Consider the following 48,279-nt stretch of genomic DNA (forward strand, 5'->3'; position numbering starts at 1 on the left):
TAGCATCTGTCGGAAGAAGTAGGAGTTGGAGCCCCACCGGGTCAGGCACAGCCGCAACGGAAGAGCTTCAGCCTCTCCTGTAGCTCACACGCAGATTTGTAAGTTTTAGCCATGCTTGGAGTAGATACATGCGAGGCGCCTTGCTGTTGTTCGTGCTTCTCTGGTTTTCGCCATTTGTCTTTGCTGCCGGTTTCGACTGTCGAGAAGCTGGCACCCAAGAGGAGCGGCTTATTTGCTCGGATCCAATGTTGTCAGCGATCGATGGCGAAATGGGGTCCGCGTTCAAAGGGGTGGTGGCGAGCGGCAATCAAGATTGGATCCTCCAGGATCAAAGGAGATGGCTCGCCGTTCGAGGGCGGTGCCTGACTGTGTTTACCGCAACGCAGGCTTCAGCCTGCCTAAAAATAATGACCGAGGAGCGCAGGCGAACGCTAATTCGCCTCGCGCATGGCGATAGAGCCTTGGCAAGTGCCGACGAGCCTTCGACGGATTCCCTCATCGGCGAACGCATCCGAGGACGATGCCATATGGATTATTGCTATTGGTTCAGTATTCATCGTCGCTCGCTCGTCGGCCGATCACCGCTTGGAGAAGCACTTTATAAGCTGGATAACAATCACTGGCAGTCGCATCATCCTGGCGCTTCTTACGACATCGCTGCACTATTGGAAGAAGAGCCAAGCGGCAGTTGGTATGCGTTCTGCTCCCATAGAAATCCGAGGTTTCTTTTCCAATACGGGGACGGAGCATGGGCGGAGCATGAACTCTCTCCGAATGACGCGTCGGGTATTCATGGGTATAACATAACGTCTTACATATTCTATTATGCAGCTTGCCACGACATCGGCGTGGACGACCCGTATGTCGCCACTTTGTTGGCAAAGGAATTGGGTTACGATCTCTCCGGCAAAGCCGTGAAGGAGGTTGATATAGGCAGTCCGGAGGATCTGATAAGGTAAGATATCTACCAGCCGCCAGATATACGGAAATGGCCCCGAAGGCGTCGGAATTCGCTTCCGGCCAACCACTCGTCCGAATTGAAGAATACCCTTCTAAAATGCCCCGAATTTGTACAATCTTTGAGTAAGTCAACGCCACTGGCCCGTTTGCAGAAGGAATACCTCAAGCCGAGCGGTGCGGAGTACAATCGTAGAAGGATTTCAGATGTTTCAGATCGGTTTCATCACCATTACATTGAGCCGGCTCGTCTCAGCCTTTTTCGTCGTCGCGATCATGGTGGCACCCGCAGCCGCGGAGGTGACCGACTATATCGGCGTGCCAGGCCCGATCGAATTCGCCGGTAAGTCCTACGAGCTCGCCTGGAGCTCGCAGCCTGCTGATCACTACGTCAAGCAGGAGTATGTTCCCTCCGGTCAAAACGTGGAAACCTATGCGCAAATGCTGCTTGTCGAACTCGTGATCGGCAAGATCAAGGTCATGGACGCCGTGCGCAGCCAAGTCGACATGCTCAACAAGCGCAAAGGCAGCGATCCGCTCGTCAACATGTCAGTCATCGAAAATAAGGCGACCGGGGAAGCCCTGCTAGATTTCATCGTCAGTTCCAAGAATGCGAAGGGCGAGTATATCGTGGAATGGAACGCCTATCGCTACGCACCGTACAGCGATGCGTCCAACAAGGCCGGCGTTCTCCTTTATGCCACTAGCCACCGGGCTTACGGCACGGAAAATGCGAAGAGCTTTCTAGACGGTTTGAGGACATTGCGGCCGGATCAGATCAACATTCTCGCCGAGGCGCGCCTGCCCCTCTCGGTCAACTAGCCGAAGACCGCGATCGAACTGAAACAGGCCGACAAGGAGCCAACAATCGCTGAAAGAAAGTTGAGTTGATAATCCCAAAAGGCGTGCCGCTTGGCAGCTACATGATGGGCCTCTTTGAGGAGGGCTGCGCCAAGCACCCCCGCCGACTGCCGTGAGGATCCGGTCCGCGAACATCCATCTTGCTCTAAAACGAGAGCGCACCCTGCCTGTGAGCCACTACCCTCGACAGGAAAGGCGCGTCGCGGCTACCTGCGCTCGTACGGCCAACCGGGTGACACTCAGTGCGTGACCATCCGGCATCGCCGTCGAGGTGCGGTTGCGCACGTCGGCGAGAAAGTTGCGGAAGTAGGTGAGCGGCTCGCCACTGGCGTCGATGTGGCGAGTGCCGGTGCGGTTGGAGATGAAAAGGTGGTCGGCGCCCTCGCGCCCGGCGACGTCGATATATTTGCGCAGTTCGATGTAGCCCTCGGTGCCGAGCAGAAACAGCCGGCCGTCGCCCCAGGCGCCGAGTCCGTCGGGCGTAAACCAGTCAACGCGGATGAAGCCGGACGCGCCGCCGCCGCGCAGCAGGATCTCACCGAAATCCTCGAAATCCGGCACGTCTGGCAATGCGTGGTTGGCGGTGGCGCTGGCGACGATCTCGGCATCGCGCGCGCCGGTGAAGAACAGGAACTGGTCGATCTGGTGCGAGGCGATGTCGGTGAGGATGCCGCCGAAGGCGTCGCGCTCGAAGAACCAGGCCGGGCGGATGGCGCGGTTCAGCCGGTGCGGGCCGAGGCCGACCGTCTGCACGACCTTGCCGATTTCGCCCGCTGCGACCATGCGCACCGCCGCCTCGCAGGCGCGCACCACGAAACGCTCGGAGAAGCAGATCGAGAAGATACGCCCGGTCTCCCGCGCGACCGCCTCGATCTGCGCCACCTGCTCGAGCATCGTCGCGCCCGGCTTGTCGACCATGACGTCCTTGTCGGCGCGCATGGCGCGGATGGCGATCGCCGGGCGATCGCGCGGAATGGCGGCGCTTACGACGATGTCGATCAACGGATCATCGAAGAGGCGTTCCCGTTCGACCGGCTGCAGCGCCGGAAAGCGCTCGCGGAAGCCGTCGAGTACGCGCGGATCGCTCGTCTCGGGACAGTAGCCGGCGCATTCTGCCCCGGCCTCGATCAGTTCGCCGACCTGGTGGTAGATGTGGCGATGGTCAAGCCCGATTGCCGCAAAACGCAGCGGGCGGCTCATGCCTGCGCCCCGGCAACGCGGACAGAACCGCCAGACTTGCCGGCCTCGATCAACGCGTCGATCAGCCGGTGCACCTTGAGCGCCTCCTCGCCTGTGACCTTCGGCTCGCGCCCTGTGCGGATCGCTTCGACGAAGTCCGCCATCACCGCGCGGTGATAGTCGTGCGGGAACGCCATCGGGTCTGCTCCGGCGCCGCCGGCCGAGCGGTCCGGCTCGATCGCGATCTTTCGGCCATCCTGAAACTGCACCAGCAGTTCGGTGCCACGCAGCAGGGCCGTGCCCTTGTCGCACGTCAGCGCGATCTCCTCGAGAAAGCCGGGATAGGCGGCCGTCGTGGCGTCGATGGTGCCGAAGGCGCCGTTGGCGAAGCGCGCCGCGGCGCAGACCATGTCCTCGGTCTCCATGCTGTGGACAGGCGTCGTCGTCGCGAATCCCGTCACCTCGGCGATCGGTCCCGCCAGGCTCAGCATCAGGTCGAGCGTGTGGATGCCCTGCGAGATCAGCACGCCGCCGCCGTCCCGCGCGAACGAGCCGCGTCCCGGCTCGTCATAGTAGCTCTGCGGTCGCCAAAGGCGGATAACCGTCGAGCAACCGACGATCGCGCCGAGTTCGCCGGAAGCGAGAATCTCGGCCGCCTTCAGGCCCGCCGGCCGGAAGCGGTGCTGCAGCACGACGCCTAGCTTGACGCCGGCCTTGCGGCAGGCGGCGACGAGGTCCTCGGCGCGGGCCGTCGTGATGTCGAGCGGCTTTTCCATCAGCACGTGCTTGCCCGCCTCGGCGCAGCGGATCGCGATGTCGCGATGCGTGTTGGCGGGCGTGAAGACGGCGACCGCCTCGACGCTGTCGTCATTCAGGATCGTGTCGAGACTGTCGCAGAGCGGGAAGGGGAATTTTTCGCCGAAAGCGCGCCTCCGCTCCTCGCTCGGAGCGAAGGCGTGGACGACTTCGATTTCATCCGACAAATCCACCAGGCCGCGCGCATGCGGCGTCACCGCCATGCCAAGGCCCACGATCGCGATACGTGTCTTCTTCATGGGAGATGATCCTTATTCCGATACGATATGGGCAGGCATGCCCCTTACGGACCGAGCCATGCCACCGGCAGTAGCGATAGCGCGGGTATGAAGCTGACCAGAAGGAGCACGCCGATTAACGCCAGCACGAACGGGATGATGGCCCGGAACGTTTCGGTCTGGTTGGCGCCGCCGACACGGGCGGTGGTGAAGACCAGCACGCCGAGCGGCGGGGTGAGCGCTCCGATGACGAGGTTCATGACGATGATGATGCCGAAATGCACCGGGTCTACCCCCGCTGCCATGACAAGCGGCACCAGAATCGGAACGAGGATGACGAGTGAGGCGATCATCTCCATGAACAGGCCGACGACCAGCAGGAACAGGTTGATTGCCAGCATCAACAGCCAAGGCTGCTCCACCAGGGTGCTCAGCTCCTGGGCGATCTTCTGCGGCACCTGCTCGAACGCCAGCACCCAGGCGAAGGGGGCGGCCGTGGCGATGATGACGACGATCACGACGGTGTCGAACACCGATTCCCGGATCGCGGCGAGCAGGTTCGACGGTGTCAGCTTGCGATAGAGCAACGCCCCGCAGAGCAGCGCGTAGACGAAGGCGATGGCGCCGGCTTCCGTCGCCGTGAACACGCCGAAGCGAACGCCGCCGACGATGACGACCGGGAGGATAAGCGCCGGGATAGCAAATCCAAGCGAGGACATCCGGTCGCGCAGCGACGCTTTCGGCATGTCGCCGCCATAGCCGCGGCTGCGCGACATCACGTAAACTACGATCATCAGCGTCGCCGCGACCATCAGGCCCGGCACGATGGTCGCCACGAACAGCGCGCCGACGGAGACCGAGGCAAGCGCGGCGTAGATGATGAGGCCGAGGCCGGGTGGAATAAGATTGGCGATCGTCGCCGAAGCGGCCGTCAGGGCCGCTCCGAACGGCCTGCCGTAGCCTCGCTTCGCCATCTCGGGAACCAGGAGCTTGGCGATGGTCGAGGCATCGGCCGTCGACGAGCCGGAGATGCCCGCCAGCATCGTATTGGTGACCACGTTGGCCTGGCCGAGCCCGCCGCGCATGTGGCCGACGAGTTGCATCGCCAGATCGACCAGGCGCGGCGTGATGCCGCCGGCGTTCATCACTGCGGCCGCAAGGATGAAGAACGGGATCGCCAGCAGCGTGAACGAATTGAGCGACGCGGCCATGTTCTGCGAGATCGTGACCAGCAGGATATCGCGGAACGGCGCAAAGGCCGCGAAGGCGCCGATCGCCAAGGCGAATGCGACCGGCACGCCTACGACTATGGCGGCGATGCCGACGATCACCAGCACGATTGCGCTGCCGGCCTGGCCGTAGAGGCTCGCAGCGCCGAAGCGGATCGCAAGGTAGAGGAGAACGCCTCCGGCGAGGACGGTCAGGCCCCGGACGATCGTTCTGCCTGGCCGCGGCCAGGCGAGAAAGAAAAGATTGAGCGCACCGCCGACTGGCACGGCGAGGAAGAAATACCGCATCGGCCACTGCAAGGCCGGCGAGGCGGAGATGGTCCGGCTGGCATAGTCCCAGCCGTGCACGATGAGCATGATGCTTGCCGCCGCCATCACCACGCGATTGAAGAGGCCCAGCAGGTCCTGCCCCCGCGGCGGCAGCGCCCGTATGAGAACGTCGATGGAGATGTGGGCGTCGCGCCCGGTCGCGACGGCCATGCCGAGGAACACGGCCCAGCAGAACATCCACGTGGCGATTTCCTCCGGCCACGGCAGGCCGGCGCTGAATCCGTAGCGCAGCACCACCTGAAGGCAGGAGACGGAGACCGCCACGAGCATCAGCAGGACGCAGATCGTCTCCAGTATGCGGTCCACGACCAGTGGAAAGCCGGTCTGAACGGTGTCGGACACCGCCCCCGGAAGCGCGGCGTCCGTCTCGGCCTGAACTTCCATGATCGCTTCGATCTCAGCCCAGTGCGCGGATCTGCTTGATCATCTCGGCCGTTTCCGGGCTCTTCGAGCCGAACTCGTCAAACAGCGGAGCGGTCAGTTCCTCCATTTTGGCCAGTTCCTCCTTCGACAGCTCGTGCACCTCGACGCCGAGGGTCTTCAACTCCTCCAGCGTCTCCGACGCCTTGGAGCGATTGATCTGGCGCTGCTCGGCGAAGACTTCCTTGGCGGAATCGCGCACGAGAGCCTGCAGGTCTTCAGGCAGGCTGTCCAGCCAGGCGGCGTTGACGCGGACCGCCTTCGGCAGGAACCAGTGGCCGGTCAGGGTCAGGTGCTTCGCCTGCTCGTAGAATTTGAAGCCGACAATCGAAAAGACGTCGGAATCGATGGCGTCGATGATGCCAGTCGACAGCGCCGAATACTGCTCGGAATAAGGCAGCGGCGTCGGCGCAGCGCCGAGCAGCGTCCAGAAGTCGACCCAGATGCGTAGCTGCGGCACGCGGATTTTCAGGCCCTTGAGCCCGTCGAGCGAGGTGACTGCGTTCTTAGACAGGATGTGGCGGAAGCCGGTTTCGCCATAGGCGACGAACTCGACCCCGGTCTTTTCGCGGGCGATATCGGAGCATTTCTGGCCGAGCGGTCCCTGCAGCACGGCGTCGACATGTGCTTCGTTCTTGTAGATGAAGCCAGGTGCGCCGCCAAAAGCCGCGATCTCCGGCGCGATCGCCTCTTCCGAGTCGGGGCCGGCGGTTGTCGCCTGGATGGTGCCCATGCGGCTGCCCTCCAGAGCCTCCGCCAGGCCGCCGAGCTGCGCAGCGGGGAAATGCTGCGCGTCGATGCGGCCGCCGCTCTTCTCGTTCAGCACCGCTGCCCATTTGTCGAAGGCATTGGTGATCGGCGTACCGATGCCCTCGGTGTGGGCGATCTTGAAGACGAACTTGTCCTGCGCGAACGCGCGGCCGGCGATTGCCGGCATGGCGAGCGCCACTGCGCTAGCCTGTACGAATATTCGGCGGTTCAATGCGAATGTTCCGGATTTCATGTCGTTTCCTCCCGTTGAAGCTCTTATTCCGCGAGCGTGGCTATGCTTGCGGTATGGCACCATACCGGTATGATACAAGCTGCCGTAGCGATGACAACAGGTGAATGTTGGACGTTTCTATTCGCCTGAGAGAGCCGATCGCGCCGCAACTCGTCGCGGCGCTGCGCCAGGGCATAGCCGAGATGCGGCTGCGGCCCGGCGAGGCGCTGTCTGAAAAGGATATCGCTGCCCGCTTCGGCGTTTCCCGCCAGCCGGTGCGCGAGGCCTTCATCAAGCTGTCGGAGGCGGGTCTGGTCGAGATCAGGCCGAGTCGCGGCACCTTCGTCATGAAGATTTCCGTGCGCGAGGTCGCCAATGCGCGCTTCGTGCGTGAGGCGATCGAGTGCGACATCACCCGCAACGCCGCTCGCCTGGCGACGCCTGCGGCCGTGGCTGGGCTGCGCGCGCTGCTGGCGGCGCAGCGCGAGGCGGCGGCAAGCAACGAATACTGGCGCTTCAACGATCACGACGAGGCGTTCCATCGTGCCATCGCAGACATCGTCCAGTGCGACTATGCCTGGAGGGTGGTCGAGAGCGCGCGCATCCAGACCGATCGGGTGCGCTATCTGAGCCTCCCCGATGCCTCGCCAATGCCGCTGCTGATCGGCCAGCATGAAGCGATTGTCGACCGTCTCGAAGCAGGCGATGCCGACGGCGCCGAAGCGGCCATGCGCCGCCATCTGCGCGAGATCCTGATCGCGCTGCCGCAGATAGCCAGGGCCAATCCCGATCTCTTCTCCGACATCGATCTGCCCGATCATACCGCCTGCCTGGTTCCGGTCGAGTGAACGGCCCGATATGCTACGCAGGCAGGGCAAAGAGATTGCCCTGTCGCGGGAAACGGACGCCGTCGCCGGCATTGGAGAGGAGCATGGCTCGTGGCTGACTCCGTCTTTGAATCCGATGCAATCGGGTTGCCGAGCGCCGATGCGCTTGCCGCATGGACGGTGTCGATGAACGCAACGATCATCCCCGTTAAGGCGCCCTGGCAGCTCGATCCGTAAGCGCCGAAGCGCCTACGGATCGGAATTTCAAGCGGCACGCACCAGACTTCGGCCCATAGCAACAAATAGTGTTGACTAATCAATCAGTCTTCACTAATGGTTTGGCCATGAACGAAGCCGCTCCCATCAACGCCGTCATGCGCGCACTTGCCGACCCAACCCGGCGAGCCGTGTTCGAGAGGGTGGTGAGTTCCGACGAGATCACAGTCGTCGAGTTGACGCGGGGGAGCGGTGTGACGCAGGGCGCCATTTCTCAACACCTAAAGGCCTTGAAGCAGGCGGGTCTGGTCGCCGAGCGCCCGGAAGGCCGGAAAGTCTATTACCGCGCCGAGCCGGATGGCCTTGAGCCGCTGGTGGACTGGATGAGCCATTACGGCGTCTTCTGGCGCGAGCGCTTTGCAAATCTCAGAACATTGCTGAAGGAGATCGACCCATGAATGACGCCGCTTTGAAATCCCGCACGCAGGACATCGTAGTCGACGAGGTTTTTCCGCATGCACCCGAGACGATCTGGACAGTGCTGACCACCGGCGAGTTGATCGGCCGCTGGCTGATGACGCCGACCGGCTTCGAGCCGAGGGAAGGCAAGCGCTTCACTTTCCAGACCAAGCCGGCGGGTGAATGGGACGGCGCCATCCATTGCCAGGTGCTGGAGGTGAGGCCCAACGAGCGCCTGGCCTTTGCCTGGAAAGGCGGGCACGAGGCAAACACCGGATACGGCTCACGGCTGGACACGGTCGTTACATGGATCCTTTCCAAGGTTGAAGGCGGCACGCGCCTACGCCTTGTCCATTCCGGCTTCGTCCTGCCGAAGAACGATTCCGCGTTCAAAACGATGAGCGAAGGCTGGAAGAAGGTTGTCCAGAACATCGGCGCCATCGTCGGCGAGAAGAACTGACAGGCGGAATCGCCGTCAATCACCCCTACAGGAGAAAATACATGAGCGAGGCATATACCGGCGGATGCGCCTGCGGCGCGATCCGCTATGAAATCTCTGGCGAGCCGGTGGCGACGGTCGACTGCCAGTGTCGCCAATGTCAGCGTCAAACCGGCGCTGGCCACGGAGCATATCTGACCTTTTCTGGCGCTGTACAGAAGATCGAGGGCGAGGCGAAGGCCTGGGAAGTGGTTGGTGATGGCGGAACCGTCAAAAGTTGCGCCTTCTGCGCGACGTGCGGGTCACCGGTGTATATTACATTTCCGGCCAATCCCGACATTATCGCTGTGCGTGCTGGCAGTCTCGATGATCCGAGCCGGTACGAGCCGCAATTCGTTACCTGGCACGCTGCCGCCCACGCCTGGGATCATCTCGATCCAACCCTGCCGAAATTCGACAAGATGCCGCCGACGTGAATGCGGCCTGATCTGGTTTGGCGTGTGTGACCGACCGGGCAAGACTTTGCCTTGGTCCATCGCAAGGGTGTTGTCGGAAGGCAGGCGAACGCTTTACAAAGCCGTCGGCGACTTCGGCTCGAAAGTGTTGGAGCGCATTCGCAGAGCATTGCCGGCAGCACAGGAATCACCATGACCGATTTTCGAAGCCCACCCCCCGGAGGGGCCTATCTCGGACGCGCAATGGCCGGCGGCTGGCCGCATCCGGCGGTGGTTACGGTGCGGGACGGAGAGGTGCTGGATATCACCTCGGCCATTGCGCCGACGGCCCGCGATATTTGCGAAATGGACGATCCGGCAGGGTTCGTAAAGGCTGCTCCCGGCAGAAGCGTTGGCAATCTCGACGTTATCCTTCGCAACAGCTTTCAGGAAAACCGCGATCCGGCGCTGCCTTGGCTGCTGTCGCCGGTCGACCTGCAGGCGATCAAGGCGTCGGGCGTCACCTTCGTCGTCAGCCTGCTGGAACGGGTGATCGAGGAACAGGCGCGCGGCAATCCGGAAAAGGCCGACGCAATCCGCGGCGACATTGCCAGCCTGATCGGCGACGATCTTTCCCAGCTGAAGCCGGGATCGCCGGAAGCGCTTGAGTGCAAGAAAAGGTTGGTCGAGCGTGGCGTCTGGTCGCAATATCTGGAGGTCGGCATCGGCCCCGACGCCGAGATATTCACCAAATGCCAGCCCATGGCGTCGGTCGGATTTGGGGCTGATATCGGACTGCATCCAATATCGACCTGGAACAATCCGGAGCCGGAGATCGCCGTCATTGCTTCCAGCACGGGCAGGATCGTCGGCGCGACGCTCGGCAACGACGTCAATCTGCGCGATGTCGAGGGCCGCTCGGCGCTGCTGCTCGGCAAGGCCAAGGACAACAACGCCTCCGCCGCGCTAGGGCCGTTTATCCGCCTCTTCGACGGCACATTCTCGATGGAGGATGTGAAGCAGGCTCGCGTCGAACTCAGCGTCGAGGGCGAGGACGGGTTTTCGCTCGAAGGGGCAAGTTCGATGGCAGAGATCAGCCGTTCTCCGGAGGAACTGGTTGCCGCCGCGATGGGCCCGCACCATCAATATCCGGACGGGATCGCGCTTTATCTAGGCACGATGTTCGTGCCTTCGAAGGATCGCGGTGAAGCAGGCAAGGGCTTTACGCACAACATTGGTGACATCGTCACCATCAGCTCCGAAACGCTGGGAACGCTGATCAACCGCGTGAAGCTTTCGCCGGATTGCCCGCCTTGGGTCTACGGCACGAGCCATCTCATGCGGGATCTCGCCAAGGCAAAGCTTATTTGAGCGCGCTGCAGGGGCAGGCAGATAGCCAGACCGGCCCGGCGGGTGTCCTGCCGCGCGAATTGCGGATGGCTTGAAAATGTCAGGAGAGGCATTTCGGAAGCTGACCAGCCATTGCAAAGCTGATATATGCGTCGGCTCGCCGCAGCCCCAGCGTGTGTGAACAGCCTTTTTCAATTGCCGGATCGATCGCCATGAACGATTTTTCTCCTGCAAGGATTCCGATCGCCTTCACCGAGATCACGCCCGCCATTTCCGCCCGCGGCCTGGTGAAGACCTTCGGCCAGGTGCGCGCGGTTGACGGCATCGATCTCGATGTGCCGCGCGGAATGATTTTCGCCATCCTGGGTCCGAACGGCGCCGGCAAGACCACTCTGATGCGCATGCTCGCCACGCTGTCCCGCCCGGACGCCGGCTCGGCCACGGTCATGGGCCACGATATCGTGCAGGCTCCGCACGAGGTCCGCGCCGCGATAGCCATGACAGGGCAGTTCGCCTCGCTCGATGAGGATCTTACCGGCCGCGAAAATCTTGTCCTCCTCGCTCGCCTGTGGGGCTTTCGCGGCCGCGCCGCAAAAAGCCGGGCCAATGATCTGCTCTCCGCCTTCGGCCTGTCCGAAGCGGCGACGAAGCAGGTGAAGGACTATTCGGGCGGCATGCGGCGCAGGCTCGACATCGCTGCGTCGCTGATCGTCACTCCGGGCGTCCTGTTCCTGGACGAACCCACCACCGGCCTAGATCCGAATGCTCGCAAGGATGTTTGGGGCATGATCCGCGGGCTCGCGGGCTCCGGCGTGACAATCCTGCTCACGACCCAATATCTCGAGGAGGCCGATCAGCTTGCGGCGCGCATAGCCGTCATCGACCACGGCCGGAAGATCGCCGAAGGCACCAGCCGCGAGTTGAAGGCTGCCACCGGCTCCGGCTTCCTCCATGTCGCTATTTCCGATCCGGCGCGGCTCGACGAGGCGGCGGGCATGCTGGAGCGGCGGCTGCAAAATCCTGTCCAGCGCAGCACCGAGGGCGCGCAACTCTCGGTCATGGCCGGCACCGCGAAAGCGGCCAATGAAGCGCTCGCCGAACTGGTTGCCAGCGGCATCGAACTGTCCGATTTCTCCATGGGCCAGCCGAGCCTCGACGAAGTCTTCTTCGCCCTGACCGGCCAGCCAAGTTCGGCCAACAGCCACGAGGACGCCAAGATATGAGCGACGTCACCTCTCTTGGGCGGTTGCCCAGGGTCGCCCGGCCGGCCCCACCATCGGCCGTGTCCAACGCGCTCGTGTTCGGCTGGCGCGCTGTGCTGAAATTCAAGCATGTACCCGAGCAGCTCTTCGATCTGGTGATGACACCGATCATGTTCACGCTGCTCTTCACTTTCGTCTTCGGCGGCGCGCTTGCGGGTTCGCCCGCAGAGTACCTGCAGTTCTTCCTGCCCGGCATTCTGGTCCAGACCGTTGTGTTCAACGCCGTCTATTCGGGCATGGGTTTGTCGACCGACTTGGGCAAGGGCCTGTTCGACCGCTTTCGCTCGCTGCCGATCTGGCCGCTCTCGCCGTTCGCCGGCCTGATGGTGGGTGACATCCTGCGCCATCTGATCGCCGCGTCGATCATCCTCACCATCGGTCTCATGCTCGGCTACAGGCCCGAGGCGGGCTTTTTCGGTGTTCTCGCGGCATTCGCCATGCTGGTCGCCATTGGCTTCGGCATGGGCTGGGTGTTCATCGTACTCGGCCTTTTGATCCGCACGCCGACCACGGTGATGACGCTGGGCTTCACATTCCTGTTCCCGCTCGTCTTCGCCTCGAACATCATGGTCGATCCAGCGACGATGCCCGACTGGCTGCGCGCCTTTGTCGACGTCAATCCGGTGTCGCTGATGACCACCGCGCTGCGCGGGCTGATGGGCGGTGGGGCGACATTGGGCCAGATCGCGCTGGCGCTGATCGCGCCGGTGGCGCTGACCGCGATTCTCGCGCCAACGACACTGTGGCTATACCTTAGAAGGTAGAAGCCGGGCGGCTGCCCTGACAGGCAAGTCGAGCCCTGCCGGCGGATCCGTTGAAGCCGACTACCCCACAAGTCACAGAGCTGCCGCCTCGTCGCCCTACTCGGAACCAATTTCCGTGCGGTTGATTGGGCACAGGACGGGACTGCCACAACGGAGAAATCTTGACGATGAAACGCCAACCAAGGATTCTGGCGGGAACGGCGCTTGGGCTGTTGATGGCCTGCGGATCGGCCGCCGCCATGCCTTTGCATGCCGGCAGCCCGCAAATCCGGTCGATTGCCGGTCATAACACCGCTCCGTTGATTCTCGCGCAAGGCGAAGGAAGCCGGGGCGCTGAAGTTCTCAAGAAAAGACGGGCCGAGCGCGCCGAGAAGAAAGCCCGAGAGGCCTCTGAAGAAGCCGGGCGCGAGGCTGAGAAGAAGAGCGAGCAGGCCGAGAGGCGCCGCGAGAAAGCAGAATCCGACGCGGCGAGGAAGCGTGAGGCTGAGGCCGGCGCTGCCAAGAAACGACAGGCTGAAGCCGCTGCCGAGAAAAGGCGTCGGGCGTCCGAGGAAGCGGCTCGCCAGGCCGGGAAAAAGCAGGAGCAGGCCGAGAGGCGCCGCGAGAAAGCCGAGTCGGACGCCGCGAGGAAGCGCGAGGCCGAGGCCGGCGCGGCCAGGAAGCGCCAGGCCGAAGCTGCCGCCGAGAGGAAGCGTCGGGCAGAGAGGGATGCGGCCGAGAATGCAGTTCGCCAGGCTGAGAAGAGAAGCGAGCAGGCCGAGAAGCGTCGGGAAAAAGCCGAAGCCGATGCGGCCAGGAAAGCGCAAGCTGCCCGAGACGCAGCCGAGCAGGCCGCTCGCCGCAGGCAGGCCGAATCCGAGGAGGCTTCGGAGCGCGAGCGCCGCGTGCGCCGCGACCGCGAAATTGTCGTCGAGGAGCCTCGGGGCGAAGACGAGCCACGGCGAGTCAGGCGCGCCCGCGAGGCGGAGGAGAGGCGTGTTCGCGAGCGCCAGGCGCGGGAGCGGGATGACGATCGCGACGAGGTCACGGAGTCCGACGGCGAAATTCAGGAGCGCCGCGCCCAAAGGCGCCTTTTCGACAGCGCCAAGGAGCGGCGGAACGCGCGCCGCGACCGCGAAGTCGACGAGGTCGAGATCCGGCCATTGCCCAGAAACGACCGCGATGCCCAGCGCGAAACGATCGCCCGTCAGGTGAGGCCCTTCATCGATGAGGACGGCGTGCGCATCGAACGCCGCGAGCGCCGCCGCGAACGGCGGCCCGAAGGCGCCGAGATCCTGCGCGAGATGGGCGACCGCCTGATCCTGCAGTTCGGCGACCAGGTTCTGGTCGAAAGCGACGACCGCCGGCGGCTGTCCCGCGGCGCGCGCGAGGTCTATACCGAGGAGTTGCGCAACGGCCGCACCCGCGAGACGATCATCCGCCCCAACGGCACGCGCATCGTCACTATTCGCAACGTCTATGGCGACGTCATCCGCCGCTCCCGCTTCACGCCGGACGGCTACGAGCAGGTGCTGTCCTATGTCGACGAGTCCGACTATGACCGACTGCGCGACTGGCGCGATCCGGGGCTCGATCTGCCTCCGATCAGGATCGACATTCCCGAGGACGAGTACATTCTCGACGCTTCCGGCGGCTACGGCGCCGACGACTATTACGCGTTCCTCGACCAGCCGCCGGTCGAGCAGGTCCAGCGGCTCTATTCGGTGGACGAGGTCAAGCGCTCGGCACGTGTGCGCGATATCACCCGCCGGGTCGATCTCGACACGATCACCTTCGAGTTCGGCTCGGCTTCCATTGCGGAGTCCGAGATCGTGCGGCTGGAGGGCCTCGCCAATGCGATGGACCGCATGCTCAAGGAAAATCCGGCCGAGACGTTCCTGATCGAGGGCCACACCGACGCGGTCGGCTCGAATCTCGCCAATCTTGCGCTGTCGGACCGCCGCGCCGAGGCGGTCGCGCTGGCGCTGACGGATGTTTTCGGCCTGCCGCCGGAAAATCTCACCACGCAAGGCTATGGCGAGGAGTATCTGAAGATCGATACGGATGAGCCCGAGCGGGAGAACCGCCGCGTCGCCGTCCGCCGGATCACGCCGCTGGTCGCTCCGGTGGCGAGCGCGGATTGACGCGGCCGCGGCGACCGCGCCTTCGTTACTCCTTGAGGCGAGGGGCGGCTGCGCAGCGCGCATCGGGCATCCGTCTGGTTTTGGCACAAGTTTCTCCGTTGCCACGCTGCGTTTCCGCCCTGGCTGTTGTCCTTCGACCCTTCGACAAGCTCAGGGTGAGGTCGAAGGGGTGGTCGGGAAGCGGGGCGCTTGGCCGAGCCTTCCGAAACTAAAATACGTGGCGCGACTTTCGCGCCCCGCCGGCGATTTCTGTCCCCGTCCGTTCCGCTGCGCCCTTAAAACCTTTCGGCTTTCGGGGCCTGTGTGCTCCTCCAGCACGCCGGGACCGTAGTGTCCCGAGGGGAACCCTTGGACGGAGCCTCCCCGGCCCCATGGCTTCGTCGGCCATGGAACGGAAGCGCCGGTCCTTCCCCGCTGTCGAACGACTCCGGAGCGTTCCCGGCAGGAAGGACGCCGAGGATTATGCGGGGGCGACAGGGGGTGTGAACAAATTGTCCGCATTTTTCGCCACAGCCATTGAAATCACAGAGTTATTTCTGCTTCAGCCGGGTGGTCTATCCACGAAGAGGGCAGCCATCCGACGAACCTGCGTGAATATCGCAGCTTGAGCATGTTCCTGCTTTGTTCTAAAAATATGCAGACGCGGAACGAAATCGGGAGCATCCCTGTGCGGAAAGCCGCATTCAGTCGCGCCGCAAATGCCTGGCAACCGGCCTTGCCGGGCCTGGAGATCAGGCGGCTCGACAATATCTTCTTCGCGGTCTGTCCCGAAGAGGCGGCCGCCACTCAGATCCACGACATAGCCAAATCGATAGGCGTGGAATTTGGGTTGCGCGGCCGTCTGCTCGACAGATTGTGTCTGCACCTCACGCTGCACGGCCTCGGCGAATTCGAAGGCCTGCCGCGATCCAGGATCGCGCAGGCAAACGATGCCGCACGCTCCATATCGATGCCGGCCTTCGATGTCGGTTTCGACCGCGCCATGAGCTTCGGCACCAACGGTCAAAACCGCCCTCTGGTCCTGAGGGGAAGCGTCGGCCACGCCGAGCTTCGCCGGCTGCATCGGCTGCTCGGCGAGGCGATGCGGAGGGTGGGACTTGGTAAGAGGTTGCGAAAGTCGTTCACGCCGCATGTGACGATGCTCTACGATTCCCGCAGCGTCGCCGAAAGGACTGTGCCGCCTGTGCGCTGGACGGTGCGCGAATTCGTCCTCATCCACAGCCCGCAAGGCCACTCACGCCACCATCATCTCGGCCGGTGGGAGTTGCGTGGGTGAGTTATAGCCCGGCCCGAAACGCCGGCGGGGCGCGCTCGGCCAAGAAGTCGAGCAGTGCGCGGACCCGCGCGGGAAGTGGGCCGCCCTGGCCGAGATAGACGGCGTGGACTTCTTCGAGATCGCCGGGATTGCAGTCTTCGAGCACCGGTTGGAGCCGGCCGGCGCGGATGTCCTCGCGCACCGCGAAGGCGGCGAGCCGCGCGAGGCCGACGCCCGCAACGGCCATGACGCGCAGCGCTTCGCCGTCGCTCGTCTGGATGTTTCCGACCGCCGGAAGCGGGATCACTTGCCCGCCGCTTGCCAGCGGCCAGCCCTCGATGGCGCGCGAATAGCAGAAACCGAGCCGGTTGTGTTTTTCCAACTCGGCGACTGTTTTAGGCTCTCCGGCGCGCGCGAGATATGAAGGCGCTCCGACGATCATCATTCGCGTCGCGCCGAGCTTGCGCGCGATCAGGCTGGAACTCTTGAGCGGACCGGCGCGAACCGCCACGTCCATGCGCTCTTCCATCAAATCGATCACCGCGTCGGTCTGCACGATGTCGAGCGAGACATCGGGATAGCGGGCGAGGAATTCGGGCAGAAGCGGCGCCAGGATGTGGGTGCTGAAGGAGGCGTTGGTGTTAAGGCGGATGCGGCCGACCGGCCGGTCGCCCGAAGCAGCGGCGCGCTCCGCCTCGTCGATGTCGGCCAGAATGCGTGTGGCGCGGTCGAAAAAGGCCGAGCCTTCCGGCGTCAGTTGCAGCTTCCTTGTCGAGCGGTTGACCAGCCGCGCGCCGAGACGCCCTTCCAGGCGCGCGATCAGCTTGCTCACGGCCGATGGCGTCATCCGGAAGGCGCGCGCGGCCGCCGAGAATCCACCCAATTCGACGACCCGCACGAACACATCCATCTCGCCTGAGCGGTTGATCTCCAGTCGAGCCATGATGACTTCAACTCACAAGTGCTGTTCTTGCCGATGGTCTAGCTCATCATCCGCGGCGCGTCCATCTAGAGGCGACCAGCAAATCGGAGACACATCATGGATTATAGACGTCTTGGCGCATCCGGCCTGAAGGTTCCGGCTCTCAGCTTCGGCGCGGGCACGTTCGGCGGTTCCGGTCCGCTGTTCGGCGCCTGGGGAAATACCGACGTGACCGAGGCACGACGGCTGATCGACATCTGCCTCGAGGCCGGCGTCACCCTGTTCGACACCGCCGATGTCTATTCCAACGGCGCGTCGGAAGAGGTGCTGGGCCAGGCCATCAAGGGCCGGCGGGCGGATGTGCTGATCTCGACAAAGACCTCGCTGCCGATGGGCGATGGGCCGAACGATTCCGGCTCCTCGCGCTCGCGGCTGATCCGGAGCGTGGAGGACGCCCTGCGCCGGCTCGGCACCGACTACATCGACCTGTTGCAGTTGCACGCATTCGACGCCGGCACGCCGATCGAGGAGGTGCTCTCGACGCTCGACGGCCTCGTCCGTGCCGGCAAGCTGCGCTATGTCGGCGTCTCCAACTTTTCCGGCTGGCAGGTGATGAAGTCGCTCGCCCTTGCCGACAGGCACGGCTGGCCCCGCTACGTCGCGCACCAGGTCTATTATTCGCTGGTCGGCCGCGACTATGAGTGGGAACTGATGCCGCTGGGGCTCGACCAAGGCGTCGGCGCGCTGGTCTGGAGCCCGCTGGGCTGGGGCCGCCTGACCGGCAAGATCCGGCGGGGCCAGCCCCTGCCGGAAGGCAGCCGGCTGCACCAGACCGCCGAGTTCGGACCTCCGGTCGACGAGGAGCGCCTGTTCGACATCGTCGACGCGCTCGACGAGGTGGCGCTGGAAACCGGGAGGACGATCCCGCAGATCGCCATCAACTGGCTGCTGCAGCGTCCGACCGTTTCGTCCGTCATCATCGGCTCGCGCAACGAGGAGCAGCTTCGCCAGAATCTCGGCGCGGTCGGCTGGTCGCTGACGGCCGAGCAGGTCGCCAGGCTGGACAAAGCCAGCAGCGTCACCGCGCCTTATCCCTATTTCCCCTACCGGCGGCAGGAGGGTTTTGCCCGGCTCAATCCGCCCGCCGTCTAGCGGCGGCGCGGCCGCAACTGCGTCCAGAGATCGTAAGCGGCGAGCGCGAGACCGAGCAGGACCGCGCCGCCCAGGTCGACGCGCGGCACGAACACCAGAACGACGCCGAAGAAACCCAGCAGCGCCAGGTAGGCGAGCAGTGCGAAGAGCCGTTTTCTGTTCATGCCGTCTCCGGAATCGTTTGCCCGCCTGTCAGCCGTAAATGAGGTTCGGCAGCCAGTAGACGATCTGCGGGAAGAGATACATCAGGATCATGCACACGATCACGATCGTCATATAGGGCATCATGCCGCGGAAAATGTCAGAGATCCGCACATGCGGGGGCGCGATGCCCTTGAGGTAATAGGCCGACATGGCCATGGGCGGCGACAGGAACGCCGTCTGCAGGTTGACCGCCACCAATATGCCGAAGAACAGCGGGTCGATGCCGAAATGCGGCAGCAGCGGCAGGAAGATCGGAATGAAGATGACGATGATCTCCGTCCATTCCAGAGGCCAGCCCAGGAGGAAGATGATCAGCTGCGCGACGATCAGGAACATCAGCGGCGACATGTCGAGGCCGGTGACGAACTCGCTGATGAACTGCTGGCCGCCGAGATAGGCGAAGATCGACGCGAAGGTCGCCGAGCCGACGAACAGCCAGCACACCATCGCCGTGGTGCGGGCGGTGAGATAGACGCTCTCCTTGAGCCGCTGCCAGGTCAGCGCCCTGTAGGCCGCCGCAAGCAGCAGGCCGCCCAGCGCGCCGATAGCGGCTGCCTCCGAAGGGGTCGCGAAGCCGAACAGGATCGCACCGAGAACGGCCAGGATGAGGAAGGCCAGCGGCACGAAGGAGGTGAACATCATCCAGGTGATTTCGAGGAACGAATGGTCGCCGACCTGCTCCTTGGTCGGCTTCGGCGCGAGATGCGGCTGCAGCACCGCCTTGCCGATGACATAGGTGAGATAGAGCCCCGCCAGGAACAGGCCGGGCAGAAGTGCGGCCGCATACATCCGCACGACCGAGACGCCGGACGTGGCGGCATAGACGATCAGCAGGATCGAGGGCGGGATGAGAATGCCGAGCGTGCCGCCGGCGCAGATGACGCCGGAGGCGTATTTGACATCGTATTTGGCTTTCAGCATCGCCGGGAACGCCAGCAGTCCCATCAGCGTGACGACGGCTCCGACGATGCCGGTGGCGGTCGCGAACAGCGTGCAGGTGATGAGCGCGGCCACGGCCATCGAGCCGGGCAGGCGGCGCGTGGCGATGAAGAGCGTGTTGAAGAGACGGTCGACGATGTTGGCGCGTTCGACGATGTAGCCCATGAACAGGAAAAGCGGGATCGCAGTCAGGACGTCATTGGCCATGACCGAATAGGTCTGGTTCACGAACAGGTCGAAGATGCGGTTGTTGAAGAAGCCGCCGACCCAGGATTCGGTCAGCGTCCAGCTGTCCGCGCCGGATTCGACCGCGCGTTCATAGCTGCGCCACATCCGCCCGGCATCGAAATAGGCGTAGTAGCCGAACGCCACCCCGAGCGCCATGAGCGTGAAGGCGACCGGAAAGCCGAGAAAGATCGCCAGAAGAAGGATGAGGAGCATGCCGACGGCAATTTGAGGATCGCTCACTGGTCGCCGTCCCTCTTATTGTCCGTCGGCTCATAGCCTGACGGAATGTCGACTGCCTCCCCGCCATGCTTGAGCACGTCGAGCGTCTTGGCCTGCATCAGCACCTTCTCCGTCTCCTCGACATCGTCGGCGGCGCGAACCCACTCGCCGGTGCGCAGGCAGATGATGCAGCGGAATACCTGCGCGATGCCCTGCAGAAAGAGCAGGATGCCGGCGGCGACGATGACTGACTTGAACTGAAAGATCGGGATTCCGGCGGGGCTGTTGGAGCTCACCTCCAGATAGCCCCAGGAGCGCGCCGAATATTTCCAGCCGGCGAAGACCAGCGCCAGCACGCCTGGAAAGAAGAAGAGGAAGTAGAGCACGAGCTCGACCGCCGCCTGGGTGCGCGGCTGCCACAGGCGGTAGATGAAGTCGCCGCGCACATGGCCGTCACGCGAGAGCGTGTAGGCGCCCGCTATCATGAACAGCGTGCCGTAGAGCATATAGCTCAGGTCGAACGCCCAGGGCGTCGGCGCGTTGAAGGCGTAGCGCACGACCACCTCGTAGCCGATGCCGAATGCCATCACGATGATGCACCAGGCGAAGACCTTGCCGAACCATGCCGACAGATCGTCGGCAAATCGAATGTAGCCGTGCATCGGCTCTCACTCCCGCATATATGCCAACGCGACGGAACGGGGCGGCCAAGCCGCCCCGTCAGGAAATCGCAAGCCCACGGACCTAAATCTTATCCGGGAAATAGTGCTGATAAGCGAGTTTGTAGTCCGGCGCGTTGAGCAGGCTGTAGTAGACGACGCGCTCGCACCAGGCCTTCTGGCTGTCCACCACCTTCTTGAAATAGGGGTCTTCCATCAGGGGCGGAAGGATCTTGTCCCAGGCCTCGAGTTGCGCCTGCAGGACCGAGTCGGGCGTGCGCTTGACGTTGACGCCGGATTCGGTCTGGAGCTTCTGCAGGTCGGCCGAATATTGCTGCATCGCCAGCGCGTAATTGGCCAGGTGCGCCGATTCGACGCCATATTTCAGGATCGCCTGAAGATCCGGATCGAGGCTCTCGAACGTATCCCTGTTGAAGATATATTCGAAGGATTCGCTCGCCTGGTGATAGGAGGCCAGCATGTAGTTCTTGGCAACGTCCTGCGCGCCGAAGCGCATGTCGGAAGTCGGGTTGTTGAACTCGAAGCCGTCGATGACGCCGCGTTCCATGGCAGGCACGATTTCACCGCCGGGAAGTTGCGCCACCGACGCACCCATCGACTGGAACAGATCGGCCGCGAGACCGACGGTGCGGTATTTCAGGCCCTGGAGTTGGGCTGCGTCCGTGATCTCGCTCTTGAACCAGCCGAGCGGCTGGGCCGGCATGCCGAAGGACAGGAAGCCGACGATGTTGAGGCCGAGAATGTCTTGCGTCAATTCGCGATAAAACTCGTTGCCGCCGCCATGATAGAGCCAGGCGATCATCTGGTTGGCGTCGCCGCCGAAGACCGGGCCGGTGCCGAACAGCGAAGCGGCCTTGTTTTTGCCGTACCAGTAGACCGGCACTGTGTGCGCCGCGTCGATGGTGCCGTCATGGCAGGCGTCCTGAACCTGGAATGCGCCGACCACCGCGCCCGCGGGCAAAAGGTCGATTTTGAGGCGGTTGTTCGACATTTCCTGTACGCGCTGGACATATTGCGCGGCCATCTCCTGGAAAATGTCCGAGGCCGGCCAGGACGATTGCATCTTCAGCGTCACCGGCGCCTGCGCGAGAACGGCGGGTGCCGCAAGCGTGCCGGCGGCAGTGGCGCCGACCGCAGTCGTTCCAAGGAAGCGTCTGCGCGAAATACCTTTGTCAGCCATGATTTCCTCCCAAGCTGGTCATGTTGTGATCTTCAGCGGAGGACAGAATAGGGAAACATCGACGCGATGCAAGACCGGACGGGTTGCTTGCCTAAATCCAGAGTTGCAACGGGAACTCACGGCATTTCAGCTTTTAGCATAGTGCATTGCACAATCCGTTAGCATGCGCAAAATGGCGGCATGGCCCCCAGTTCACTCGCCATCCTCGTGATCGACGAAAACCGCATCCGCGCTTCCATCATCGAAGCAGGATTGCGGGAGGCGGGGCATGAGCGGGTGACGGTCATCCACGATGTCGCCGGCATCGCCCGCCGGATCGCCGACATCGCTCCGGACGTCATCGTCATAGACCTCGAAAACCCCAACCGCGACATGCTGGAAAACATGTTCCAGCTATCGCGCGCGGTGAAGCGGCCGATCGCCATGTTCGTCGACCGTTCCGACCAGGCCTCGATAGAGGCAGCGGTCGACGCGGGCGTCTCGGCCTATGTGGTGGATGGGCTGCGGCAGGAGCGGGTGAAACCGATCCTCGACATGGCGATCAGCCGCTTCAACGCGTTTTCCCGGATGGCGCGCGAACTCGAGGAGGCGCGCAGCGAACTGGAAAACCGCAAGGTCATCGACCGCGCCAAGGGCATTCTGATGAAATCGCGCGGGCTCTCCGAGGAGGCGGCCTACACGCTGCTGCGCAAGACCGCCATGAACCAGAACCGCAAGATAAGCGACATTGCCCAAAGCCTGGTGACGGCCGCCGGATTGCTGGGCTCGCCGGAGGAGCAATGACCGGGAACGCCGAACACCAGATCACCGCCGGCTTCATGCCGCTGCTCGACAGCGCTTTGCTGGTCGCAGCGAAGGAAATCGGCTTCGCCGCAGGGGAAGGCGTAGCGCTGACGCTGGTGCGGGAGACCTCCTGGGCGAACATCCGCGACCGGCTCGCCGTCGGCCATTTCGGCGTGGCCCAAATGCTGGCGCCGATGCCGATCGCCTGCAATCTCGGCCTGACACCGCTCGCCTCTCGCACCATCGCGCCGATGGCGCTCGGCCTCGGCGGCAATGCAATCACCGTTTCGAATGCGGTCTGGGCAGCGATGGAAGCGCATGGCGCGCGGCCGGATCTCGACCCGAAAGGCGCGGGTGCTGCTCTGGAGGCGGTGGTCGCCGAGCGCGCCGGACGCGGCGGCGAACCGTTGCGTTTTGCCGTCGTGCATCCCCACTCCGGGCATAATTACGAGCTGCGCTACTGGCTCGCCGCCTGCGGCGTAGCCGAGGGCGGCATCGAGATCGTCATCGTGCCGCCGCCGCTGATGGCCGACGCGCTGCGCGCCGGAAACATAGACGGCTATTGCGTGGGCGAGCCGTGGAATACGGCCGCCGCACTTTCCGGCAGCGGCAGGATCGCCACCGTGAAGGCCGCGATCTGGCGGTCAAGCCCGGAAAAGGTGCTGGGCGCGGGGGCCAAATGGGCAGAGGCCAATCCCGAAGCGCTGGCCGCGCTGCTGCGGGCGCTCTACCGCGCCGCCATCTGGTGCGCAGACAAGGCCAACCATGCCGAACTCGCCTCCCTACTCTCCAGTCCGGCTTACCTGGGCAAACCGGAAGAGTGGATGCTTCCCGCTTTGTCCGGACGGATCCGGACCGGCGGCGATGGGGAACGGCTCGTTGAAGATTTCTTCATACCGCTGGCCAAGGCGGCCACCTTTCCATGGAAGAGCCACGCGCTCTGGTTCTACACCCAGATGGTGCGCTGGGGGCAGATCCGGCACAGCCCGGCGCATGAAGCCATCGCACGCGACTCCTATCGCCCGGACATCTACCGCTCGGCGCTGAAGCCGCTTGGTGTGCCGCTTCCCGGGGCAAACTCCAAGGTCGAAGGCGCGCTGACGGCCACCACGCCGGTCGGCTCGGCAGGCGCGAGCCTGACGCTGGGACCGGACGGCTTCTTCGACGGCGGCATCTTCGATCCGGATGAGATCGACGCCTATGTGGCGGCTCAGCGTCAAGGCTGACCGAACCTCACGACCCGAACAGCCGGCGATCCCAAAAGACCGGTTGGTGCAGCCCGGGCTCTACAAGTGAAAATTCAGGATGCGATGGGTTGATCAGGATATTGCTTTCGGGTCGGGCGACGACGCTCGGCACAAAGAGGATCAGGCTCCTCTTCTCCAGACACCAGCGTTCGCCGAAATCCTTGCTGACGGTGGGTGGCATCCGGTCCCAACCGGGAAGGGCGTGCGGAGAGAAGACCTCATAGCTCGACCCGCGTGGGATGGTGATCTTGATGAAGTGCTGGTTCGGCGGGAGCCGGCCGCTGCCATGCACCAGTTTTTCGAGCAGGGCTGTCGAATAATGTTCGCTGGTGTAGACGACCGGCGTCCCTGTCGTGTTCCAGCGCCCGGGCGCAATAGTCGAGCCCGTTGCATCGAAAATGGGATACGTCCCGTCTGGATCCCCGATGCGAAAGCACGAGAGCGTGCGATCGAGGATTTGGGACGTCACGCAGCGCTGCCGTATTTCAGGCCATGGAGGATGTCGACGACCATTTCTGCGCCGAACTCGCTCTGGATAATCACGTCAATCGGACGTCTGTCCTCGATCATCGGGTGCGGCCTGAACAGGAATTCACGAGCGTCGTCCGCGTCTTTCCACACCGCCAGTGCAAGGCTCCAAACCCTTGCCAGACGCGCCAGACGTGTTCCCTCGTCTGACGACAGGCGGCGCGAGCCCTTCCGCCGCTCGAAAGTGGCCTTCGGGACCAGGCGGTACTTGAACTGGGCATTCCCGGGAGCCAGCAGATGCGCGACACGCTCGAGCGCTTCGACGGGGAGGCCATGCTCGATCTGGGAGATCAGGCCGAAAGGCGACCGAGCCGCCGTATCCTTTGGCGGCAGGCCGAGCACATCGGCGACATTGGCAAAAGCCGTCATCATCTTCTCCAGCCTCGTTTGAGGCATAACATAGTCTCATGTGGTTGCGGCTGCAAGCGAGAAAGATGGCCGTCCATTGGAGCCGATCCACAGTCGTTCGTAGTCGCCGCATACTTGTGCAGTGCACAACAAATGGGCGGACTTAAATGGCGGAATGGCCGATACTTCATCTACCTGCAATCGTCGGATCACGCCATTTCTCTGCAACTAATTGTTTTCCATGTGAAATTTACACATGGGCGAAACTGGCACGGTTCCTGCTTCTCTTTTCGCAGGCCTACAAGGCCACGGAATAGACGTCCAATGGCGGGCGTCACAGGCAAAGCTGCCGATCAGGAAATCGCACTCCCGGATGTACGGAGGCGACGGCCTGGCCGGCAGCTTTTTGTTTTTGATCCAAACCCAGCGCGGCGCCTCCCACGCCGTTCAAGGAGCCGACAATGACCGCAACTTCTCTAGCCGCGCCAAGCCAGGACAACGCTCCGGGCAGGGCGCTGGCCATGTCGACCATCGCCTTCACCGTCTGCTTTGCCGTGTGGACGATCTTTTCCATCATCGGGGTACGCATCAAGGACGAACTCGGCCTGAGCGAAACGCAGTTCGGGCTGCTGGTCGGCATGCCGATCCTGACCGGATCGCTTGTCCGGGTGGCGCTCGGCATCTGGACCGACCGCTATGGCGGCCGCCTGGTCTATACGGCGACCATGCTGGCGGCCGCGATCGCCACCTTCCTGCTGGCCTTCGCGCAAACCTATGCACAGATGCTGGTCGCCGCGCTCGGCGTCGGGCTCGCAGGCGGGTCGTTCGCGGTCGGCGTTGCTTACGTGTCGCGCTTCTTTCCCGCGGAAAAGCAGGGCACGGCGCTTGGCATTTTCGGCGTCGGCAATGTCGGGGCCGCGGTGACCAAGTTCATCGCGCCCTTCGCCCTGCTCGCCTGGGGTTGGCAATCCGTCGCGCTGCTCTGGTCGGTCGCGCTTGTCGTCATGGCTCTGGTGTTCTGGTTCACCACCGGCGACGATCCGGTCATCCGCGAGCGCCGCGCCGGCCGCGCGAAGGCAAGGAGCCTACGCGACGAATTCGCGCCGCTAAAGGACGTTCGCGTCTGGCGCTTCGCCCTCTACTATTTCTTCGCCTTCGGCGCGTTCGTGGCGCTGGCGCTCTGGCTGCCGCGCTATCTGATCGGCGTCTACGGCTTCGGCATCGCTACCGCCGGCATGATCGGCGCGGCCTATTCGGTGCCGGCGTCGATCTTCCGGGCCTATGGCGGCGTGCTGTCGGACCGCGTCGGCGCGCGCACCATCATGTACTGGACGTTCGGGGTCTCGGCGATCGCCACGCTGATCCTGTCGCTGCCGCCGACCGACTATGTCGTGTACGGCATAGACGGTCGGATGGGCTTTCATCTCGCCATCGGACCTGTCGCCTTCATCGCCGTGATCTTCGTGCTCGGCTTCTTCATGAGCCTCGGCAAGGCCGCGGTCTACAAGCACATTCCGGTCTACTACCCGCAGAATGTCGGCGCGGTGGGTGGCCTGGTCGGCATGATCGGCGGGCTCGGCGGTTTCATCCTGCCGATCCTCTTCGGAATGCTCAATGACCTGACCGGGCTCTGGACCAGCTGCTTCATGCTGCTCTTCGTGCTGGTCGTGGTGTCGCTTGCCTGGATGCATTTCGCCATCCGCAGGATGGAGCGCAAGGCGGGTGACGCCGACCAACTCGCCTTTGCCGCGCAGTGAAGGGAAGGCAACCGTCATGACAGAAAAACTCGTCATCATCGGCAACGGCATGGCTCCGGGCAGGATGCTCGAGCATCTGCTGGAGAAGGCGCCCGACCGCTATTCCATCACCATCTTCAACGCGGAGCCGAGGGTCAATTACGACCGCATCATGCTGTCGCCGGTGCTCTCCGGCGAGAAGGATTATGAGGAAATCATCATCCATGGCGACGGCTGGTACATCAAGAACGGCATCACCCTCTACAAGGGCCACAAGATCGTAGCGATCGACCGCACGGCGAAAACCGTGACCTCCGATCACGGCGTGGTCGAGCCTTACGACAGGCTGGTGATCGCCACCGGATCGGTACCCTTCATCATCCCGGTTCCCGGCAACGATTTGCCTGGCGTGCTGACCTATCGCGATCTCGACGACGTGCAGGCCATGCTGCTTGCGGCGCAGTCGCGGGCAAAGGCGGTGGTTATAGGCGGCGGCCTGCTCGGTCTCGAGGCGGCCGCCGGCCTCGGCGAGCGCGGCATGGACGTTACCGTGCTCCACGTGATGCCGACGCTGATGGAGCGGCAACTCGATCCGGCCGCCGGCTATCTCCTGCAGCGCGCCGTCGAGGCGCGCGGCATCAAGGTCATGACCAAGGCCAACACCAAGGCGATTGTCGGCAACGGCAGGGTGGAAGGCGTGGAACTGGCCGACGGCACGATTGTGCCCGCCAGCCTGGTGGTGATGGCGGTCGGCATCCGGCCGAATGCGACGCTGGCGAAGGATGCCGGCGTGACGGTCAATCGCGGCATCGTCGTCGATGCCGGCATGCGCACCTCCGATCCCGACATTTTCGCGCTCGGCGAATGCGCCGAAGTGGGCGGCCAGGTCTACGGCCTTGTCGCGCCGCTCTACGAAATGGCGCGGGTGGCGGCATCGCATCTTGTCGGAGACGAAAGCGCGGCCTTCGTGCACAACGACACGCCAACGAAGCTCAAGGTGACCGGCATCGAACTTTTCTCGCTCGGCGACTTCGCCGACGGCGACGACCGCCAGGAGATCGTGCTGCGCGACGCCTCCGCCGGCGTCTACAAGCGCCTGGTGCTCAAGGACGACCGCATTATCGGCACAGTGCTCTATGGCGAGACGGCCGACGGGGCGTGGTTCAACGACCTGAAGAAGAAGCAGACCGACATATCGGAGATGCGCGACACGCTCATTTTCGGCCAGGCCTATCAGGGAGGAGCCCCCCTGGACCCTATGGCGGCCGTTGCAGCCTTGCCGGATGATGCTGAAATCTGCGGCTGCAACGGCGTATGCAAGGGAACGATCACCGGCGCGATCACTGCCAAGGGACTGACCTCGCTCGACGATGTCCGGTCGCACACCAAGGCCTCGGCCTCCTGTGGCTCGTGCACCGGCCTCGTCGAACAGTTGATGTCGCTGACGCTGGGCGACAGCTACAACCCTGCCGCGGTTCAGCCCATGTGCGGCTGCACCACGCTCGGCCACGACGATGTCCGCCGGCTGATCAAGGCGAAGGGCCTGAAGACCATTCCCGCCGTCATGCAGGAACTGGAATGGAAGACCTCCTGCGGCTGCGCCAAATGCCGGCCGGCGCTGAACTACTACCTCGTGGCCGACTGGCCGGATGAATATGCCGACGACTACCAGTCGCGCTTCATCAACGAGCGCGTCCACGCCAATATCCAGAAGGACGGCACCTATTCGGTGGTGCCGCGCATGTGGGGCGGCGTGACGTCCTCGAAGGAGTTGCGCGCCATCGCCGACGTGGTTGACAGGTTCGAGATCCCGATGGTGAAGGTGACCGGCGGCCAGCGCATCGACATGCTGGGCATCCGCAAGGAGGATCTGCCGGCGGTGTGGGCCGATCTCGGCAAGGCAGGCTTCGTGTCGGGCCACGCCTACGCCAAGGGATTGCGCACGGTAAAAACCTGCGTCGGTTCGGACTGGTGCCGCTTCGGCACGCAGGATTCGACTGGCCTCGGCATACGCATCGAAAAATTCATGTGGGGCTCATGGACGCCTGCCAAGGTGAAGATGGCAGTGTCCGGCTGTCCGCGAAACTGCGCCGAGGCGACCTGCAAGGATGTCGGCGTGATCTGCGTGGATTCCGGTTTCGAGATCCACTTCGCGGGCGCGGCCGGCCTCGACATCAAGGGCACCGAGGTGCTGGGGCTGGTGAAGACTGAGGACGAGGCGCTGGAGGTCATCGTGGCGCTCGTCCAGATGTATCGGGAGCAGGGCCGCTACCTCGAACGTATATATAAGTGGGCCAAGCGCGTCGGCATTCCTGAGGTCAAGCGCCAGATCATGGATGATGCGGAAAAGCGCAGCAGCTATTACGAGCGCTTTGTCTTCAGCCAGAAATTCGCACAGGTCGATCCCTGGACGGAGCGCGCCTCCGGCAAGGACAAGCACGAGTTCCGGCCGATGGCGACTGTAGGATTTGCGGAGGCGGCGGAGTGAACGGCGTGAACTGGATTGCGATCGGCTCGATCACCGACATTCCGCAGCGCGGCGCACGTTGCGTGGCGACGCCGCAGGGAAAGATCGCCGTCTTCCGTACGGCCGAGGACCAGGTCTTCGCCATCGAGGACCATTGCCCGCACAAGGGCGGGCCGCTCAGCCAGGGCATCGTGCACGGCGCGGCGGTGACCTGCCCGCTGCACAATTGGGTGATCTCGCTTGAGACAGGCAAGGCGCTCGGGGCGGACGAGGGCGCGGTGAAGACGATCCCGGTGAGGGTCGAGGACGGCCGCGTCTTGATTTTGCTGGCGATGGCGCTGGCAGCGGAATGATGAACTGGCTCGGCTTTTCAACCCGCCGCTTCGATCTCCCTGCGGGCGCAACTGGCAAGAAATGCAGAGCGCGTCAGGCCACGGCGCTGCGCGGTTTCGTCGATCGCGCGCAGGACGCCCGCTTCGAAGGTGACGTTCGCGCGCACGACGCGCGCATCATTGTCGACGAAGGGTACGCGAATGAGGAAGGCACCCGCCGCGAGGTCGTCGCGGATGTCCTGGCGGGCAACGATCCGCTCGACCGGCGACGGCTCCGGAAGGTTCGAATCTTCGCCGAAAAGCTGCAGAGCCTCCATCGCATTCGCGATGATGTCCTCTTCCTCATCCGAGGCGGAGAACACGCCCGGCAAGTCCGGAAAGGATATGCCGAAGGCGCTATTCGGTTCTTTGTGCACAATCGCGAAGTAGGCGCGCATCAGTCGTTGTTCTCCTGTTCGAGCCATCCGGCGGCGCGGGCAATGTTGCGGGCGGTTCCTGCCGGAAGGTCTTTCTTCGGATGGGGCACAATCACGGTCCGGTTCCCTTTCCTGAACTTGTGGTGTGAACCCGACACGCTGATCTGCTCAAAGCCTTCAGCCTTAAGGCGCTGGATGATCCGCCTACTGTTGCGCTCCATCCGCGTCCCCTCTGATGCACATATAAATACGCATCCTCGTCTCTCCATTCAAGTGGGGCGGCTATGTCAGCCGAGGTGAGGACCACCTGCCCCTATTGCGGGGTGGGTTGCGGCGTGCTGGCGAAGGTCGCCGCGGACGGCGAGGTGAGCGTCCGCGGCGACGCCGACCATCCGGCGAATTTCGGCCGGCTCTGCTCCAAGGGTTCGGCGCTCGCCGAAACGCTCGGATTGGAGGAGCGGCTGCTTCACCCGGAAATCGGCGGCCGGCGCGCTGGCTGGGACGAGGCGCTCGACCTCGTCGCCTCGACCTTCACAAGCACCATAGCCGAGCACGGTCCGGATTCGGTCGCCTTCTATGTCTCCGGCCAGCTGCTGACCGAGGATTACTACGTCGCCAACAAGCTGATGAAAGGCTTCATCGGCTCGGCCAATATCGATACCAACTCCCGGCTCTGCATGGCCTCGTCGGTTGCCGGCCACCGCCGCGCCTTCGGTTCGGACACCGTGCCCGGAACCTACGAGGATCTGGAACTCGCCGATCTGGTCGTGCTGGTCGGCTCCAATCTCGCCTGGTGCCATCCGGTGCTCTACCAGCGCATCGCGGCGGCGAAGGAGAAGCGGCCGGGCATGAAGATCGTGCTGGTCGATCCGCGCCGGACGATGACTGCCGATATCGCGGACCTGCATCTCGCGATCGCGCCGGACGGCGATGTCGCACTGTTTTCGGGGCTGCTCGCCTTCCTCGCCGAACGGGATGTGCTCGACCGAGCCTATATCGAGGCTCACACCACCGGCTTCGAGGCGGCGCTGGCCGCTGCGTCGGCGCTGGGAATGGCGGAGATCGCACGCCGGACCGGACTCGACGAGGAGACGCTTCTGCGCTTCTTTACGCTTTTCGCCGAGACGCCAAAAACGGTGACGGTGTACAGCCAGGGCGTCAACCAGTCGGCGTCGGGCACCGACAAGGTCAACGCCATCATCAACTCCCATCTGGCGACCGGCCGTATCGGGGAGCCGGGGGCAGGGCCGTTCTCGGTCACGGGCCAGCCCAATGCCATGGGCGGCCGCGAGGTCGGCGGGCTCGCCAATATGCTCGCCGCGCATATGGAGATCGAAAACCCTCTCCACCGCGACCGCGTGCGGCGGTTCTGGAATGCGCCGGCCGTCGCGGAGAAGCCGGGGCTGAAAGCTGTCGACATGCTCCGCGCCGTGGCCGACGGGCGCATCAAGGCGCTGTGGATCATGGCCACCAATCCGGTGGATTCGATGCCGGACGCCGATGCGGTCGAGGCGGCGATCAAGGCCTGCCCGTTCGTCGTCATCTCGGATGTCTCAGCCGAGGGCGACACCATCCGCCATGCTCACGTAAAACTGCCGGCCGCCGCCTGGGGCGAGAAGGACGGCACGGTGACCAATTCCGAGCGCCGCATCTCGCGGCAGCGGCCTTTCCTGCCCATGCCCGGCGAGGCGCGGCCGGACTGGTGGATCATCGCCGAGGTCGGCAGGCGGATGGGGTTTGCCGAGGCGTTTTCCCACGCGTCGCCGGCCGAGATATTCGCCGAGCATGCCGCGCTCTCGGGCTTCGAGAATGGGGGTGAGAGGGATTTCGACATCGGCGCGCATGCCGGCGTCGATGCTAGCGCTTACGAGGAGTTGGAGCCGTTTCAGTGGCCGGCGGTTGCGCTGCCACCTTCTCCCCGTGAACGGGGAGAAGGGAACGTCAGTAACGTCCGCTTCTTCGCCAATGGCGGCTTTTACACGCCCGACCGCAAGGCGCGCTTCGTCGCCGTCCGCCCGGCCGGCGAAACCGCCGCCGCCGCCGACTATCCGATGATCCTCAACACCGGTCGGGTGCGCGATCATTGGCACACCATGACCAGGACCGGCCAGAGCCCGCGCCTGTCGCAGCATCTGGCCGAGCCTTTCGTCGAAATTCATCCGGCCGACGCTGCCCGCTGCGGCATTGGCGACGCCGATATCGTGCGTGTGTCGTCCGCCCGCGGCGAAGTGCTGGTCCGAGCGCTGCTGACCGCTCGCCAGCGCCAGGGCAGCGTGTTCGCGCCGATGCACTGGACCGACAGATTTTCGTCCAGGGGCCGCATTGATGCCCTTGTCGCGCCGCTTACCGACGCGGTTTCCGGCCAGCCGGCTCTGAAGCATGCGGCGGTCCGGATCGAAAAATTTGCGGCGCGGGCGTTCGGCTTCGCGGTCATGCGACAACGCCCGGTCTGGATCGACGCCGACTACTGGGCGCTGGCCAGATGCCGGCATGGATGGCGTGTCGAACTGGCCTTTGCCGGGGAGAAGACCGACTGGGCCGCATTCGCGCAAAAGCTGTTCGGCGCGAATGAGGAAGCGGAACTTCTCGCCTATCACGACAGCGACGCCGGACAGCACCGCATAGCCGCATTCGATGGCGACAGGCTTGCCGGCGCGCTGTTCGCGGCGCCGGGGCCGGTGGCAGTCTCGCGCGGCTGGGCCGCCGACCAGCTCGGCGAAACCCATGCCGGGCAACGAAGCCGCTTCCGGATCGTCGCCGGACGCGCCGGGGCCGACAGGCCCGATGCGGGCGCGATGGTCTGCTCCTGTTTTTCCGTTGGGGCGAACCAGATCGCAGCCGCCGTCGCCGCCGGCTGCGCCAGTGTCGAGGACGTAGGCAACGCCACAAGGGCGGGAACCAATTGCGGCTCATGCCGTGCCGAAATCCGGGCGATCGTCAATGCGGGCCGCGTCCAGGCCGCCGAGTAGCCAACAACGCAAAACCGACCCATACCGACGGAATGGCGCGTTGACGTTTGCCTCCGGCGGGAGGAAGTATCGCGCCCGGAAGTAACCCAGCCTCACCGGACACATGGCGCAAGGCCAGGCAATCGCGAAGATCGACAATGCCCCCGCGAAGGATGCAGGGGTCAGCTATGCCGTTCTCGTTTTTCCCGGCTTTCCGCTGATGGCGTTCAGCTCCGTCATCGAGCCGCTGCGGGCGGCCAATACGCTCGCCGGCAGGAAGTGCTATTCCTGGATCACTGTCGGCCTGAGCTGCGATAAGGTTTTTGCATCCAACGGCGTCGCCATCGAGCCCGACCACTCGGTCCGCACCGCGCCGGTGGTCGACCGCGTAGTCGTGTGCTCGGGCGGCGATGCCGATCATCTCGTTGCCGAGGAGGCGCTGGTCTGGATCAGGCGAAGCCTGCGGGCTGGCGCGCAGATCGGGGCGGTAGCGGACGCTGCTTTCTTCCTCGCCAGGGCGGGCCTGCTCGACGGCCATTCCTGCACGCTGCACTGGACCAGCCAGCCCGCCTTCAGGGAAGCCTTTCCCGACCTCGACATGCGGCGCGACCTCTATGTCATCGACCGGCGTCGCTTCACCTCGGCCGGCGGCGTCGGCAGCCTCGACATGATGCTGGAGCTGATCGCCAGGGATTACGGCGCGGAACTCGCGGCGGGCGTCGCCGAATGGTACGTGCACAGCCCGCTGCGATCGAGCGTCGACCGGCGGATGATGCCGCTGCGCCTCAGGACCGGCATCCGCGACGAACTGGTGCTGTCGGCCGTGGCCATCATGGAGGACGCGGTGGAGGACCGCCTCGGAATGTCGGATCTCGCCCGCCGGCTCGGCGTTTCGCCGGACAAGCTCGAACGCGCCTTTCAGCTGGAACTCGATACCGTTCCGAGCGCCTACTACCGCAGCCTTCGGCTCAGGCGCGCCGCGGATCTGCTCGCCCACTCGACGCTTCGGATTGGCGAAGTCGCGCTTTCCTGCGGCTTCTCGAACGCGTCGAGTTTTTCGCGGGCCTTCAAGGAACAATATGGCTACGCGCCCAATCATGCTCGGCGACGCCGAGCCCCGGCGAAATAGCCCGCGCTGGCCGGCTTGGTCACGGAATCCAGCATGGATTCTGCGGTTTTGTGAACATCGGAAGGGACGACGATAGTCCATCTTCCGCTCAAACGGAGGTAGCCATGAGCATTGTTGTTTTCGATCCCGACAGCGTCGACGATGTCGATTTCGCCGACCGCATGCGCCACCCGGCCGCCGCCGATCCGGCGGGCGGCATGTGGCTGTCCGACACCGAGCCGTCCTTCATCGACGCGGATGCGCTGCGCAAGGGCCGGCTGAAGAAGCTGCGCGACTGGATGCGGGAGGCAGGCTACGGCGGGGTCGTGCTGTTCGATCCTTATAACCAGCGCTACGCCACCGGCTCGCGCAACATGTTCGGCTATTTCCTGCGCAATTCGACGCGGTATTTCTTCATCCCGACCGAAGGGCCTATCGTGCTCTTCGAATATCCGCAGAGCTACCATGTCTCCATGGTGCTCGACACGATCGACGAGGCGCGGCCGTCGAAGCTGGTCTGGTCGTCCGTGTCAGGCCGCGACGACGAGACCGCGGGTCCGTTTGCCGACGAGATCACCGATCTCCTGAAAACCCATGGCGGCGGCTCGATGAAGCTCGGCCTAGATCGCTGCAGCCATCTGCAGGCGCTGGCGCTAGAAAAGCGCGGCTGCGAGGTGAAGGACTGCCAAGGCGAGATCCTGGCGGTGAGGGCGGTGAAGACGCCCGAGGAAATAAAATGCCTGCAGGTATCCATGGCAGGCGCGGAAGCGGCCGTCGCCGCCGTGCGCGAGGCGATCAAGCCCGGAGTTTCCGAGAATGATCTCTTCGCGATCATGTACCACGAGGTGATCCGGCAGGGTGGCGAGTTCATCGAGACGCGCCTGTTGACCTCCGGCCAGCGCACCAATCCCTGGTTCAACGAGGCGAGCGGCCGCAAGCTCAGGCCCGGCGAACTGGTCGCGCTCGATACCGACACGATCGGCTGCTACGGCTACTATTCGGATTTCTCCCGCACCTTCCGCTGCGGACCGGGAAGGCCGACCGACTACCAGAAATCGCTCTACCGCATGGCGCATGAGCAGGTGCAGCACAATATCGGCATCATCAAGCCGGGCATGGCCTTTCGCGAAATCGCGGAAAAGGCGTGGAAGATCCCGGAACGCTTCGTCGAGCAGCGCTACACGTCGGTGATGCACGGGGTCGGCATGCATGGCGAGACGCCGTTCATCGCGCATGCGATGGACTACGACACCTATGGCCGCGACGGGCATCTCGTGCCCGGCATGGTGGTCAGCATCGAAAGCTATATCGGCGAGAAGGGCGGGCGCGAGGGCGTCAAGCTCGAGGACGAGGTGCTGATCACCGACACCGGCACCGAACTCCTGTCGCGCTTCCCCTATGAAGACGAATTCCTGGACGGGCATGCATGATGAAGAGAACGCTTTCGGTGATGCCGGAGACGGCGGCTTTGCTGTGCGTCGATCTGCAGGAAGAACACCGGCAGGACAGCCGCTATCTGGTCGAAGGCTTCGATCAAGTGCTCGTCAATATCGGGCGGCTCCAGACGGCGGCTCGGCAGGCGGCAATCCCGATCTACCATTCCGCCTATGTGGTCGACACGGCGCACGCGCAAAGGCCATTTCACCCGATCATGCCCGACGGCAAGTCCGCGTTCAGCGACGTCAACGACCCGCTGTCGGCGATCTGCCCGGAAGTAGGGCCCGCCGGTGACGAGATCGTTCTGATCAAGACTGACGCCAGCAGCTTTTCGCAGGGCGAGATCAACCTGCTGCTCAAGGCGCGCGGCATTGAATGGCTGTATATCGCCGGCGTGTGGACTGAGGCGTGCATCGCGGTGACCGTCAAGGACGCTGTCGATCTCGGCTTCCGTGTCGCGCTGGTCAAGGATGCCTGCGGCAGCGGTTCGGCCGCCATCCATCAGACCGCAATCCTCAACCTGGCCAACCGGCTCTACGGCGGCGCGGTGGTGGATACGGACGGCGCCTGCCGGCTGATGGCCGGCGAAACCATCGACGCCTGGCAGATCCAGGGCTCGGTGCCGCTGCGTTACACCTTCGAGAATGCGGCGGAGCTTTATCGCGGGCTTTAAGCGAGCCGGCTGATCCACCGGCCTGTTTTCCAAAACACCCCTGCGGAATCCCGCACGAGATTTGCGGGAGAAGGAACATATCTCGCTTGAGACCCGACCTATCATTCCGTGGCGGCATTGGGAACTGGAGCCGCGAGCGGGAGATACCAATGATCAAGCTGATGTTGACGAACAGATCCCTGCATCCGAAGGCAGAGCCGGTTGCCGACGGCTTCAAGAAGGGCCGGATGAACCGGCGCGAATATCTCGCGACCATGGCCGCGCTCGGCGTCAGCGCCGCCGGCGCGCTTTCGCTCGGCGGTCTCGCGCCGACCCCGGCCAGCGCGCAGGAGCCCAAGAAGGGCGGCGTGCTGCGCGTAGCGATGCACGTAAAGAGCTGGCGCGACCCGCGCACCTTCGACGGCGTCGAAATGTCGAACGTCGCCCGCCAGTGCAACGAGTACCTCGTGCGCTGGAACCGCGATTTCACCTTCGAGCCCTGGCTGCTGGAAAGCTGGGAAACCAGCGACGACGCCAAGGTTCTGACCCTCAACGTGCGGCAAGGCATCACCTGGTCGAACGGCGATGCGTTCAATGCCGACGACGTCATCCACAATCTCACGCGCTGGTGCGACGCGTCGGCGGAAGGAAATTCTGTCGCCGGGCGAATGGGTTCGCTGGTCGATCCGAATACGAAGAAAGCCGTCGATGGCGCGATCGAGCGCGTCGACGACCACACCGTCCGGCTCACGCTGCCGCAGGCGGATGTCTCGCTGATTGCCGGCATGGCCGACTATCCGGCCCTGATCATGCACCGCAGCTATGACGGCGGCAGCGATCCGATGCAGGCGCTGGCCATCACGACGGGCCCGTGCGAACTGGTGCGCTGGGAGACGGAAACGATAGCCGAGGTCCGCCGCAAGGACAAATGGTGGAAGGGCGACTTCGCTCTCGATGGCATCCAGTGGATCGACTACGGTTCCGACCCCAACCCGATGTTCTCCGCCTTCGAATCGGCCGAGATCGACACCAACCACGAAACCTCCGCCGACACGCTGTCACAGGCCGAAGCGCTGGGCCTTGCGAGTTCGGAGATCGCCACAGGCTCCACCATCGTTGCGCGCTTCAACGTGACCAATGCGCCCTATGACGACGTCAAGGTGAGGCGGGCAGCGCAACTGGCCGTCGACAACGGCGCAGTGCTGGCGATCGCCCTCGACGGACGCGGCACGGTGGCCGAAAACCATCATGTCGGGCCGATGCACGCCGAATACGCCGATATCGGGCCGCATGTGCGCAATGTCGACGAGGCCAAGAAGCTGATCGGCGAGGCGGGCAAGGCCGAGCATGAGTACGATCTTATCTCGGTCGACGTCGAATGGCAGAAATCGGCCGCGGACGTGATCGCGGCGCAGATGCGCGAAGCCGGCCTGAAGGTGAAGCGCACGGTGCTGCCGGCATCGACCTTCTGGAACGACTGGAACAAATATCCATTTTCCTGCACCGAATGGCTCGGCCGCCCGCTTGGCGTCCAGGTGCTGTCGCTGGCCTACAAATCCGGCGGAGCGTGGAACGAAAGCGGCTTTTCCGACAAGGAATTCGACACGCTGCTCGACAAGGCGCTGGCCACGCCGGACGCCGAGGCCCGCCGCGAAATCATGGCCAGGATCGAGACGATCCTGCGGGATTCGGGCGTGATCATCCAGCCTTACTGGCGCTCGGTCTATCGCACCTACCGGGAAGGCGTGCACGGGGTGGAGCAGCATCAGGCGCTTGAGCAGCATTTTGAAAAGGTCTGGCTGGAGACGTAGTCCAATCGCGCGCGAAAACCCGATGGCGCCCGATTACCGGAAGCTACTCGACGCAGAGATCTGGGCGTTCATCGACCGCATCAACGGGTTCTATCCGCCCGAAGCCATCGACTGGCCGATCGGCAAGAACCGCGAGGTCTACGACCGGATGAGCCGCGCCTTTCACGCCGGCCGTCCGGAGAGCGTGGGCACGGAAACGACAGCGATCATCACGCCGACGCACTGCATTCCGATCCGTATCTACCGAAGCGCAGCGCCCGACGCTGCCGCCATGGTCCTCTACTTCCATGGCGGCGGCTTTATCCTCGGCGGGCTGGAGAGCCACGACGACATCTGCGCCGAGCTTTGCGCGGGGACCGGATATACGGTGGTTTCGGTCGATTACCGGCTCGCGCCCGAGCACACCGGCACGGCGGCTTTCGACGATGCGGTGGCCGCCTTCGAGTGGGCGGCCGCCACCTATCGCCAGCCGATCGTGCTTGCGGGCGAGTCGGCCGGCGGCAATCTCGCCGCCTGTCTCGCGCATCATGTGCGCGGCCATGTCCGCGCGCCGGCGGGTCAGGTGCTGATCTATCCCGGCCTCGGCGGCGACATGGCCAAGGGCTCCTACGTGACCCACGCCGAAGCGCCGCTGCTGACCACGAGCGACGTCGAGTTCTATCACGATGTCCGCACCGGCGGCGCGGATGTTTCCACGGACCCGCGCTATAGGCCGCTTGCCGCTTCCGACTTTTCCGATCTGCCGCCGACGGTCATTTTCGCCGCCGAATGCGACCCGTTGTCATCCGACGGCGAGAGCTATCGCGATCGGGTACTGGCGGCCGGGGGCAGGGCGCATTGGCTGGAAGAGCAGGGCCTCATCCACGGCTACCTCCGCGCCAGACATATGGCGAGCCGGGCGGGTGCGAGCTTTGCGCGCATCGTCGAGGCGGTCGCGGCGCTCGGCAGGGGCGAGTGGCGGTACTGAGCGGGATGTTTGTCCGTCCTAATAAATGAACCGGGCGGCGAACTTCGCCGCCCGGCAGTCATCTATTACATGCCTTTTTCCTTGAGGACCGCCTCGGCGTTTTCCGCGGTCACCTTCTCGGTAGGCAGCGTGATAGTCTTTTCGACCTTCTCGCCGTTCAGGTGCTTGATGGCCTGGCGCAGGCCTTCCGCGCCTGGAGTCGCGTAGAGGAAGGTGGCGGTCAGTTCGCCGTTCTTCACCCAGGTCACGCCTTCGCCCGGCAGCGCGTCGATGCCGATGAATTTTATATCCTTTTCGCGCCCGACATCCTTGGCCGCGAGATAGGCGCCGTAGGCCATCGGATCGTTGTGGCCGTAGACGATGTCGATCTCCTCATGATTGCGCAGCGCGGTCGCCATGATGTTGTAGGCCTCGTCCTGCTTCCAGTCGCCGGACTGCTGGTCGAGCAGGTGCTTGATGCCGGGCTCCTTGTCGGTGAATTCATGGAAGCCGTCATGGCGGTCATGCGCCGGCTGGGTGCCCATGCCGCCCCAGATCTCGACGATGGTGCCTTCCGCCTTGCCGGGGCCGCCGAGGAGTTCGACGGCGTATTCGCCGGCCGCACGGCCGATCAGCTTGTTGTCGCCCCCGACGAACTGCGTGTACTGGTCGGTCTCGACGTTGCGGTCGAGCACGAAGACCGGGATTTTCGCGTCGATCGCCTGCTGCACGACGCCGGTGAGACCGGCCGATTCCTTCGGCGATACGAGCAGCGCGTCGACTTCTTGCCGGATGAGGTTCTCGACGTCGGCGACCTGCTTCTCGGTCTTGTCCTCGCCGTCGGTGACGATCAACTCGACTTCCGGGTGCTTGGCCGCTTCGGCGATGATGTCCTTGTTGAACTGGGCGCGCCAGGGTTCGATCGTCGTCGCCTGGCTGAAGCCGATCGTCCACTTCTTGTCTTGGGCGATGGCGTCCCCGCCAGGCAGGAATGCGGTGGTTGCGGCGAGTGCTGCCGCGAAAGCGGCGAGCCTTATGAATTCACGGCGTTTCATTAGCGTTTCCTCCGATGTTTCGAGACATTGTCTCTTCCGACGGCCGCTCGTTGGCGGACGTTTGCTTGTGCGCCGATCGGCGGACCGGCAGGCGCAGATAGGCGAAAAGGTCAGCGGCGTTGCGCTCCTGTATGAGCACCGCCCCGACGATGATCAGCCCCTTCAGCACAAGCTGAAGGTTCGAATTGATGTTGTGGAGTTGCAAGAGATTCGACAGCAGGCCGAAGATCAGCACGCCGACCAGCGTGCCTGCCAATCGTCCCCGCCCGCCCATGAGGCTGGTGCCGCCGATAACGACGGCTGCGATGGCGTCGAGTTCCAGCCCGGCGCCGGCGTCCGGCTTGCCCTGGCGGTACTGCGCCACATAGAGCACGGCGGCGATGCCGGCGAGCAGGCCGGATATGGCGTAGGTGACGATCTTGACGCGGCCGGCATCGATGCCGGAAAGCCGCGCTGCCTCTTCATTTCCGCCGATGGCATAGACATAGCGGCCGAACGGCGTGAAGCGCAGCACCGCGCCGTAGATGACGATCGCCGCGATGAAGAACAGGCCGGGCATCGGGATGATGCCGAACACCAGCGAGCGCAGGATGTCGAACTCGGCGACGGCATTGGAACCGGTATAGACGGGCAGCACCGCATTGTTCTGGCCGGCGGTGAGGCGGGCGACGCCCAGCGCCGTCACCATCATGGCCAGCGTCACGATGAAGGGCTGCAGCCGCCCGGCGACGATGACGAAGCCGTTGATGGCGCCGAACAGCATGCCGACGCATGGCGCGACAAGCAGCACGCCGAGCACCCCGAACTTGGTCTGCACCTGCGGCAGCAGGAACCACAGCGCCAGGCTGCAGAGAACCAGGCCAACCACGCCGGGCATGATGGCGCCGCGCATGGCGTCGAGCTTTACATCGCGAGTCGGATCGCTGCCCGCGCGCTGCTTTTCGAGGTTCAGGAAGACGAAACGAGTGACTGCGACGCCGATGATGAGCGCGACCAATGCCACTGTCGGCACGCCCATGAGGGCGGCCGGCGTATAGCCGGGCATGGTCAGGAGCATGGCGCAGACCACGCTGGCGATCGCCATTAGCGAGCCGACCGAGAGGTCGATGCCGCCGGTGATGATGACCGCTGTCATGCCGGTGGCGATCAGGCCGGTAGTCGACACCTGGCGCAGCACGTCGAGCAGATTGCCGTAGGACAGGAAGATATTGTTGCCCTTGGACGTGATCGGCGAGGACAAGACACCGATCAGGAAGATCGCGATCAGCCCCCAATAGAGCTTTGTGCGGGAGAGAAGTTTCAGTGCTGCGCTCATGCGACCGCCTTTGCGCGGCTGCTGCGCGGAGCGGCAAGCTGCATGATGCGCTCTTCGGTCGCCTCGGAGCGGGCAAGCATGCCGCTCTGGCGGCCTTCCGACATCACGAGAATGCGGTCGGCAAGGAGCAGGAGTTCGGGAAGTTCGGAACTGATGACCACGATGGCGATGCCCTCGCGCGCCAGCCGGAAGACGAGATCGTAGATTTCGCGTTTGGCGCCGACATCGATGCCGCGCGTCGGCTCGTCAAGCAACAGAACGCGCGGCCGGGTGGCGAGCCACTTGCCTATCACGACCTTCTGCTGATTGCCGCCCGACAGCGTCCCGGCGGGCTGTTCGATGCCGCTGCAGCGCACGCCCAGCGTCTCGACCGCGTGCTCGGCGATCTGCGCCTCGCCGGCAAAGGAGCGGATGCCGAAACGCGCCAGCGCGCCGACCAGCGGCAAAGCGACATTGTCGGTGATGGAGGCCTGCAGATGCAGCCCCTGCGACTTGCGATCCTCGGTCACCAGCGCGATGCCGAGCCGGCGCGCATCCCGCGGCGAACGGATTTCGACCGCCAGCCCGTCGAGCCGGATCTCGCCGCCGGACTGGCCTTCGGCCGAGCCGAAGATCGTCTCCAGTATTTCGGTGCGGCCCGAGCCTAGAAGGCCGCCAATGCCGAGGATTTCTCCGGCGTGCAGATCGAAGCTGACGCCTTCCAGAACCTGCCGCCAGCCATGCCGCTGCGGGACGGAAAGCGAAAGGTTGCGGACCGCCATGACGATCCTGTCGTCTGCGACGCGCTCGTCATGGACCGCGTCGAGCAGGCTGCGCCCGACCATGGCGGCGATGATGGCGTCTTCGGTGAGACCGCTCATCTCGCCGGTGAGCACATGTCGCCCGTCACGGAAGACCGTGACGCGGTCGGCCAGATGCATGACTTCGTCGATGCGGTGCGAAATGTAGACGATGGCGACGCCGTCGGCGGCAAGCTGCCGGATGATGCCGAACAGCCGTCGGCACTCGGCCGGCGACAGCGCCGATGTCGGCTCGTCCATGATCAGGATGCGAGCGTCGAGCGACAGCGCCTTGGCGATCTCGACGAGCTGCTGCTCGCCGACGCGCAGCGAAGCGATGCGCGCCTCTGGGTCGAGATCGATGCCAAGCCTTTGCAGCAGCGCCCGGGCGGCGCGGGTGCTGGCCTTGCGATCGACGATCAGGCCGGCGATCAAACGCTCACGGCCCAGAAAGATGTTGTCGGAGACGCTGAGTTCGGGAACCAGATTGAGCTCCTGGTGAATGATGGCGATGCCGGCTGCTTCGGCGTCGCGCACGCTGCCGAAATGCACCGTCTCGCCGTCGACCCTGACCGTGCCTTCATAGTCGGTGTGGACGCCGGAAAGGATCTTCATCAGCGTCGACTTGCCGGCGCCGTTTTCGCCCATCAGCGCATGGATTTCGCCGGCCTTCAGCTCCAGGTGGACATCGCGCAGGGCTGCGACGCCGCCGAAACTCTTGGATATTCCGCTGGCCGTCAGGACAGGCGAAAGGTTTGCGCGGTCTGCATCGATCTGGACGGCGGAATCGTCATTGAATGACAATGGCGGCCTCCCTTTCCGACGTCGTCAAGTTTTCCGAAAGCTAATCTAAACGTTTCGGATGAGTCAAGCTGTCGAGGGCGCGGCCTGCGGATGAGTTGGGTAATTATGTTGCGGATTGCCCAAAATTCTCGTAATCGGTGATCCAGGGTTCATCAAAACGTTTCGAAATGACGGACAGCAACCGAACCAGGCCCCGCCGATCGACCGCGCCGACGATGCTTCACGTGGCCGAGGCGGCGCGGGTGTCGGTGGCGACGGTCTCGGCCGTCATCAACGGGACGGCGATCGTCAGTCCCGAGCTTACCGCCAGGATCGAAGCCGCGATCCGCGACATCGGCTACAAGCGCAACGCGATCGCCCGCAGCCTCAAGATGGGCAAGACCCGCACCATCGGCCTGACAGTCGCCGACATCACCAACCCCTTCTTCACCGATGTCGTCGCGGTCCTTCAGGAGGTGCTGCACCGCGCCGGCTACGCCGTCATGCTGTGCAGCAACGACGAGGACATGGAAATGCAGGACGAGCAGATCCAGCTTCTGCTCGACCGCATGGTGGACGGGCTGATCATTGCGCCGGCCGGAGACGACGCCAATCTGAAGCGGATACTGGGCGGTACGAAAGTGCCTATCGTGCTGATCGACCGCATCTGCGACGGGGTCGAAGCCGATGCCGTGATTCTGGACAACCAGCGCGCCGTGTTCGACGCCACCACCTACATGCTGCAGCTCGGGCATCGACGCATCGGCTATGTTTCCGGATCGCTCGATACCTCCACCGGCCGTGACCGGCTGGAGGGCTATCACCGCGCGCTGGAAGCGAGCGGCGTGCCGTTCGACGAAACACTGGTTCGGTTCGGCAATTTCCGCGAAGCCGACGCGTACAACGCTTCAATGCAACTGTTGACCCAGCCCGATCGTCCCTCGGCGATATTTTCGGCCAACAATCTGATGGTCATTGGCGTCATGAAGGCGATCCGTGACATCGGGCTCTCCTGCCCGGAGGATGTCTCGGTCGTCTGCTTCGACGACTTTCCCTGGGCAGATGTGTTCCGGCCGCAATTGACCGCGGTCGCCCAGCCGGTGCGGGCGATCGGCGAACAGACCGCCCAACTCATCCTCGACCGTCTCGCCGGCAGGATCGAGGACGAGCCGCGCCGTCTGGTGCTGCAGGGACGGCTGATGATCCGCAACTCATGCCGTCCGCATGCGTCGCTGCTTCAGGGAGCGACTGCTTAGCTCAATCCGCATGCAGTTCGCGGGCGATCGGCGGCCCGATCGTCAGATCGCGAAAGGTCGCGCGAAAACCTTCCCGCTGCGGCGAGCAGGCCATTACGCCGATCTCGGCCTCGCCTGCCCGGAACGGGCAAAGCCGCGCCATCTGCCATGCGGCTCCGTTGACCGAGAACTGCACCCGGACCGCATCGCCATGGCGGGTCAGCCGCATCGCGATCTCGTCGCTCGGTTTGGCGTCGGGCAGGGGAAGCACTGACCAGTCCGACACGCCGTTCGTCACGACCACGCTGAAATGCATCATGCCGTCGGTGTATTCGATGCCGGCCTTGATCCAGTGCTTTTCGTCGGCGCGGAGGTAAAGCCCGGCCTGGTCGTAGAGCACCTGATAGTCGCCGGTCACGACAGCGGCGGCGGTGAAATCGCCGGACACCTGGCGGATGAAGGCGTGTCCATTGTCGCGGATGAAGCCGTAGAACGTTTCGCGCCAGAAATCCGTTTCGGCGTCGGTGCGCAGCTCAAGCGCCTTCGCATCGCCGCTCCAGACGGACGGCTCGTTGAGCCAGTGAAACGCTTCGTGCATGGCGGAGTTCCTGTCGCTAATGTCGACTCCATAGCGGCGCGTTTGCGCGCCGTCCACATCCGGGAGTTCTGGACATTGGTATTGACAGGAATACATATGTTCATTAACCCTCGCATCACCTAGCCGAGTATCAGGAGGAGTATCGGGATGGCTTCCAATGTTGCATTGACGGGGCTTGCCCGCGATCTCGAGGCGCGGGGCAAATCGGGCAAGCCGATCCGCATCGGGCTGATCGGCTCGGGCGAGATGGGCACCGATATCGTCACCCGCGTGGCGCATATGTCCGGCATCGAGGTCGGCGCCATCTCCGAACTGAACATTCCGGCGGCCAGCAAGGCGGTCGACATCGCCTTCCGCGAGGCAGGGCATTCGCGCGAGGTGTCCAATGCATCGGCCATGACCGCCGCCATGGAGACCGGCAAGATCGCGGTCACCAACGACGCCGACCTGATCCTCAGCAACGATCTCATCGACGTGGTGATCGACGCGACCGGCGTTCCCGCCGTCGGCGCCGAGATCGGGCTGCGCGCCATGGAGCGCGGCAAGCATCTGGTGATGATGAATGTAGAGGCGGACGTCACCATCGGCGCGTATCTGAAAAGCGAGGCCGACCGCCTCGGCGTAACCTATTCGCTGGGCGCCGGCGACGAGCCTTCCTCCTGCATGGAGCTGATCGAGTTCGTTTCGGCCATGGGCCACCCGATCGTCGCGGCCGGCAAGGGCAAGAACAATCCGCTCAACATCGACGCCACGCCTCCGGACTATGAGGAGGAGGCCGCCCGCCGCAACATGAATGTGCGCATGCTGGTCGAGTTCGTCGACGGCTCGAAGACCATGGTCGAAATGGCGGCGATCGCCAATGCCACCGGGCTCGTGCCCGACAAGGCCGGCATGCACGGCCCTTCCGCGACGCTCGGCGAACTGAACAAGGTGCTGGTGCCTGAGAAGGATGGCGGCGTGCTTTCCCGGCTCGGCGTCGTCGATTACACGATCGGCAAGGGCGTCGCGCCCGGCGTCTTCGTGGTCGCCGACATGTCGCATCCCAGAATTTCGGAGCGCATGGAGGATCTGAAGATGGGCAAAGGCCCGTACTTCACCTTCCATAGGCCCTATCACCTGACCTCGCTGGAAGTGCCGCTGACCTGCGCCCGCGTCGTGCTCTACGGCAAGGCCGACATGGTGCCGCTGGCAAAGCCTGTGGCCGAGGTCTGCGCCGTCGCCAAGAAGGACATGCAGCCCGGCGAAAAGCTCGATGCGATCGGCGAATATTGCTACCGCGCCTGGATCATGACCGCACCGGATGCGCATGCCGCGAAGGCCGTTCCCTGCGGCCTGCTCCAGGGCGGTTCGGTCACGGCCCCGATCAGGAAGGGCGAGCTTCTCACCTACGCCAATGCCGCGCCGGCGCCTGGATCGAAGATCGCCGAGTTGCGGGCGCGCCAGGATAAACTCGTCTACGGCGGCGTGGAGGCCTGAGCATGGCTGCTCCGAAGCGAGCCCAGCCGGAAGCGGCGGCGCACGCCAATCTGCCCTTCATCTACCGCGAGTACAGCCCGGAGCAACTGCGTCAGGTGCTGCACAAGATGTACCTCATCCGCCGCTTCGAGGAAGGCGCGGAGGAGTGCTACACGCGCGGCCTGATCCACGGCACCATGCACCTGTCGATCGGGCAGGAAGCCAGCGCCATGGGCGTCTGCATGCCGCTCGCCGAACATGACCAGATCACGTCCACCCACCGAGGCCATGGCCACTGCATCGCCAAGGGGGCCGAGGTGAAGAAGATGTTCGCCGAGTTCTTCGGCAAGACGACCGGCTACTGCAAGGGGCGCGGCGGCTCGATGCACATTGCCGACGTCGCCAAGGGTAATCTCGGCGCCAACGGCATCGTCGCCGGCGGCATTCCGATCGCGGTCGGGGCCGCGCTCTCGGCCAAGAAGATGAAGACCGGCAAGGTGGTGGTTTCGTTCTTCGGCGACGGCGCCAACAATGAAGGCGCTTTCCACGAGGCGCTGAACATGGCCTCGATCTGGAAGCTGCCGGTCATTTTCGTCTGCGAGAACAATGGCTACGGCATGTCGACCTCGACCGAGCGGTCGACGGCGGTGAAGAACATCGCCGAGCGTGCGGCCGCCTATTCGATGCCCGGCGTGGTCGTCAACGGCAACATCTTCTCCGAAGTCGCGGAAGCATCGCACCGCGCGGTGGCGCGGGCGCGGGCAGGCGAGGGGCCGACGCTGATCGAATCCAAGACCTATCGCCACCGCGGCCACTCCAAGAGCGACCGCAACCGCTATCGCACCAAGGAGGAGATCGAGGACTGGATGTCCAATCGCGATCCGATCACGCTGTTGGAGAACGAGTTGCAGGAGTTCGGCATTATCGACCGGACGGGCGTCGAAGCCATCCGCCAGGCGGCCGCCCGGGAGATCGCCGAGGGCATTCAGTTTGCAAAGGACAGCCCGTCGCCGGACATCCGCGATCTGGAGAACTACGTCTATACGGAGCCGGCGTAAATGGACGCGATGGTTCGCGAACTGAGCTACGCGCAGGCAATCCAGGAGGCCATGGCGCTCGCCATGGAAGTCGACGAGCGTGTGTTCCTGATGGGCGAGGATATCGGAGTCTATGGCGGTGCGTTTCAGGTCACCGGCGATCTGGTCGAGCGCTTCGGCGCCGAGCGGGTGATGGACACGCCGATCTCCGAACTCGGCGGCGCCGGCGTCGCGGTCGGCGCGGCGATGACCGGCATGCGGCCGATCTTCGAGTTCCAGTTCTCCGATTTCGCCACGCTCGCCATGGAGCAGATCGTCAATCAGGCTGCAAAGATGCGCTTCATGCTGGGCGGCGAGGTTTCGGTACCCCTGGTGATGCGCTTTCCCGCCGGTTCCGGCACGGGCGCTGCCGCCCAGCACAGCCAGAGCCTGGAAGCCTGGCTCGGCCATGTGCCCGGCCTGAAGGTGATCCAGCCGGCGACGCCGCACGACGCCAAGGGCATGCTGCTGGCGGCGATCGAAGATCCCGATCCGGTGATGATCTTCGAGCACAAACTGCTCTACAAGATGAAGGGTCCGGTGCCGGAAGGGCATTACACCGTGCCGATTGGCAAGGCGGAGATCCGACGCGAGGGCCGCGACCTGACCATCGTCGCCACTTCGATCATGGTGCACAAGGCACTGGAAGCCGCGGAAACGCTGGAGGCGGAAGGCATCGACGTCGAGGTGGTCGATCTCAGGACCATCCGACCGATGGACAAGCAGACGATCATCGACAGCGTCAAAAAGACCTCGCGGCTGCTTTGCGTTTACGAGGCGGTCAAGACGCTGGGCATCGGCGCCGAAGTCAGCGCGATGATCGCGGAGAGCGAGGCGTTCGACTATCTCGATGCGCCGATCGTGCGGCTGGGCGGCGCGGAAACGCCGATCCCCTACAATCCCGAACTGGAAAAGGCGACGGTGCCTCAAATCCCCGACATCATCGCGGCCGCGCGCGGCCTGGTGAAGGGAACGCGCTGAAAATGCCGGTCGAGGTGATCCTGCCCAAGGTCGACATGGACATGGCGACCGGCCAGATCTCGCGCTGGTTCGTCGAGGAGGGTGCGGCGGTCAGGAAGGGCGACGTGCTCTTCGAGATCGAGACCGACAAGGCGGCGATGGAGATCGACGCGCCGGCCAGCGGCACGATCCGCGACATCACCGGCCGGGAAGGCGTGGACATCCCGGTCGGCGAGGCTGTGGCGTGGATTTATGAGGCGGGGGAGGATGAGACGGCTGTTGATCACGCGGCCACGCAGAACAAGGCTCGAGTCTCCCCCCTTGTGGGGGAGATGTCGCCGAAGGCGATAGAGGGGGGCGCTGTCCCGCCGGCTTCTCAAAATAACATCATAAAAGAGAGGCGCTCCACGTTGCCCCCCTCTGCCCTCCCGAGCGCTGATCGAGGGACGGGCATCTCCTCCACAAGGAGGGAGATTGGCAGCGGAGATGTCCGCGCCACGCCGCTCGCCCGCCGTCTTGCGCGGCAAGCGGGGCTCGATATTGCAGCGGTGGCCGGCTCTGGCCCGTATGGGCGCGTGGTGAGGGCCGATGTGGAGAAGGCGGCTGCGGCAGGGCGGGC

The 48,279-nt window shown here is 63.9% G+C and carries 46 protein-coding genes; 29 read left to right on the plus strand and 17 right to left on the minus strand.

What is annotated here, in order from left to right:
• Positions 1-146 precede the first annotated feature (146 nt).
• Entirely contained in the window at positions 147-959 is an 813-nt protein-coding gene (locus tag MAXJ12_RS26615; protein WP_139044055.1) for a lysozyme inhibitor LprI family protein, read from the plus strand.
• A gap of 205 nt (positions 960-1,164) precedes the next feature.
• Complete coding sequence (locus MAXJ12_RS26620) at positions 1,165-1,779, plus strand: hypothetical protein (protein WP_008839203.1); 615 nt, start codon at positions 1,165-1,167, stop codon at positions 1,777-1,779.
• Positions 1,780-1,995: 216 nt separating this feature from the next.
• On the opposite strand, the gene MAXJ12_RS26625 is transcribed toward MAXJ12_RS26620, so the two are convergent.
• The 4 genes from MAXJ12_RS26625 to MAXJ12_RS26640 are packed head-to-tail and all read right to left on the minus strand — an operon-like array spanning position 1,996 to position 7,013.
• Positions 1,996-3,018: a Gfo/Idh/MocA family protein gene (locus MAXJ12_RS26625; RefSeq protein WP_008839204.1), complete on the minus strand. Its 1,023-nt coding sequence runs from the start codon at positions 3,016-3,018 to the stop codon at positions 1,996-1,998.
• Entirely contained in the window at positions 3,015-4,052 is a 1,038-nt protein-coding gene (locus tag MAXJ12_RS26630) for a Gfo/Idh/MocA family protein (protein ID WP_008839205.1), read from the minus strand. The genes MAXJ12_RS26625 and MAXJ12_RS26630 overlap by 4 nt, the downstream gene beginning before the upstream one ends.
• A gap of 44 nt (positions 4,053-4,096) precedes the next feature.
• Positions 4,097-5,974 carry a TRAP transporter large permease gene (locus MAXJ12_RS26635; protein ID WP_008839206.1) on the minus strand — a complete coding sequence of 626 codons (1,878 nt, stop codon included), beginning with the start codon at positions 5,972-5,974 and terminating at the stop codon, positions 4,097-4,099.
• A 13-nt stretch (positions 5,975-5,987) separates the two neighbouring features.
• The gene (locus MAXJ12_RS26640) at positions 5,988-7,013 is read right to left on the minus strand and encodes a TRAP transporter substrate-binding protein (protein ID WP_008839207.1); all 1,026 of its coding nucleotides are present in this window, start codon (positions 7,011-7,013) and stop codon (positions 5,988-5,990) included.
• 104 nt (positions 7,014-7,117) lie between these two features.
• On the opposite strand from MAXJ12_RS26640, the gene MAXJ12_RS26645 reads away from it, so the two are divergent.
• From MAXJ12_RS26645 to MAXJ12_RS26685, 10 genes are all read left to right on the plus strand, one after another.
• Positions 7,118-7,840 (plus strand): GntR family transcriptional regulator, encoded by a 723-nt coding sequence (locus tag MAXJ12_RS26645; protein WP_008839208.1) that lies wholly within the window; start codon positions 7,118-7,120, stop codon positions 7,838-7,840.
• A 90-nt stretch (positions 7,841-7,930) separates the two neighbouring features.
• Entirely contained in the window at positions 7,931-8,056 is a 126-nt protein-coding gene (locus MAXJ12_RS39740; RefSeq protein WP_008839209.1) for a hypothetical protein, read from the plus strand.
• Positions 8,057-8,163: 107 nt separating this feature from the next.
• On the plus strand, positions 8,164-8,493 hold the full coding sequence (locus MAXJ12_RS26650) for an ArsR/SmtB family transcription factor (RefSeq protein WP_008839210.1): 330 nt from the start codon (positions 8,164-8,166) through the stop codon (positions 8,491-8,493).
• Positions 8,490-8,954: an SRPBCC family protein gene (locus tag MAXJ12_RS26655; RefSeq protein ID WP_008839211.1), complete on the plus strand. Its 465-nt coding sequence runs from the start codon at positions 8,490-8,492 to the stop codon at positions 8,952-8,954. The genes MAXJ12_RS26650 and MAXJ12_RS26655 overlap by 4 nt, the downstream gene beginning before the upstream one ends.
• Positions 8,955-8,995: 41 nt before the next feature.
• A complete protein-coding gene (locus tag MAXJ12_RS26660) occupies positions 8,996-9,409 on the plus strand; it encodes a GFA family protein (RefSeq protein ID WP_008839212.1) in 414 nt (137 codons plus the stop codon).
• 171 nt (positions 9,410-9,580) lie between these two features.
• Positions 9,581-10,738: a fumarylacetoacetate hydrolase family protein gene (locus MAXJ12_RS26665; RefSeq protein WP_040588255.1), complete on the plus strand. Its 1,158-nt coding sequence runs from the start codon at positions 9,581-9,583 to the stop codon at positions 10,736-10,738.
• A 191-nt stretch (positions 10,739-10,929) separates the two neighbouring features.
• On the plus strand, positions 10,930-11,940 hold the full coding sequence (locus MAXJ12_RS26670; RefSeq protein WP_008839215.1) for a daunorubicin resistance protein DrrA family ABC transporter ATP-binding protein: 1,011 nt from the start codon (positions 10,930-10,932) through the stop codon (positions 11,938-11,940).
• Positions 11,937-12,743 carry an ABC transporter permease gene (locus tag MAXJ12_RS26675; protein WP_008839216.1) on the plus strand — a complete coding sequence of 269 codons (807 nt, stop codon included), beginning with the start codon at positions 11,937-11,939 and terminating at the stop codon, positions 12,741-12,743. The genes MAXJ12_RS26670 and MAXJ12_RS26675 overlap by 4 nt, the downstream gene beginning before the upstream one ends.
• Before the next feature lie 167 nt (positions 12,744-12,910).
• Positions 12,911-14,866: an OmpA family protein gene (locus MAXJ12_RS26680; protein ID WP_008839217.1), complete on the plus strand. Its 1,956-nt coding sequence runs from the start codon at positions 12,911-12,913 to the stop codon at positions 14,864-14,866.
• A gap of 667 nt (positions 14,867-15,533) precedes the next feature.
• Complete coding sequence (locus MAXJ12_RS26685) at positions 15,534-16,142, plus strand: 2'-5' RNA ligase family protein (RefSeq protein WP_157999669.1); 609 nt, start codon at positions 15,534-15,536, stop codon at positions 16,140-16,142.
• Position 16,143: 1 nt separating this feature from the next.
• On the opposite strand, the gene MAXJ12_RS26690 is transcribed toward MAXJ12_RS26685, so the two are convergent.
• Positions 16,144-17,064: a LysR family transcriptional regulator gene (locus MAXJ12_RS26690; protein WP_040588258.1), complete on the minus strand. Its 921-nt coding sequence runs from the start codon at positions 17,062-17,064 to the stop codon at positions 16,144-16,146.
• 96 nt (positions 17,065-17,160) lie between these two features.
• Here MAXJ12_RS26690 and MAXJ12_RS26695 point away from each other — a divergent pair, with 96 nt between their 5' ends.
• Positions 17,161-18,195, plus strand: a complete 1,035-nt coding sequence (locus MAXJ12_RS26695) for an aldo/keto reductase (RefSeq protein WP_008839220.1) — start codon at positions 17,161-17,163, stop codon at positions 18,193-18,195.
• On the opposite strand, the gene MAXJ12_RS38320 is transcribed toward MAXJ12_RS26695, so the two are convergent.
• The 4 genes from MAXJ12_RS38320 to MAXJ12_RS26715 all read right to left on the minus strand — a co-directional run bounded on the left by MAXJ12_RS38320 (position 18,192) and on the right by MAXJ12_RS26715 (position 21,645).
• Positions 18,192-18,359 (minus strand): hypothetical protein, encoded by a 168-nt coding sequence (locus tag MAXJ12_RS38320; RefSeq protein WP_008839221.1) that lies wholly within the window; start codon positions 18,357-18,359, stop codon positions 18,192-18,194. The genes MAXJ12_RS26695 and MAXJ12_RS38320 overlap by 4 nt on opposite strands.
• 28 nt (positions 18,360-18,387) lie before the next feature.
• On the minus strand, positions 18,388-19,806 hold the full coding sequence (locus tag MAXJ12_RS26705) for a TRAP transporter large permease (protein WP_008839222.1): 1,419 nt from the start codon (positions 19,804-19,806) through the stop codon (positions 18,388-18,390).
• Positions 19,803-20,447: a TRAP transporter small permease subunit gene (locus MAXJ12_RS26710; RefSeq protein WP_008839223.1), complete on the minus strand. Its 645-nt coding sequence runs from the start codon at positions 20,445-20,447 to the stop codon at positions 19,803-19,805. The genes MAXJ12_RS26705 and MAXJ12_RS26710 overlap by 4 nt, the downstream gene beginning before the upstream one ends.
• A gap of 82 nt (positions 20,448-20,529) precedes the next feature.
• On the minus strand, positions 20,530-21,645 hold the full coding sequence (locus MAXJ12_RS26715) for a TRAP transporter substrate-binding protein (protein ID WP_008839224.1): 1,116 nt from the start codon (positions 21,643-21,645) through the stop codon (positions 20,530-20,532).
• Positions 21,646-21,825: 180 nt separating this feature from the next.
• Between MAXJ12_RS26715 and MAXJ12_RS26720 the strand changes: the two genes are divergently transcribed.
• Together MAXJ12_RS26720 and MAXJ12_RS26725 are read left to right on the plus strand one after the other, a co-directional pair.
• Positions 21,826-22,428: an ANTAR domain-containing response regulator gene (locus MAXJ12_RS26720; protein WP_008839225.1), complete on the plus strand. Its 603-nt coding sequence runs from the start codon at positions 21,826-21,828 to the stop codon at positions 22,426-22,428.
• Positions 22,425-23,654 (plus strand): CmpA/NrtA family ABC transporter substrate-binding protein, encoded by a 1,230-nt coding sequence (locus MAXJ12_RS26725; protein WP_008839226.1) that lies wholly within the window; start codon positions 22,425-22,427, stop codon positions 23,652-23,654. The genes MAXJ12_RS26720 and MAXJ12_RS26725 overlap by 4 nt, the downstream gene beginning before the upstream one ends.
• Positions 23,655-23,661: 7 nt before the next feature.
• Here the strand turns inward: MAXJ12_RS26725 and MAXJ12_RS26730 are convergent, their stop codons facing one another.
• Positions 23,662-24,144, minus strand: coding sequence for an RES family NAD+ phosphorylase (locus MAXJ12_RS26730; protein WP_008839227.1), 483 nt, complete (start codon positions 24,142-24,144; stop codon positions 23,662-23,664).
• A complete protein-coding gene (locus tag MAXJ12_RS26735) occupies positions 24,141-24,572 on the minus strand; it encodes an antitoxin Xre-like helix-turn-helix domain-containing protein (RefSeq protein WP_008839228.1) in 432 nt (143 codons plus the stop codon). Before MAXJ12_RS26735 ends, MAXJ12_RS26730 begins: the two co-directional genes overlap by 4 nt.
• Positions 24,573-25,012: 440 nt before the next feature.
• On the opposite strand from MAXJ12_RS26735, the gene MAXJ12_RS26740 reads away from it, so the two are divergent.
• Genes MAXJ12_RS26740 through nirD form a run of 3 tightly spaced genes read left to right on the plus strand, consistent with a single transcriptional unit; the run spans position 25,013 to position 29,107 of the window.
• Positions 25,013-26,308, plus strand: coding sequence for an MFS transporter (locus MAXJ12_RS26740; protein ID WP_040588262.1), 1,296 nt, complete (start codon positions 25,013-25,015; stop codon positions 26,306-26,308).
• Positions 26,309-26,324: 16 nt separating this feature from the next.
• Positions 26,325-28,775, plus strand: coding sequence for a nitrite reductase large subunit NirB (gene nirB, locus MAXJ12_RS26745; protein ID WP_008839231.1), 2,451 nt, complete (start codon positions 26,325-26,327; stop codon positions 28,773-28,775).
• 5 nt (positions 28,776-28,780) lie between these two features.
• Complete coding sequence (nirD, locus tag MAXJ12_RS26750) at positions 28,781-29,107, plus strand: nitrite reductase small subunit NirD (RefSeq protein WP_008839232.1); 327 nt, start codon at positions 28,781-28,783, stop codon at positions 29,105-29,107.
• 17 nt (positions 29,108-29,124) lie between these two features.
• Here nirD and MAXJ12_RS26755 read toward each other — a convergent pair whose 3' ends face one another.
• Entirely contained in the window at positions 29,125-29,523 is a 399-nt protein-coding gene (locus MAXJ12_RS26755; protein ID WP_008839233.1) for a type II toxin-antitoxin system HicB family antitoxin, read from the minus strand.
• Positions 29,523-29,723 carry a type II toxin-antitoxin system HicA family toxin gene (locus tag MAXJ12_RS26760; RefSeq protein WP_008839234.1) on the minus strand — a complete coding sequence of 67 codons (201 nt, stop codon included), beginning with the start codon at positions 29,721-29,723 and terminating at the stop codon, positions 29,523-29,525. Before MAXJ12_RS26760 ends, MAXJ12_RS26755 begins: the two co-directional genes overlap by 1 nt.
• Before the next feature lie 63 nt (positions 29,724-29,786).
• Here MAXJ12_RS26760 and MAXJ12_RS26765 point away from each other — a divergent pair, with 63 nt between their 5' ends.
• From MAXJ12_RS26765 to MAXJ12_RS26790, 6 genes are all read left to right on the plus strand, one after another.
• Positions 29,787-32,471, plus strand: a complete 2,685-nt coding sequence (locus MAXJ12_RS26765; RefSeq protein ID WP_040588264.1) for a nitrate reductase — start codon at positions 29,787-29,789, stop codon at positions 32,469-32,471.
• A 103-nt stretch (positions 32,472-32,574) separates the two neighbouring features.
• Complete coding sequence (locus MAXJ12_RS26770) at positions 32,575-33,579, plus strand: GlxA family transcriptional regulator (RefSeq protein WP_008839236.1); 1,005 nt, start codon at positions 32,575-32,577, stop codon at positions 33,577-33,579.
• A 104-nt stretch (positions 33,580-33,683) separates the two neighbouring features.
• On the plus strand, positions 33,684-34,988 hold the full coding sequence (locus MAXJ12_RS26775; protein WP_008839237.1) for a M24 family metallopeptidase: 1,305 nt from the start codon (positions 33,684-33,686) through the stop codon (positions 34,986-34,988).
• Positions 34,988-35,668, plus strand: coding sequence for an isochorismatase family protein (locus tag MAXJ12_RS26780; RefSeq protein WP_040588276.1), 681 nt, complete (start codon positions 34,988-34,990; stop codon positions 35,666-35,668). Before MAXJ12_RS26775 ends, MAXJ12_RS26780 begins: the two co-directional genes overlap by 1 nt.
• Positions 35,669-35,820: 152 nt before the next feature.
• Positions 35,821-37,458, plus strand: a complete 1,638-nt coding sequence (locus tag MAXJ12_RS26785; RefSeq protein ID WP_040588277.1) for an ABC transporter substrate-binding protein — start codon at positions 35,821-35,823, stop codon at positions 37,456-37,458.
• A 22-nt stretch (positions 37,459-37,480) separates the two neighbouring features.
• Complete coding sequence (locus MAXJ12_RS26790; RefSeq protein WP_008839240.1) at positions 37,481-38,425, plus strand: alpha/beta hydrolase; 945 nt, start codon at positions 37,481-37,483, stop codon at positions 38,423-38,425.
• Positions 38,426-38,490: 65 nt separating this feature from the next.
• On the opposite strand, the gene MAXJ12_RS26795 is transcribed toward MAXJ12_RS26790, so the two are convergent.
• From MAXJ12_RS26795 to MAXJ12_RS26805, 3 genes are read right to left on the minus strand one after another with little or no spacing between them, the layout of a single operon-like run.
• Positions 38,491-39,459 (minus strand): substrate-binding domain-containing protein, encoded by a 969-nt coding sequence (locus tag MAXJ12_RS26795; protein ID WP_008839241.1) that lies wholly within the window; start codon positions 39,457-39,459, stop codon positions 38,491-38,493.
• On the minus strand, positions 39,446-40,774 hold the full coding sequence (locus tag MAXJ12_RS26800) for an ABC transporter permease (protein WP_008839242.1): 1,329 nt from the start codon (positions 40,772-40,774) through the stop codon (positions 39,446-39,448). Before MAXJ12_RS26800 ends, MAXJ12_RS26795 begins: the two co-directional genes overlap by 14 nt.
• Positions 40,771-42,357: a sugar ABC transporter ATP-binding protein gene (locus MAXJ12_RS26805; protein WP_008839243.1), complete on the minus strand. Its 1,587-nt coding sequence runs from the start codon at positions 42,355-42,357 to the stop codon at positions 40,771-40,773. The genes MAXJ12_RS26800 and MAXJ12_RS26805 overlap by 4 nt, the downstream gene beginning before the upstream one ends.
• A 215-nt stretch (positions 42,358-42,572) precedes the next feature.
• On the opposite strand from MAXJ12_RS26805, the gene MAXJ12_RS26810 reads away from it, so the two are divergent.
• Positions 42,573-43,592, plus strand: coding sequence for a LacI family DNA-binding transcriptional regulator (locus MAXJ12_RS26810; RefSeq protein WP_040588287.1), 1,020 nt, complete (start codon positions 42,573-42,575; stop codon positions 43,590-43,592).
• Between the two features lies 1 nt (position 43,593).
• Here the strand turns inward: MAXJ12_RS26810 and MAXJ12_RS26815 are convergent, their stop codons facing one another.
• Positions 43,594-44,169 (minus strand): DUF1349 domain-containing protein, encoded by a 576-nt coding sequence (locus tag MAXJ12_RS26815; RefSeq protein WP_008839245.1) that lies wholly within the window; start codon positions 44,167-44,169, stop codon positions 43,594-43,596.
• A gap of 147 nt (positions 44,170-44,316) precedes the next feature.
• Here MAXJ12_RS26815 and MAXJ12_RS26820 point away from each other — a divergent pair, with 147 nt between their 5' ends.
• From MAXJ12_RS26820 to MAXJ12_RS26835, 4 genes are all read left to right on the plus strand, one after another.
• On the plus strand, positions 44,317-45,645 hold the full coding sequence (locus MAXJ12_RS26820; protein ID WP_008839246.1) for an NAD(P)H-dependent oxidoreductase: 1,329 nt from the start codon (positions 44,317-44,319) through the stop codon (positions 45,643-45,645).
• Positions 45,646-45,647: 2 nt separating this feature from the next.
• The gene (locus MAXJ12_RS26825) at positions 45,648-46,682 is read left to right on the plus strand and encodes a thiamine pyrophosphate-dependent dehydrogenase E1 component subunit alpha (protein WP_008839247.1); all 1,035 of its coding nucleotides are present in this window, start codon (positions 45,648-45,650) and stop codon (positions 46,680-46,682) included.
• Positions 46,683-47,681 (plus strand): alpha-ketoacid dehydrogenase subunit beta, encoded by a 999-nt coding sequence (locus MAXJ12_RS26830; protein WP_008839248.1) that lies wholly within the window; start codon positions 46,683-46,685, stop codon positions 47,679-47,681.
• A gap of 2 nt (positions 47,682-47,683) precedes the next feature.
• The coding region (locus MAXJ12_RS26835; protein ID WP_008839249.1) for a biotin/lipoyl-containing protein at positions 47,684-48,279 on the plus strand (596 nt) is incomplete at its 3' end.

The organism is Mesorhizobium alhagi CCNWXJ12-2, assembly GCF_000236565.1.
GTDB classification, from domain to species: domain Bacteria; phylum Pseudomonadota; class Alphaproteobacteria; order Rhizobiales; family Rhizobiaceae; genus Allomesorhizobium; species Allomesorhizobium alhagi.

Excerpts from the sequence above, each read along its gene's own strand:
- MAXJ12_RS26620 (WP_008839203.1), top strand. The coding sequence starts at position 1,165 with ATGTTTCAGATCGGTTTCATCACCATTACATTGAGCCGGCTCGTCTCA.
- MAXJ12_RS26625 (WP_008839204.1), bottom strand. The coding sequence starts at position 3,018 with ATGAGCCGCCCGCTGCGTTTTGCGGCAATCGGGCTTGACCATCGCCAC.
- MAXJ12_RS26630 (WP_008839205.1), bottom strand. The coding sequence starts at position 4,052 with ATGAAGAAGACACGTATCGCGATCGTGGGCCTTGGCATGGCGGTGACG.
- MAXJ12_RS26635 (WP_008839206.1), bottom strand. The coding sequence starts at position 5,974 with ATGGAAGTTCAGGCCGAGACGGACGCCGCGCTTCCGGGGGCGGTGTCC.
- MAXJ12_RS26640 (WP_008839207.1), bottom strand. The coding sequence starts at position 7,013 with ATGAAATCCGGAACATTCGCATTGAACCGCCGAATATTCGTACAGGCT.
- MAXJ12_RS26645 (WP_008839208.1), top strand. The coding sequence starts at position 7,118 with ATGTTGGACGTTTCTATTCGCCTGAGAGAGCCGATCGCGCCGCAACTC.
- MAXJ12_RS26650 (WP_008839210.1), top strand. The coding sequence starts at position 8,164 with ATGAACGAAGCCGCTCCCATCAACGCCGTCATGCGCGCACTTGCCGAC.
- MAXJ12_RS26655 (WP_008839211.1), top strand. The coding sequence starts at position 8,490 with ATGAATGACGCCGCTTTGAAATCCCGCACGCAGGACATCGTAGTCGAC.
- MAXJ12_RS26660 (WP_008839212.1), top strand. The coding sequence starts at position 8,996 with ATGAGCGAGGCATATACCGGCGGATGCGCCTGCGGCGCGATCCGCTAT.
- MAXJ12_RS26665 (WP_040588255.1), top strand. The coding sequence starts at position 9,581 with ATGACCGATTTTCGAAGCCCACCCCCCGGAGGGGCCTATCTCGGACGC.
- MAXJ12_RS26670 (WP_008839215.1), top strand. The coding sequence starts at position 10,930 with ATGAACGATTTTTCTCCTGCAAGGATTCCGATCGCCTTCACCGAGATC.
- MAXJ12_RS26675 (WP_008839216.1), top strand. The coding sequence starts at position 11,937 with ATGAGCGACGTCACCTCTCTTGGGCGGTTGCCCAGGGTCGCCCGGCCG.
- MAXJ12_RS26680 (WP_008839217.1), top strand. The coding sequence starts at position 12,911 with ATGAAACGCCAACCAAGGATTCTGGCGGGAACGGCGCTTGGGCTGTTG.
- MAXJ12_RS26690 (WP_040588258.1), bottom strand. The coding sequence starts at position 17,064 with ATGGCTCGACTGGAGATCAACCGCTCAGGCGAGATGGATGTGTTCGTG.
- MAXJ12_RS26695 (WP_008839220.1), top strand. The coding sequence starts at position 17,161 with ATGGATTATAGACGTCTTGGCGCATCCGGCCTGAAGGTTCCGGCTCTC.
- MAXJ12_RS38320 (WP_008839221.1), bottom strand. The coding sequence starts at position 18,359 with ATGAACAGAAAACGGCTCTTCGCACTGCTCGCCTACCTGGCGCTGCTG.
- MAXJ12_RS26710 (WP_008839223.1), bottom strand. The coding sequence starts at position 20,447 with ATGCACGGCTACATTCGATTTGCCGACGATCTGTCGGCATGGTTCGGC.
- MAXJ12_RS26715 (WP_008839224.1), bottom strand. The coding sequence starts at position 21,645 with ATGGCTGACAAAGGTATTTCGCGCAGACGCTTCCTTGGAACGACTGCG.
- MAXJ12_RS26720 (WP_008839225.1), top strand. The coding sequence starts at position 21,826 with ATGGCCCCCAGTTCACTCGCCATCCTCGTGATCGACGAAAACCGCATC.
- MAXJ12_RS26725 (WP_008839226.1), top strand. The coding sequence starts at position 22,425 with ATGACCGGGAACGCCGAACACCAGATCACCGCCGGCTTCATGCCGCTG.
- MAXJ12_RS26735 (WP_008839228.1), bottom strand. The coding sequence starts at position 24,572 with ATGACGGCTTTTGCCAATGTCGCCGATGTGCTCGGCCTGCCGCCAAAG.
- MAXJ12_RS26740 (WP_040588262.1), top strand. The coding sequence starts at position 25,013 with ATGACCGCAACTTCTCTAGCCGCGCCAAGCCAGGACAACGCTCCGGGC.
- nirB (WP_008839231.1), top strand. The coding sequence starts at position 26,325 with ATGACAGAAAAACTCGTCATCATCGGCAACGGCATGGCTCCGGGCAGG.
- MAXJ12_RS26755 (WP_008839233.1), bottom strand. The coding sequence starts at position 29,523 with ATGCGCGCCTACTTCGCGATTGTGCACAAAGAACCGAATAGCGCCTTC.
- MAXJ12_RS26760 (WP_008839234.1), bottom strand. The coding sequence starts at position 29,723 with ATGGAGCGCAACAGTAGGCGGATCATCCAGCGCCTTAAGGCTGAAGGC.
- MAXJ12_RS26765 (WP_040588264.1), top strand. The coding sequence starts at position 29,787 with ATGTCAGCCGAGGTGAGGACCACCTGCCCCTATTGCGGGGTGGGTTGC.
- MAXJ12_RS26770 (WP_008839236.1), top strand. The coding sequence starts at position 32,575 with ATGGCGCAAGGCCAGGCAATCGCGAAGATCGACAATGCCCCCGCGAAG.
- MAXJ12_RS26775 (WP_008839237.1), top strand. The coding sequence starts at position 33,684 with ATGAGCATTGTTGTTTTCGATCCCGACAGCGTCGACGATGTCGATTTC.
- MAXJ12_RS26780 (WP_040588276.1), top strand. The coding sequence starts at position 34,988 with ATGAAGAGAACGCTTTCGGTGATGCCGGAGACGGCGGCTTTGCTGTGC.
- MAXJ12_RS26790 (WP_008839240.1), top strand. The coding sequence starts at position 37,481 with ATGGCGCCCGATTACCGGAAGCTACTCGACGCAGAGATCTGGGCGTTC.
- MAXJ12_RS26795 (WP_008839241.1), bottom strand. The coding sequence starts at position 39,459 with ATGAAACGCCGTGAATTCATAAGGCTCGCCGCTTTCGCGGCAGCACTC.
- MAXJ12_RS26800 (WP_008839242.1), bottom strand. The coding sequence starts at position 40,774 with ATGAGCGCAGCACTGAAACTTCTCTCCCGCACAAAGCTCTATTGGGGG.
- MAXJ12_RS26810 (WP_040588287.1), top strand. The coding sequence starts at position 42,573 with ATGCTTCACGTGGCCGAGGCGGCGCGGGTGTCGGTGGCGACGGTCTCG.
- MAXJ12_RS26815 (WP_008839245.1), bottom strand. The coding sequence starts at position 44,169 with ATGCACGAAGCGTTTCACTGGCTCAACGAGCCGTCCGTCTGGAGCGGC.
- MAXJ12_RS26820 (WP_008839246.1), top strand. The coding sequence starts at position 44,317 with ATGGCTTCCAATGTTGCATTGACGGGGCTTGCCCGCGATCTCGAGGCG.
- MAXJ12_RS26825 (WP_008839247.1), top strand. The coding sequence starts at position 45,648 with ATGGCTGCTCCGAAGCGAGCCCAGCCGGAAGCGGCGGCGCACGCCAAT.
- MAXJ12_RS26830 (WP_008839248.1), top strand. The coding sequence starts at position 46,683 with ATGGACGCGATGGTTCGCGAACTGAGCTACGCGCAGGCAATCCAGGAG.